This window comes from Sporosarcina sp. GW1-11, assembly GCF_033088395.1.
In the GTDB taxonomy this organism is placed as follows: Bacteria; Bacillota; Bacilli; order Bacillales_A; family Planococcaceae; genus Sporosarcina.
Window position 1 is genome coordinate 33,721 of record NZ_JAPMIW010000012.1, and the last position, 56,723, is coordinate 90,443.

The following is a 56,723-nucleotide window of genomic DNA, read 5'->3' on the forward strand; positions in this document are numbered from 1 at the left end:
ATGTATTCCGGCGATCATCATTTTTCTTGGAAAAATAAAGGAGTTCGCGTTGCTCTAGTTTTTTGGAGAAGTTAAATGCTGTAGAGACATGCATTACACCAAATTTTGCAATGTCTGAAATGGTGGCGCCTTCTAGGTGGAAGGCGATCCATAAAATATGGTGCTCATTAATATTTAACTCATAAGGTTTAATCCATTGTTGCCAATCTTTTTCAACTGCTTTCCATAATGCTTTAGACATTTGGGCTACACGTTGATTAAAGATCATTGCATCTTTACGTGAAATGTTTTGCTCTGCCATCGGGGCACCTGCTTTCTTTCAATCTTTTTTTTATTATACCAAAAAAGTAACAAATAAAAAAGACGGAATAATAAAATAATTCAGACTGTGTGTAAGTGCCTACAGAATACAGTCGCAAGGCATGACAATATTCTGCAGCCTCTCCTTACACGTTGATCAGCAAGGTGATTGAACTGATACGTTGAGGGAGTGAGAAATCATTAGCGAGTGCTGAATGATTTTTCAAGATCTTCAAGCGCTGTTTGGATCGCAGATATTTCTTTTTCTAATCGTTTCTTGTTGTGCTCTGTGGAGCGCTTCCAGTCCTCTACAGAATCTTTCATTTCTTGTACAGTCCCAGGTACAAGCTCTTTTGCGTCTTCTGATAAATCGGTAACAGAATCTTTTAGGTCTGCTACTTTACCTTTTACGTCTTTCAACTTATCTTTCATTTCAAGGGAGACGGATTTTACACTCGAGCGCAATTCGCTACCTGCTTGTGGAGTAGAGTACAGTACGGCAATAGCTGAAGTCACAGCACCTGCTGCTAGGCCAATAAAAAATGTAGATGCTTTCATAAAGAAAACACTCCTTTTTCAGATTATTATATTATTAAAACATGCAACCTACAGATGGGCAATAGGTATCGGAAAATTATTATTCAAATTAAAGTATTTTCTTGGATTAAGTATTAAAAACCAATGAATAGGGTAGTGGAAAGTATACCGTTTCGCTACGTTACAGGTGGACGCGTTCCGGAGGTCTGCGGTGAGCCGACCGGTCGCAAGGCTCACCTGTCGGGCAGATCCTTCCGGAGTCGTCTGGCACTTCGCTTCACTAGTGTTTCCTACTGTAGTGAAAGTCATTGCGAAGTGCGGCTATCGCGAACATCAGCGTAGCGTAGGAAGCACATTTTTGCTGTGAATCCCCGTCCGCACAGACTAAACAGTTTCCCTTTGAACAATTAATCTTGTAATCTTTTTTTAATGCCACTTGCTATTTCAGAAAGAACTTCTATTGGGAACTGTTCTACTTTTGAATTGAAGTCTACATGCAGACCGTCCGACTTGTCGTAGCGTGGGATGAGGTGCATGTGGAAATGGTATACGGATTGGCCTGCGAATGATCCGTTGTTTTGCAAGAGATTCAAGCCTGCAGGTCGGAACTCTTCTTTTAATGCATTGGCAATTCTAGGTGCTACTTTAAACAAATTAGCTGCTTCATCTTCTGTTAACTCATACAAATTTTCACGATGCGTTTTAGGAATTAAAAGTACATGCCCTTTTGTTACAGGCATAATATCCATAAAGGCAATGACGTGGTCATCTTCATACACTTTTTCGCCCGGGATTGTTCCTTCTACAATTTTGCAGAAAATACATGAGGTCATTTCTACACTTCCTTTCATGTTTGGATGTATTGTAGCATATTTTCTGATAGTTAACGAAGGCATAGAAAGCAATTTCACAAATTCTTTGCTAAAATGAAAAGGAAGATTGGAGGAAATATAATGGCAATCCTAGAACTAGAACACGTAACAGGTGGGTATACACGCAAGCCGGTTTTGCACGATCTTTCATTCAAGATTGAAGAAGGTGAATTGGTTGGCTTGATCGGATTAAATGGTGCAGGTAAAAGTACAACTATCAAGCATATTATTGGTGTGATGAATCCACTTCACGGGACGATTACGATTGATGGTGCGACGTTTAGTGACAAAGCGCATTATCGTCAGTCATTCAGTTATATTCCAGAAACGCCTGTGCTATACGAAGAGTTGACTTTGCAGGAACATTTGGAACTGACAGCGATGGCTTACGGATTGGACAAGCAGCAGTTCGAAATTCGTACAGAGCAGTTGTTAAAAGAATTTCGTATGGAAAAACGCTTGAAATGGTTTCCAGCACACTTCTCCAAGGGTATGCGACAAAAAGTCATGATTATGTGTGCGTTTCTCGTAGAACCGAAATTATATATTATTGATGAACCATTCGTTGGGTTGGATCCACTAGCGATCCGTGCATTACTCGATCAAATGATTGAGCGTAAAAAAGCAGGTGCGTCGATTTTGATGTCTACACACGTCTTAGCAACGGCGGAGAAATATTGCGATCGTATTATTTTGCTACATGAAGGTCGTGTGCGTGCGAATGGAACGATGGATGATTTGCGCAAAGCATTCGGGCGCCCAGGTGCTACATTGGATGATTTATATATCGCGATGACTGAGGAATCTGATCATGAACAGCATGCATGATATTTGGGGTCAACGTTTCTTTCATTATGTCAATGAATTACAGAAATATATGCGCTATGTATTTACAGGGCATTTAGCTATTGTTTTCATGTTCGCCATCGGGGCTGGTGGGTACGCGTATAGTGAATGGCTGAAAGAAGTACCCCAAAGCTTTCCTTCCGTATGGGTTGTAGCAATCGTCCTTGCATTACTTCTAATGAAAGCCGCTCCAACAACGTTGTTGAAGCCCGCGGATATTGTCTATTTTTTGCCGTTAGAGGATCAATTACCGAATTATATGAGACGCTCCTTAACATGGTCAACGTTTTCGCAATTGCCGTTGCCATTGATTGCGATGATCGTAGCGTTACCTTTATTGAAGGCGACTGAAGTGGGGACAGGCATTGATTATTTATTGGTCATATTGCTGATTGTCGCAATAAAAGGCGTCTATGTACGAACGGAATTTAATGTGCGTATCGCTAATGATGAATTTATCTGGCCGGACCGAATTCTTCGTTTGGCACTTGCGTTTTTAGTTATTTATTTCGGTTTGCTATGGAGTCCAGCGTTCTTTTTTGTAGGTGTTTTAGTAGCTATTCTTTACGCGAAATTTTGGGAAAAGAAAGCGAGTCAATTTCCATTCCCGTATGAACAGTTTATCGAATTGGAACAAAATCGTATGATGCGTTTCTACCGCTTCGCCAATTATTTCACAGAAGTACCGCATTTGGTCGGCTCTGTAAGTAAGCGGAGTTGGTTAACGTTCGCTATGAAACGTTCGACGTTTAAGCGTCGTGATGTGCAGTCTTATTTAGTCGTCCGTACATTTATTCGAACGGACGACACGTTTTGGCTCTGGCTAAGGCTCACTGCCCTATCCGCTTTGGGGGCGTTTTTGATTCCACTACCCATCGTTTCTTTCATCTTCGTCGGCGTCCTAGCATTTGCGACGGCTGTGCAGCTTATCCTTGCGTTAGAAGGTGGAGTCGAATTCACCATGGATCAGCTGTATCCGGAAGAGCAAGAAAAATCTCAGAACAAAGCTGTTCGCTCGCTAGTTAGAAAGTTGATTTGGCTACAAGCGGTCATCCTTTTACTAGCTGCCTTGCCTCTTTACGGACTAAGTCTCATACCAGTGCTCATTGCACTTATTGCATTGATTATTGGAGAAGCGACTATCCGTTTAACTAAGGAGCAAACAAAAGAGTTTTGATGCGAAACTGTGAATTTTGAATAAACGACTGAATTATCTGAATATATGTACCTACTTGATAGCGAGTTAGTTGTGTGGAAGTAATTCAAAAGTTCGAATAGTTAGTTTTGTAGTTGCAATTCATGTTTCATTGCATATATAATTACTAAAAGGTATCAGGGGTGAGAGAGATGAACAATAACAACTCATATGCTGAATTTTTAAAAGCCGTAGGGAATAACAGTACTTCTCTCCAGGCAGAAAAGCTACTGAACGAAATTTATTGGGATCTATTTCTGCAACACATTCACAGAGAGCAAACGCAAGCCCGTATCATGAACCTTATCGACGATGCTTTGGATCGCAATGACAAAGAAGCATTTGAACTTTACACACAAAAATTACTCGACTTTTCAGAAGAAGAATATCAACTTGAAATGAACACAAACTAGCAAAAACACTGCACATTAATCCTGTGCAGTGTTTTTTTGTCGTGGACGGAGTGAAGAAGATACTCCACCTAGCGTTTTTTTAAATCACGAAAGGGTATTGTGAAATACATACTATGAATTCAAAACGTACGTTCGTTAAAACTTTGGAAAAAGCGCTCGCTGTGGTAAAATAGAATGACTAGGTGTTTTAGAATAGGAGTGAAAGCAATTGAATGAAACATTTCAATTAGAGGCACCATATACACCACAAGGAGATCAGCCTAAAGCGATTGCTAGCCTTGTTAGGGGGCTAAGGGAAGGGAAGAAACATCAAACATTACTAGGTGCCACAGGGACAGGTAAAACGTTCACTGTTTCTAATGTCCTTACAGAAATTAACAAACCTACACTGGTCATTGCACATAATAAAACATTGGCCGGTCAATTATATAGCGAGTTCAAAGAATTTTTTCCGAATAATGCAGTAGAATATTTCGTTAGTTTTTATGACTTCTATCAACCAGAAGCCTATGTACCGCAAACGGACACGTATATCGAAAAGGATTCTTCTATCAATGACGAAATCGACAAACTTCGGCACTCCGCCACAAGCTCGTTATTCGAACGAAATGACGTTCTCATTGTGGCATCCGTATCGTGTATTTATGGTCTCGGTTCACCGGAAGAATATAACGAAATGGTGTATTCATTGCGTACAGGTATGGAAGTCCCACGTAATGAATTATTACGCAAATTAGTAGACATACAATACGAACGCAATGACATCAACTTCACGCGTGGTACATTCCGTGTCAGAGGAGATGTAGTTGAAGTCTTCCCAGTTGCCCGCGATGAGCGGTGTATTCGTCTGGAGTTTTTCGGAGATGAAATCGAGCGGATTCGTGAAGTGGACGCGTTGACTGGAGAAGTTATTGGAGATCGCGATTCTTCCCAGGCTCCCACTTCGTTACGCGTGAAGAAAAATTGCTAAAAGCGATAGCCAATATAGAAATTGAACTAGAGCAACAATTAAAGTATTTGCGTGAAAACGATAAATTACTTGAAGCACAACGGTTAGAACAGCGTACACGCTATGATCTAGAAATGATGCGAGAAATGGGATTCTGTTCTGGTATTGAAAACTATTCTAGACACTTAACGCTGCGTGAGGCGGGCGCAACACCTTATACGTTGTTAGATTATTTTCCGGACGACTTTTTAATCGTAGTCGATGAAAGTCACGTCTCGTTGCCGCAGATTCGCGGAATGTATAACGGAGACCAAGCGCGTAAGAAAGTGTTAGTGGAACACGGTTTCCGTTTACCATCTGCATTAGATAACCGTCCATTGATGTTCGAGGAGTTTGAAGAACATATTAATCAAGCGCTCTATATTTCCGCTACTCCAGGGCCTTACGAAATCGAACATACCGATAAAATGGTAGAGCAAATTATCCGTCCAACAGGATTATTGGATCCAGTAATTGAAGTGCGTCCAATCGAAGGGCAAATTGATGATTTATTAGATGAGATTCAATTGCGTATCGAGCGTAATGAGCGTGTATTAATTACTACACTTACGAAAAAGATGTCCGAAGACTTGACGGATTACTTGAAAGATATTGGCATCAAAGTGCAGTATCTTCATTCTGACGTTAAAACGCTTGAACGGACGGAAATTATTCGAGAATTACGATTAGGTACGTATGATGTGCTCATCGGTATTAACTTATTGCGAGAAGGAATCGACATACCGGAAGTTTCATTAGTTGCGATTTTAGATGCGGATAAAGAAGGATTTTTACGTTCAGAACGTGCGTTAATTCAAACGATTGGCCGATCTGCGCGGAACTCGGAAGGTCGTGTCATTATGTACGCTGATAAAATGACCGATTCGATGACTAAAGCGATTAATGAAACAGCGCGTCGCCGTGAAATTCAGATGGCTTATAATAAAGAACATAGTATTACACCGACAACGATTAACAAACCGATTCGTGAAGTGATCCGTGCGACAAAAGTTGCGGAAGAAACAGAGACTTATTTACAACGAATTACAGACGGCAAGAAGCTCACGAAAGATGATAGAGAATTATTGATTATGAAGTTGGAAAAAGAGATGAAGGAAGCAGCGAAAGCCCTAGACTTCGAAAGGGCTGCCGAGTTACGTGACACAGTCATAGAACTGAAGGCAGAAAGGTAGATGTCCTAATGAAAAATAAAGAACTACTAATACAAGGAGCGAGAGCCCATAACTTGAAAGACATTACAGTCAAGATTCCACGTGATCAATTGGTTGTACTTACGGGTCTATCAGGTTCGGGTAAATCTTCTCTTGCTTTCGATACGATTTACGCGGAAGGACAGCGACGCTATGTAGAGTCTTTGTCTGCTTACGCGCGTCAATTCCTCGGGCAAATGGATAAACCAGATGTTGATTCAATTGAAGGATTATCTCCTGCAATATCAATTGATCAGAAGACGACAAGCAAAAACCCGCGTTCCACAGTTGGTACTGTGACGGAGATTTACGATTACTTACGTTTATTATACGCCCGAGTTGGAAAGCCTTTCTGTCCGATTCATGGGATTGAAATATCTACACAAACAGTCGAGCAGATGGTCGATCGTGTAGTAGAACTTCCAGAGCGTACGAGAATTCAAATTTTGGCACCGATTATTTCACAACGTAAAGGAACACATGCAAAGTTAATAGAAGATATTAAGAAGCAAGGCTATGTACGCGTCAGAGTCAATGGAGAGACGATTGATTTAGATGACAATATTGATCTAAATAAAAATAAGAAACATACAATTGAAATCGTCGTTGACCGGATTGTGATGAAAGAAGGTGTGGAAACGCGTCTGAGTGATTCACTAGAATCCGCGTTACGGCTAGCGGACGGAAATGTCATTGTGGACGTCATCGGAGAAGAAGAATTGTTTTTCAGTGAGCATCATGCATGTCCGATGTGCGGATTTTCTATCGGTGAACTAGAACCGCGGATGTTTTCATTCAACAGTCCATTTGGCGCTTGTCCAGAATGTGATGGACTCGGGATGAAACTCGAAGTAGATCCGGAATTGGTTATTCCAAATCCAGAACTGACACTGAAAGAGCACGCGATTGCGCCTTGGGAACCGACTAGTTCGCAATATTATCCTGAATTGTTAGCGACGGTTGCGAGTCATTATAAAATTGATATGGATGTACCGATTGGTGAATTAGCGGATGACGATGTGGAAAAGTTATTGAAAGGTTCCAGTGAAGAAAAAATTCACTTCCGCTATACGAATGAATTCGGTAATACACGCGACAGTAATATATTTTTTGAAGGTGTGTTGCGTAATATAGAACGACGCTATCATGAAACATCTTCAGATTATATTCGCGAACAAATGGGTAAATATATGACTGAGCGGCCGTGTCCTTCTTGTAATGGCTATCGATTGAAGGCAGAATCACTTTCGGTAGTAGTCGATGGGCAGCATATCGGGAAAATTACGGAACGTTCGATTGTGGAAACGGTAAAGTTCTTTGATCAATTGAAGCTATCTGAGAAAGATGCACAAATTGCCGATATGATTTTAAAAGAAATTACAGAACGTTTAGGGTTTTTGATTAATGTAGGATTGGATTATTTGAACTTATCTCGCGCAGCAGGCACCTTATCCGGTGGGGAAGCACAGCGAATTCGTTTAGCTACTCAAATCGGTTCGCGGCTAACAGGCGTGTTGTATATTTTAGATGAGCCATCAATCGGTTTGCATCAACGGGATAATGATCGTCTCATTGGGACGCTTCAGAGTATGCGTGATATTGGCAATACATTAATTGTTGTCGAGCATGATGAAGATACGATGATGGCGGCGGATTATTTAATCGATATTGGTCCGGGTGCAGGCGTAGCAGGCGGTGAAATTGTCGCTGCTGGAACACCAGCGAAAGTGATGAAGAATAAGAAATCATTAACTGGACAATATTTAAGTGGAAAGAAATTCATTCCGCTACCTGTTGCACGCAGACCACGAGATGAGCGCAGTATTATTGTCAAAGGTGCAGCGGAAAACAATCTAAAGCGAATTGATGCGGAATTCCCTTTAGGTCAATTCATCGCAGTGACGGGCGTTTCTGGTTCGGGGAAAAGTACGTTAGTGAATGACATATTGCATAAAATATTAGCGCAGAAACTGAATCGCTCGAAACAAAAACCGGGCAAGTTTGACAGTGTCACGGGAATCGAACATTTAGAAAAAGTCATCGATATTGACCAGTCGCCGATTGGACGGACACCACGATCCAATCCAGCAACCTATACAGGTGTATTTGATGATATTCGTGATGTTTTTGCGATGACTAATGAAGCGAAAGTGCGTGGCTATAAAAAAGGTCGATTTAGTTTCAACGTTAAAGGCGGACGCTGTGAAGCTTGTCGTGGGGACGGAATTATTAAAATCGAGATGCACTTCTTACCGGATGTCTATGTACCTTGTGAAGTATGCCACGGTAAACGCTATAATCGCGAGACACTAGAAGTCGTCTATAAAGGAAAAAATATTGCCGACGTATTGGCGATGACAGTGGAAGATGCAGTTGTATTTTTCGAGAATATCCCGAAAATTCATCGCAAGCTACAAACGATTGTTGATGTAGGTCTTGGCTATGTGCAACTAGGACAACCAGCGACTACATTGTCTGGTGGAGAGGCGCAACGAGTGAAGTTAGCGTCTGAACTGCATAAACGTTCAACTGGAAAATCATTCTATATTCTGGATGAACCGACAACCGGTCTACACGTCCATGATATTGCGAAGTTGCTAGAAGTGCTACAGCGACTAGTAGATGGCGGTAATACGGTGCTCGTTATTGAACATAATCTAGATGTCATCAAAACTGTAGATCATATTATCGATATCGGTCCTGAAGGTGGAGATAAAGGTGGAGAGATTGTAGCTACCGGAACACCAGAAGAAATTGCAGAAGTGAAAGAATCCTATACAGGAAAGTATTTGCATTCCATACTTGAAAGGGATCGCAATCGTATGAAAGAACAAATCAAGAAAACAGTAAAAAAATAAGAAAATGAAACTTTTTGCAATCGCAACCGTATAAATAGATAGAAAAAGAACGGATTGTTCAAAACGAGGAGGAATCGCGACATGCAAAATGAACGTAGACGAATACTTACTTTGCTAGAAGAAGGAAAAATTACTGCAGATGAAGCGTTGAAATTATTGGAAGCCATAAGTAAAGAATCTGAACCCGCAATAGAAGAAGATAAGCCGTCAGCAGACGACTTTTTCGAAGATATCCGTAAAGAATTTATGACTGCGGGAGATCGCTTTATGCAGTTTATGGATACAGCAGTTCATCGTGTGAAAGAGTTTGATTTTGAAGCGCCTTTCAGCAAGTCAGTAGCTTTTACGCACGTAGAGCAAAAGTCGGCAGAAGATATTGAGGATATTATTATTCATATAGATCATGGAGCTGTAGAAATGCATCCGTCAGAAGATGATGAGATCACAGCGAAGTTTTCTGTTAAGCATTTCAACAATGATTCTGAAGCGGAAGCGCTAAGTCAGTTCCTAGATAAATTATTGTTTGTAAAAGACGGCAAGAAATTACGAATCAGCAGTGATTTGAAAATGTTGCAAGTAAATCTTCAACTGTATGTACCAGCCAAACTGCATGGTAAGTTATCTGTTCGTTTATTGAACGGTGGCTGTTCGGTTGAGGGAATCGAGTGTAATGAGTTACGCATCAAAACAGCGAATGGGAAAATAGAATGTGCAGCTATCAAATTTGATGAGGCGGATATTCAAACAGCGAATGGTATGGTGCGTTTACTAAAAGTACACGGCAATAAATTAGAGACGGAAACATTGAATGGCCGTGTTTATGTAGATGGAGAGTTAGTCGATATTGAAGCGAAGTCATTAAATGGTAATGTTACGTTGACTACTACTTCTGCTAAGGCTAGAAGTTTAGATGCGAAATCCATTAGCGGTGCAGTTGAGCTTTATTTCCCTTCTTCTTTAGCGGTTAAAGGGGAAATTACATCCAATATGGGTAAGCTCGACTTACAGCTAAAAGATGTGTCACGTGTAGAAGAACAAGAGCAGTTTTTACACCGCACGATTCGTTTTAGTAAAACGGTTGAGGCTGAAGAACAGACGCCAATTACGGTTGTCGGTGAGTCCAAAACAGGTTCTGTGATGGTTCGCTATAACTCTGTTGAACTATAAGTCACAACATTAAACACCTGCCCGCCACTGAATGAAGTGGTGGGGCAGGTGTTTTTTTACTTTGTGTATAACCAACAAAGGATGCCGAATGTTAATGCGCGTGCACATTGCAACTGATAGTCTTTGTTTTGTAATAGCGCGGCTTCTGTTTGATTGGACATGAAGCCACACTCGGCGAGAATAGCGGGCATATGGGTATCACGCAACACGGCAAAGTCTGCTTTTTTTACTCCTCGATATCAATGCGCTTTGTACAGCGGAGGCGAGTACGACTGAACTTTTGCTAGCTTGCGGATAAATATACGTTTCAATTCCTTGCGCTTGATGCCATCCTTCACCGTAAGCATTCGCATGAATCGATACAAACGCATCTGCACGCAATCGGTTGGCAGTTGCCGTTCGTTCCCATAACGGCACGTCTCGTGAAGTCTCATGTGTATAGTGCACGTCGATTCCTTGTGCGCTTAAAAACTTACCGACCCAGTTTGCCACTACAACATTAAAATGAAATTCACGAAGCTTGCCGTCAGGTGTTCGCTTGCCAGGTGTTTCCGGTCCATGGCCCGCGTCAAGAATAATTAGTGTCAATTTTGTCCACTCTCCTTTATCCTCTATATAGGTGAAGTTTTGAAAAAGAATACAAGAAGCATTCTATTTCATTTCTTTTCCTTCATGTTAAAATAAAAAATAGATGAATAGCTATGTAACGGAGAAAGTAGGGAACTTTATGAATGAACTGACAGTGGAAGATATTATGAATCGATTCGGATTGGAATTGATCGCGGGACATGGTGGAATTCACCGACATGTACATATGAGCGATATTTCAAGACCAGGTCTTGAGATGGCTGGTTACTTTGATTATTATCCATCCGAGCGCGTACAATTGATTGGTCGCAAAGAAATGTCGTTTTTGGAAACGTTACCAGCTATTACGCGCAGAAAAAGATTGGAACGTCTTTGTTCAGACAAAACACCTGCGTTTATTATTGCGCACGGTGAAGAAGGTCCAAAAGAGCTAGGCCAATTGGCGGAAGAGAAAAACATTCCCGTATTGCGTACAGATTTCAAGACGACTCAATTCTCGGGTATGTTGACGAATTACTTAGTTGGTCAGTTGGCGCCAATGACGACGGTTCACGGCGTGCTAGTGGATGTCTATGGTGTAGGTGTGTTAATTACAGGAGGCAGTGGTGTAGGGAAAAGTGAGACGGCTTTAGAACTCATTAAAAAAGGACATAGACTCGTTGCGGATGATTCAGTAGAAATTCGTCAAGTATCCGAAAATGTTTTGATAGGTACGTCACCTAAATTGCTAAAACATATGTTGGAGATTCGCGGTGTAGGCATCATTGATTTGATGACATTATTTGGCGCGAGCTCGGTAAAAGCTGATAAACGTGTGTTGTTAGTCGTTGATTTGGAAATTTGGGATGAGAAAAAACATTATGATCGTCTCGGAATCGATGAAGAAAAGATTGAAATATTGGATTCGCAAATTACGAAATTGTCCGTACCTGTTCGACCTGGTCGGAATATTGCGGTCATTATCGAAGTCGCGGCGATGGATTACCGTATGAAGCGTCTTGGCCATAATGCAGCGGAGAAATTTACGAAGCGTTTAGATCAAGCCATCGCAGAGAACGCGGGATTACTAGAAGAAGAGGGGCGCGACTAAGTGAATGTATCTTTACTAGCGATTAATCCTGTAGCGATTAGTATAGGCAGTTTAGAAGTCCGTTGGTATGGTATTCTGATTGCTTTAGGGATTATTTTAGGTTTTATGGTAGTGCAAAGGGAAATGCTAAAGAGAGGCATGCATCCTGATTTTCTGACGGATATGCTCATTTGGGCCATTCCGATTGCCATTATAAGTGCGCGGATTTATTACGTTATGTTCTCTTGGGATTTCTATCGCGATCATCCGGAACAGATCATCCAAATTTGGAATGGCGGGATAGCGATTCATGGCGCGCTCATTGGTGCGTTCATTACTGCAGCGATCTTTTGTAAAAAGCGTGGCGTGTCGTTTTGGAAAGTCGCGGATATTACAGCGCCCGGTTTATTGATTGGTCAAATTATCGGTCGTTGGGGCAATTTTATGAATCAAGAAGCACACGGCGGTCCAGTTTCGGAAGCGTTTAAAGAGAGCACGATTATTCCGGACTGGATTATGAATCAAATGACGATTGATGGTATCACTTACCACCCAACGTTTTTATACGAATCGTTATGGAATGTCGTTGGGCTGATTTTGATATTGGTCATACGACGCGCAGTCAAGATGAAGCGTGGAGAAGTGTTTTTAGTTTACGTTATCTGGTATTCAGTCGGTCGGTTCTTTATAGAAGGTATGCGGACGGATAGTTTGTATGTGATCGGAAGCTTGCGTGCAGCACAGGTAGTTTCTGTAACGGGTGTTGTGATTGGAATTGCATTCATACTCTATCGTCGGTATGTCTTGAAAGTGAAAGAAAGTTATGATGACAAACGCAAATAAGATACCGTTAGCGAGCACGCTACGTAGCGGTTTATACATCGGATTAAAAACGACATGGTCATTAGGGAAAATCATTTTTCCAATTACGTTACTTATTACGATTTTGCAGTTCACACCGATTCTTCCTTGGTTAGTAGAGTTAGTCGCTCCAATCATGCATTTATTTGGTTTGCGCGGCGAGGCGGCTGTGCCAATTGTGCTTGGCAATACGTTGAACTTATATGCGGGGATCGCAGGAATTATTTCGCTTGAGCTGACAGTTAAAGAAGTGTTCATCATTGCGGTGATGATCAGCTTTGCACATAATTTATTTATCGAGACGGCTGTTGCATTAAAGGTCGGTGTAAAGTTATGGCTAGTGATCGCAGTTCGACTTGGGCTGGCGGTGGCGGCGGGTATACTGATCCATTTATTTTGGACGGGTGGCACAGAAATCGCGCAATATGGATTGACACCGCAAGTACAAGTGGTACCAGAAGGATTTTGGCAACTATTCCTACTAGGAGCGGAAAAAGCGGCTTTTGGCGTATTGCAGTTAGCGCTAATTGTCATTCCGTTAATGCTTTTTGTGCAGTTCATTAAAGATCGAAATTATTTAGAACGTTTTTCAAAAGGGGTTTCACCATTTACGAAGTTAATCGGTGTGAAACCGAATGCTTCCATGACGCTTGTTGCTGGGTTATTAATCGGTCTCGCTTATGGAGCCGGTGTGATGATTCAGGCGGTACAGGAAGACGGTGTTTCCAAACGGGATATTACATTGGCCTTTATTTTCTTAATGGCATGTCATGCGGTGATTGAGGATACACTATTATTCTTACCACTTGGCATTCCGATTTGGCCGTTATTGATCATCCGGCTTGTAACAGCTATCGTATTGACTGTGACGGTCAGTATCCTTTGGAAACAGCCAAAAGAGAAGGAGGAGACCGTTTTTGACTAAACAACCTATTACTACATTATTATTTGATTTTGATGGAACATTAGCAGATACCAATGAATTAATTATTTCTTCATTCCGCCACGTCCTGGAAGAACATTTTCCAGGAAAATTCGAGCGGCAAGATATTTTGCCGTTTATAGGGCCGACATTACATGACACATTTTCATCTGTTGCACCTGAGATGGCTGAGCAATTAATTCGCGAGTATCGTGAATGGAATATAGCGAATCATGATGCAATCGTTACGGAATTTGAGGGAGTGACAGATACTCTTCGTCAATTACATGCGCAAGGTGTGAAAATGGCGGTTGTATCTACGAAGAAGCGTGACATGGTCGAAAGAGGATTAAACTTATTAGGCCTTACAAAGTATTTTGACACGGTTATCGGGCTTGATGATATAACGAATCCAAAACCGAATCCTGAGCCTTTAATGCTTGCTTTAAAGAGGCTAGATAGCAAGCCGGAAGAGGCTTTAATGATCGGCGATAACTTTCACGATATTCTAGGTGGACAAAATGCCGGCGTACGAACAGCTGCGGTTGCATGGGCTTTAAAAGGGGAAGACTATTTGCAGACGTTTAAGCCGACTTTCATGCTGCGTCATATGTCAGATCTACTTTCATTGATTGAAGGAGAGCAACTATGAGACGGACGGAGCGTTATCCATCTAAAGGCGAAGCGAATTCTCTTTGGCATATTTACCGTACAGTGTCTATTTTCAAAGTAGCAAAAAATTTCATCATCATCCAAATCGCACGGTACACACCTTTCGTTTCTTGGAAAAACGTCTTATACCGTCTGTTTCTTCGAATGAACGTAGGAAAGCATACTGCATTTGCATTAATGGTCGTACCGGATGTCATGTTTCCAGAACGAATATCTGTTGGTAACAACTCGATTATCGGTTTCAATTCGACCATTTTAGCGCATGAATATTTAATTGATGAATACCGTATTGGAGATGTAGAAATCGGTGACAATGTACTGATTGGAGCCAATACAACGATTTTGCCAGGTGTAAAAATAGGGGACGGAGCCATTGTTTCTGCTGCTTCGCTTGTGAATCGCGATATTCCTGCAGGTTGCTTTGCAGGAGGCAATCCCGTACGCGTCATTTATTCAGCTGAAGAAATGCGATTGCGAGCGGCGAAGGACGACAAATGAATGACGCGTGTAGTAGTTGTGCTATAATAGAAGAAAGATTGTAGAGAGGGACGTCTAGAACGTTCCTCTTATTTTTCGGAGGAGTTCGATTGGAAAAAAATCAAAGATTCAATAAAAATAAAATTATATCGTTTTTACCAGATGGAGATTTCTATCGTAAACGCGCCATGCAAGCGATGCAGCGTGAACAATTTTCGGATGCAGAGAAATATTATAAGCGCGCATTGGAATTGAATCCAGGTGATGCACTGACTCATATGGAGTATGGTGTATTCATTATGGAAGTCGGTCGTTTTGAAGATGCCTATGAACTGTTAAAAAAAGCGGATCAAATAGAACCGGAAAGTGAAGAAACTACATTCTATTTAGCTGAAGTTCATGCCCATCTTGGCTTGTTGCGTGAAGCCAAAAAGTATGCATTGAAGTATATTGGTTTGGCGCCTGAAGGTTTTTTTGTAGAGGAAGCGCATGAAATTTCCGAGTTCGCGGATCAAGAAGAAATGTTTCTTGAAGAAAGCGAAGATGTTGACGGAGAAGTATTAATTATGCAAGAAAAGGCTCGACGCATGATGGAAGATGGGAATTTTGAAGAAGCGATTGACGTGCTAGAAGGATTGCTTTTAGACTACCCAAAAACGTGGGCAGTCCACAATAACTTGGCATTGGCGTATTTCTATATCGGCAAAGAAAAGCATGCAGAAGACATATTGTATGATGTATTGCGTGAAGAGAAAGGAAATATTCATGCACTTTGTAATTTAGCTGTCTTTTTTTACTATGGTCGTAAAGAAGAAAAGCTTCAAAGTATGATGGAACTGTTGTCCAAAATCAAGCCGTATCAATTTGAGCACCGCTATAAACTAGGTGCGACATTTGCTTTAACGGGACGTTATGAGGAGGCGTATCACTGGCTACGCAGCCTACAAAAGCGTGGATTCCAAGGCGATGTCGGCTATTATTTCTGGTTAGCAAACGCTGCTTATTTCACTGGACATCGCAAAGTGGCGGAGCAGGCGTATGCGATGTTACTTGAAATGGATCCTTCCAAAGAAGGGTTTGAACCTTGGAAAACGACTGAAAACCATGTTGATATGGATTCATCTGAAGAAAACGTTGTGTTCTTAATCGAAAAGATTTCGAGTCCTCATAAAAGTGATCGAATGCTCGGTTTGTATTTATTAGGAAAGTCTTCACATATGCAAGAAATTTTATCCCATCCCGGCTATATTGTAATGGACGAATTAAGCGCTGCGGAACAGTTGTTTTTAGCACATAGTTTGGACTATGCGTTCATTGGAGAAAATGCGTTTGAGAAAGCTATGGAAAAAGCACTTGCTATTTGTGACTTGTTGTATGAACAGTATCAGCCACTAGATGAGCAAGGGACACAGCTGTTCCAGATGTGGTTCGCTTTATGTGAAAATGCATTAGGACAGGACTATGCTTTTAGGAATCCGAAAGCACTTGCTGCCTCTGCAGATTATATGTTCCAAATTTCACGCAATACGCCAGTGACAAAGAAAGCTCTAGCTGAAAAATATGGTATATCTGTAGCGACGTTGACGAAGTATATGCAGGAATTGATCGCGTATTTACCCGAATCGACTGACGAATGATGTTGTCTATATTGCTTTTAAGTTGAATTTATCTCGAATTTCTACTACGATTTCATTATAGTAATCGAACAAAGAACAATCGAAAAATGAGGGGGAACGAATAACATGTCAGAAGATAAAATTTATGACGTAATTATTGTAGGTGCAGGTCCAGCAGGTATGACGGCAGCAGTTTATACAGCACGTGGGAATATGTCTACACTAATGCTGGAAAGAGGTGTACCGGGCGGCCAGATGGCTAATACGGAAGATATCGAGAACTATCCAGGTTTCGAAACTATTTTAGGCCCTGACCTATCGACTAAAATGTTCGATCATGCGAAGCGTTTCGGTGCAGAATATGCATATGGAGATGTGACGAAGATTGAAGATGGCCGTGAATTTAAAACGGTTTATGTAGGCGACAAGAGCTATAAAGCACGTGCAATTATTTTGACGACAGGTGCAGAATACCGCAAGATGGGAATCCCGGGCGAAGCAGAATTAACGGGTCGCGGTGTGAGCTACTGTGCAGTTTGTGACGGTGCGTTCTTCCGTAATAAAGAGATTGTTGTTATTGGTGGAGGAGACTCCGCTGTTGAAGAAGGTACGTACTTAACGCGTTTTGCAAATAAAGTAACGATCATTCACCGTCGAGATGAATTACGTGCTCAAAAAATTGTTCAAGAGCGTGCATTTGCGAATGAAAAGATTGACTTCATTTGGAATACAACGGTCAAGCAAGTGAATGAAAAAGACGGCAAGATCGGGTCACTCACACTCGTATCAACAGAAGACGGTTCAGAGCGCGAGATGGAGACTGAGGGGATGTTCGTTTATATCGGACTCGATCCATTGACAGAGCCTTTCAAAGATCTTGGAATTTTGGACGACAATGGTTATATTGAAACGAATGATATTATGGAAACGAAAATTCCAGGAATCTATGCTGCAGGCGACGTGCGTGAGAAGTTATTGCGTCAGGTCGTAACAGCAACAGGCGACGGAAGCGTTGCTGCACAAGCGGCTCAGAAGTATATCGAAGAGTTGATGGATGAAGTAGAAGCTAAGGCTTAAGTGACTTATAGGTGAGTGGACTTAATAAGTCGTTCGGGATTTACGCTTAAAAGGGTATGTTTTCTGTAAGGGATGGCTTGGTGGTAGTTAAATAATAGTCGATTCCACAGAACCTATCCTAATTTCTTCTACTTATTCATTACGCGTGCATATAAGTTTTAACAATATAGCAACATTGTGGCTATTTGCGGTAAAAACTTCCGTAAATAGCCACCTTTTTTTATCGTTTTTTATGAAACCATTGTATACTAGTATTACATACGTGAAAAGTGGGGACTACCTATGCAAAAAATTGCTAATTTACTCGTCGTCAAAGACGGTCAAGTACTCTTGCTGAAGAAGCCTAGGCGTGGTTGGTATGTAGCGCCGGGCGGAAAGATAGATGAAGGCGAATCTATATATGATGCAGCAGTCCGTGAATTCGTTGAAGAAACAGGTGCACAGCCGATTCAACCGCATCTTAAAGGAATTTACACTATGATGATCATGGATGATGCTGGACAACAGCTAGTCAATGAGTGGCTTTTATTTACATTCGTTGCCCATGACTATTCTGGTGAATTATTAAAAACAACAGTCGAAGGTGAGCTTGAATGGCATCCGGTTGAAAGTCTGCATACACTACCTATGGCAGAAGGTGACCGTTCGAACTTACTATTTGCGGTCAATGAACTAGGTACACAATACGGAACATTTTATTATACAGAGCAATTTCGCTTATTGCGTGAATCACTACAACAATCAACGGAAGGTGAATAATAATGATGCAATCACAAGGCTCTAATGAATACGAAGTTGTGATTATTACGGGCATGTCAGGTGCAGGTAAAACTGTCGCGATGCAATGCTTCGAAGATATGGGTTTTTACTGTATCGATAATTTACCTCCTGAGTTATTTGTAACATTCTTGGATTTAATGATGAAATCTGACAATCAAATGAGACGAATTGCAGCAGTTATGGATACGCGTGGCGGAAGCTTATTTGACTCATTAATAACAGCGCTTGAAGGTTTGTTCAAGATGGAAGATGTTAAAGCGAGTTTGCTATTTTTGGATTCGAATGATGAAACACTCGTTAAGCGTTATAAAGAAACGCGTCGTTCACATCCTTTATCTGAAGGTGGCGTGTTGTTAGAAGGCATTCGTAAAGAGCGCATTTTACTAACAGAACTCAAAGGATTATCACGTTCGATTATTGATACTTCGTATTTAAAGCCTAAGGAGTTGCGTGAAAAGATTACACGTGAATTTTCTGAGGCAGGAGAGCCAAACTTTACGTTGAACTTTGTATCGTTTGGATTTAAACATGGAATGCCGATCGATGCGGATGTCGTATTCGATGTTCGATTTTTACCGAATCCATTTTATTTGGAAGAATTGCGTCCATTAACCGGCTTGAATTCGGAAGTGTCGGAATATGTTCTTAAGTGGAGCGATACGAAGGTACTAATTGAAAAGCTGACGGATTTATTCAGATTTTTAATTCCGCAATATAAACAAGAAGGTAAAGGTCAAGCAGTCATTGCATTTGGATGTACTGGCGGACAGCACCGTTCTGTAACGCTTGCCGAATATTTTACAGGTGTATTCCAAGAAGAGTATCCGACTCACGTTTCACATCGGGACGTTGAAAAAAGAAAGGGTTGACAGTCATATGCAATCCACTGGGATGAAACGCGTAGTCGTGTTCGGTGGCGGAACGGGGTTATCCAATATTCTTCGTGGCCTTAAGCGTTATCCAATAGGTTTAACGGCGATTGTGACTGTAGCAGATGATGGCGGCAGTTCTGGCCGTTTATTCGACCAATATGATATCCCGCCACCTGGGGATATAAGACAGGTTATGGCAGCGCTTTCAGACGTAGAGCCGCTGATCGAGAAAATGTTCCAGTATCGCTTCGAAGGAACAGATGATTTAAAAGGACATTCTCTAGGGAATTTAATGCTCACCGCATTGACGGAGATTACGGGAGATTTTGCCCGTGCGGTTGAACAAATGGGTGTTGTGCTCAATATTAAAGGGAAAGTTTTACCTGCAGCAAATCAGCGGATTACCTTGCATGCGGAGCTTGAAGATGGTTCAATTATTACAGGTGAATCTAAAATACCTCTCTATGGGAGGAAAATTCGCAATGTCTTTATTACTCCGCAAGATGTCAAACCATTGCCAGAAACTGCGGATACGATAAAAAAAGCAGATTTAATCGTTTTTGGTCCCGGAAGTCTGTATACTAGTACTTTGCCTACTATTTTGGTGAATGATATTCGAGAGGCTGTACTTAACAGTTCTGCGAAAAAAGTATATATAGGAAATTTGACGACGCAGCGGGGAGAAACTTATCGTTACACGGCTTCTGAACACGTTCAGGCGCTCTATGATCACGCTGGAGAACCTTTCCTTGACGCTGTCCTAGTAAATGATACTGAAGCGTTTAGACGTACTCACGGAATTAGTGGGAAATCGGAACCGTGGCTAGTCGAAAATGATTTGCAGCAACTACAGATGTTAGTTCCGGAAGTATTTGTTCAAGAGGTTGCCACGATTATGAATGGGAATATTGCTCACAAAACGATGGAAGTGGCAGATGTATTAATGAGGTATATAGAGAGAACGTAGAAGGCGTACAGATATGAAGATCGCCGAAGAGGGGGAATATCATGTCTTTTGCATCTAAAACTAAAAAAGAACTTACACAAATTGAAGCGGACGATTGTTGTACGAAAGCCGAAATAGCAGCCTTTATCCGTATGAATGGCGTCATGTCTTTTTCAAATAAACAATTGAGTCTTGATGTTCAAACAGAAAATGCGGCAATAGCCCGAAGACTTTATTCTAATTTGAAAAAGCTATATCCTTATAAAGTAGAGTTACTTGTACGGAAGAAAATGCGCTTGAAGAAAAATAATGTCTATATTTGTCGTATTCGAGAAGGCGCTAAGGATCTATTGGAAACGCTGTTCATCATGACGGATGACTTTCAAATGATTAATCGAATTGATCAGCAGCTCATTCTAGATGACTGCTGTGCACGCGCATACTTACGCGGAGCTTTCCTGGCAGGTGGTTCCGTTAATAATCCTGAGACTTCATCCTATCATTTGGAGATTTTCTCAAGTTATCAAGAACATAGTCAGTCACTGGTCGAGTTGATGAATCGCTATCAGCTGAATGCCAAGTCGATTGAACGAAAAAAAGGATTTATCGCTTATTTGAAAGAAGCGGAAAAAATCTCTGATTTCCTTGGAATCATTGGAGCACACGTCTCCCTAATGAAGTTTGAAGACGTTCGAATTATGCGAGATATGCGAAATAGCGTAAACCGATTAGTAAATTGTGAAACCGCCAATCTAAACAAAACGATTAGTGCAGCGCAAAGGCAAGTAGAAAATATTAAACTGATTGAACAGACAATCGGACTAGACCAACTACCGGACCGCCTACAAGAAATTGCTCAATTACGCGTAGACTATCAAGATGTTACGTTAAAAGAGCTAGGTGAATTAGTGACAGGTACACCTGTTAGTAAATCGGGAGTCAATCACCGGTTGCGAAAGATTGAGGAAATCGCAAAGAAATTGCGTGGAAACTAAAAGATAGTAGATCCTTCTGAAGAAGAGGAAGAAAAGGAGCATACGATATGGTAGAAAAAACAGTAAAAGTAGGTATTAAACCCGGATTACAAGCGAGACAGGCAGCTTTATTTGTACAGGAAGCGAATAAATACACGGCAGATATCTATTTGAAAAAAGATGAACGTCAAGTAAATGCGAAAAGCATCATGGGAATCATGAGTCTTGCAATCGCAAAGGGTACTGAAATCACATTGATGACAGATGGAATCGATGAAGACTTAGCGCTTCAGAATTTGTCTGAGTTAGTAGAAGCTGAATAATAAAAACCGATTCTTCTTTTTGGAAGAATCGGTTTTTATTATTGTTATTTTTTTGCGTTGCTACGTGTCATCACATGGTCGATTAAACCATATTCTTTTGCACGTTCAGCTGTCATGAAGTTATCACGATCTGTATCGCGTGCGATGACTTCGATTGGCTGACCTGTGCGATCTGCTAGAATTTGGTTTAGTTTCTCACGAAGATGCAAGATACGTTTTGCAGCAATCTCGATTTCAGTTGCTTGACCTTGTGCACCGCCGAGTGGTTGGTGAATCATGACTTCAGCGTTAGGTAATGCATAGCGCTTACCTTCTGTACCTGCTGTTAGCAAGAACGCACCCATAGAGGCTGCCATACCAACACAGATTGTTTGGATATCTGGTTTAATAAACTGCATTGTATCGTAGATCGCCATTCCAGCTGTAATGCTTCCACCTGGGCTATTAATATAAATGGAGATATCTTTGTCTGGATCTTCTGCCTCCAAGAATAAAAGCTGTGCCACGATTGAATTGGCAACATTGTCATCAATGCCGCTACCTAGCATGATAATCCGGTCTTTTAACAGGCGAGAGTAGATATCGTACGCCCGCTCACCACGGTTTGTCTGTTCAATTACTGTAGGAATTAGATTCAATGAAAGTTCCTCCTTTAAATACAATCTATTCGTTCGGTTGAAATCAATTTGGTATTTCAACTATAATTGTATTTTACATAAGTTGGTCAACAAAGGTCAAATGTTTCGCCTTAAAATAACATATTGCTTTTTATTCTATTCCGCGATATAATGGAAGATGTCTTTAAGACTGTTTTTTTATTTCGACAGTTACAGAATTACCTATTCCGACGAAAAATATACTCGTCCTCGTGGTGCAATGGATAGCACGTAAGCCTCCGAAGCTTAAAATGTGGGTTCGACTCCCGCCGAGGGCATACTTGCAATGATGTTATATAAGTTATTAGAAAAATTTAAAAGCATCAGTAGACGTTATGCACATTAACGACTACTGGTGCTTTTTTGAATATTCTAAGTTTAGTTGTATTCTTTACTTTGTAAGCATATTTTAGTGAGATAAGGGGGAAAGTCATAATAGACGTGGCAATGATGCAAGTAGTATGGAAAGGAGATAAATGATATGGGGGTACATCAATATTTTAAAAGCTTATCTGATTTGGAACAAATTATTCGTTGTCCAGGGAAATTCAAATTTCAAGAGCATTCAGTCGCAAGTCATTCATTTAAGGTAACAAAAATTGCTCAATTTCTTGGAACGGTCGAAGAGAAATGTGGGCAGAACGTAAATTGGAGAATTCTCTATGAAAAAGCGTTAAATCATGATTATCCAGAACTTTTCACAGGAGATATAAAAACACCTGTAAAATATGCATCAAAAGAATTGAAGAAGCTATTCAGTGATGTAGAAGAGGAAATGACTAGAAAGTTTGTGGAGAAAGAATTCCCGTCTGAGTTCCAAGCCATTTATTTAGAGCGATTGAAAGAAGGGAAAGATGAGACGTTGGAAGGACGTATTTTATCTGTTGCTGATAAAATCGATTTGCTCTATGAATCCTTTGGTGAAATTCAAAAGGATAATCCAGAACCATTGTTTTTAGAAATATTCGAAGAAGCGTTACGAACAATTTTGCTGTTTCAGGAAATGAACTGTGTAAAATATTTCTTGAAACATATTCTAACGGATATGCTCAATGAACGCTTTACGGAACATGACGAATTAGCGGGTATTGCCAAGCGGATTCTTGAAGAGTAGTAATACTAACTATAGAACGGAATAATCATTATATTTTTAGCGGCAAGATCTTTACATAGGATGGTAGATATTTGTGGCTAAAGTTACTTCGTTTAACGAATAATTTAGCGTGCAATTCATAAAAAAGAGAAGACACTCTCTTCCAATTGTAGGAATGTGCAGAGGTCTTCTCTTGTCATTTTTAAATGAGAATTACATTTACAAAGGCTTTTGATGTAATTAATTAAAAGGTATCAGACTTTAGAGCAAGGGATCCGCAGAAGTTATGTTGTCTAAAGTGTAAATGTGTTTCTTGTTATTTTTTGATGATGGTAGCAACGCCTTGACCGCCACCTATACATAAAGTTGCTAAACCATATGTTCCATTTTGACGCTGCAATTCGTGTACTAAAGTTACAAGAATTCTTGCTCCACTAGCGCCAACTGGGTGTCCTAATGCAATTGCTCCACCGTTCACATTTAAGATTTCATTTGGAAATTGCAGTTTTTTACCAACCGCTAAGGCTTGAGCCGCAAACGCTTCATTTGCTTCAATTAAACTTAAATCATCAATTGTAATGCCTGCCTTTGCTAGCGCTTTTTCTGTTGCAGGTACTGGACCTAATCCCATAACACTTGGATCAACCGCTGCACTCGCATTGGAGCAAATAGTAGCTAAAGGCGTGACACCAAGCTCTTCAGCTTTCCGACGGCTCATTACGAGAACAGCTGCCGCTCCGTCATTTATGCCAGATGCATTTCCAGCTGTTACGCTGCCATCTTTTTTGAAGGCTGGTCTTAACTTTTCCAGTTTTTCTTGTGTCGTACCTGATTTCACATATTCATCGGTATCAAAAATGATAGCGTCACCTTTGCGTTGTGGTATTTCTACAGGAACAATCTCGTTCTTAAATTTCCCTTCGGCTATTGCATTTGTCGCTTTTTCCTGACTCCAAACAGCGAAAGCATCCTGCTCCTCACGTGTTATAAGCTCCTGTTCACAAATGTTTTCTGCTGTAATTCCCATATGGTAATCGTTAGTAGCGCACCATAAACCATCATGAATCATACTATCAACTAGTTTTTGGTCACCCATACGCAAACCTTCTCTTGCTCCCATGGAAAGGTAAGGTGCCTGACTCATATTTTCCATTCCACCAGCAATGATGATATCCGCATCGCCTGTTAAAATTGCTTGTGAAGCTAGATGGACTGCCTTTAAACCCGAACCGCAAACTTTATTAATTGTTAATGCTGGAATATTGTTAGGCAATCCCGCATGAAGCGCTGCTTGCCTAGCGGGATTTTGTCCATTACCAGCTTGGAGTACATTGCCCATTATGACTTCATCCACTTGATTTTCATTAATTCCTGCTTGATCCAGTACGGCTTTAATAACAATCGAGCCTAATTGAACGGCACTAATATTTTTTAAACTACCTCCAAAATTCCCAATCGGTGTCCGTGCAGCGCTTACAATTACTATTTCGTTGTTAGACATCTGTGTATCCCCTTTTCTTTAATGAATTTTCTAAGACTTCAATAATCATCTTAGTCAAATTTTACATTATCATTACTTATGAGTAAAATGAATTAAAAGAATGAAACGTATAACTAATTAGAATAATAAGGTATATACTTTGGAAATGGAAGGGTTTACGAAGCTTTATTGCTGTAGTGAATTGCGGAGGCTTTTCAAACGTAGTAGAAAAAATATTTATTTCACGACCAGCATGAAGTAAATCAATAAATATTAACAGTTTTGAATTGTGAAAATCTATTGATTAGCAGAAGGATTTATGGTAATAATATTCTTATGAGATATTAGAATGAGGTAGGTGAGCCAGTTGACTAATCGAAGTTTAGTACCTGCCTTAGATTCTTCAATCGGGATATTAGAATTATTAGCTAAAGAAAAGTTTAAATCAGCGAACTTAACTGAAATATCAACAGAACTATCTATTAACAAAAGTACGTGTTTACGAATTCTGAGGGCACTTGAATTAAAGGGCTATGTGACTTTGGATGAGGGATTGAAAGTGTATTCTTTAGGCGTTTCCTTAATTGCTTTGGGAAAACACGCGATGGAAGTAAATGACTATATTGAAGTTGCTAGCACCTATTTAAAAGAGCTCGTAAAAACCGGACTTACATTTGTGCTAGTCAAACGTGTACGGGGGACGAACCTAATGTATATGGCTAAAGAAGAACCGCCATTAAAAGTTCGTGTAACCGTATCCACAGGAGAAGCTTTTCCAATTCCGGCAGGCGCGATAGGCAAATGTTTTCATGCTTTTTTGCCGGATAAAGAGGCCGATAGTATCATTGAAAACCTAATTGTTAGTAATCAACTTACGAAATATACGGGAACATCGAATACTTCCTTAAAACGTTTGAAAGAACAAATTCTTAAAATTCGCGAAGAAGGTATTGCGGAATGTCATGATGAATATTCGCTCGATATTTCAGCATACGCTGTTCCCATATTTGATAATAGTGGGAATATCATATTGGCGTTAGGTTCGTATATGCCGAAATCATTACTAGGGCAAATAGAGGTAGAAAAATTAAAATCGATTATGAAATCGACAGCAAAAGAAATGACGGAAGCAATTTCAACGTTAGTGTAATAGAGAAATGTATAAACATACCCCGCATGGATATCATTCCGTGCAGGGTATTTTTATATGTGAATTAATATCTAGAATGCTCTTTTAATCATAGTTCTAAACCTAATCAGTGTTTCATCACTGAACAGATTAAAGTTTTCAACATATGCGTGAAAGTGAGTATCTCAGTTTTGATAAATAGATTACACGAAGGAACATAGTTGGCTTTGGCTTATTTCTTGGCGTGGTTGTTCTATATTTTAACAGTAAATGAAAGAGCCAAGCCTTATAAAGAGAACAGCTTATTTGCGTACATTTAATGAACGTTTACTTATGTTCGCTGAATTTTTTATTAGCTTCTAATAAACGGTTTGACGTATAATTTTAGTAGGAGATGATAGAATGACAATCAGCAGAAAAGATTACTTACAAAAGATCATTAAGGTACACGAACGGTTACTTATCGCTTCAGAGGAATATGAAGGAATATCTGAAGAATACATCCTAAAGCAAGAGCTAGATATTGAAGCGATGAAAGAACAATGGCTTGTAAAAGTTGAAGAATTCAAGCAAATCCTCGCTGATATGAATGCGCTGGAAGTTCCAAATGCCTTTGAAACGGAAGGCGAAGAACTCAAAGTTGCTTATGGGCAATTTGTTAGCTGTGTAGAAGAAAAGACACATAAATTCAGTATCGAAACAATGGAAAGTGGAGAACTGGATGCAATTCAAGAAGCGGAAGTCGAAGCAGCGGAAGAAATAGAAGACGTAATCCAACGTATGTTTGATAAATAATAGGACTAGTAAAAAACTGTAGACGTACTCGGAGAACGAGAGTGTCTACAGTCTTTTATTTTGTGTCATACACGTGTCAACTAGGTTTACCGCCCGATGCTGAAATTCGGAACCACTTACCCCGTATTCTCTTACACAGTTGGTTGACCAGTAGACAGCTTAACGCTCTTTACTTAACTCATCATGAATCAAATCCATATTGTATTTCAAATACTTCACATACGTATCAATCTCATCACCAGGATTACCGATTTCATCCGAATAGATTTTCTTCTCTGCGATTGGAACACCAGACTCGTTGGAAACAGTTTCCATTGGACGTGGGTCTACGTTCGATTCTACAAATAACACGGGAACTTTGTGTTCTTGGATATAGTGAATAAGCTCTTTGATCTGCTTCGGTGAACCATTTTCTTCTGTATCAATTTCCCAGATGAATGCTTCTTTCAATCCGTAGTGATCGTTTAAGTATTGGAAAGCACGCTCGCTCGTAACAAGTACACGGTTTTCCTCAGGAATTGTAGAAATACGCTCAGCGAATTCCATATCCAATTCTTTTAGACGATTGACATACTCATCACCTTGCTCTTTAATTTTCTCGCTATTTTTCGGGTCCTTTTCTATCAATGCATCTCGCATAGCTTCTGCCATCTTAACACCGACAGCTGGATCGATAAACGCGTGTGGATTAATTTCTTCCTCTGTACCATCTTCTCCGCCGATATACATTGGCTCTACTTGCTCAGTCAAACTATAGATATTTTCATCTTTCTGATTAACGGAATCCATCATCTTGAAGAACCAACCTTTTTCTCCGCCTTCAAGGTTTAAACCATTATAGAACAAAATATCTGCGTCAGTAGCTGCTTTAATATCATTTGGCAGTGGCTCGTATTCGTGTGGATCAGTTCCAGATGGTACTAAATTGTAAACATCTACAAAGTCTCCACCGATTTCACGTGCCATATCTGCAATAATTGTAAAGGATGTAACGACCTTTAGTTTTTCATCAGACGTCTTGTCGCCAGTGTCTTTATTGTCTTCGCTAGCGTCATTACCGCATGCTGCTAACATAAATACAGCGAGCAGTGGCAGACCTAGCCATTTTACTAAGTTTTTCATGAATTTCATTCTACTCCTTTGTGGATATACTCATTAGATTAATTACCTATAGTAATCGATTTGCGTTTAGACATCGTCCGAATTTTGCTGATGACGACTCCTTGTTTAGGCGAGAACAGGAATGCCAAGATGAATAGGGCAGTCGTTGCGAGTGCAATGACGGGACCTGATGGCATGTTGTATAAGAAACTAAAATATAACCCGACAATGGATGACAGTGCCCCGAAAAACGCAGCAAGTACGACCATGACGGATAGGCGGTTCGTTAAGAGATACGCCGTAGATGCAGGTGTGATCAATAATGATACGACCAAAATAACGCCAACTGTCTGTAATGAAGCGACAGTAACTAGTGTTAGTAAAAACATGATGCTGTAATGAATCATTCGTGTCTTTAGTCCGTAGGCGGCTGCCATCGTTTCATCAAAGCTAGAAACGAGTAGTTCCTTGAAGAATAAAATAACGACGAAAATGACGACGGCGCCAATGATCAGTGTCAGCCACATATCCGAAGATCGAACGGATAGGACGTTTCCGAAAAGAATTTGTGTTAGATCCGTTGCACTTCCCGCTTGTGTGATCAAGATGATACCGAGTGCGAAAAACGCGGAAAAGACGATACCGATTGAAGAGTCATTCTTGATCCGGCTGTTTTGTGAAATTGCGCCAATACTGAATGCCGTTAAGATACCTGTAAACACGGCACCATAGAAATAGTTGATGCCGAGCATATAAGAAATCGCGACACCTGGAAGAACTGCATGAGAAATAGCGTCTCCCATCAACGCCATTCCGCGAAGTATGATAAAGCAACCAATGACTCCACAGATGATCCCGACCATGATGGACGTGATAAATGCTTTTTGTAAAAAGCTATAGTTCATTAAATCTTGAATAAATTCCATTACATTGAAACCTCCAAGCCGTCAAGCATGAACTGTCGATTATATGCTTTCGTCATATTGCTAGACTGGAACACTTGGTTCACAGAGCCCGCATCGATCAATTCTTTATTGATTAACACTAATCCATCAAAATAACTTTTCACTTTCGATAAGTCATGGTGTACGACGAAGATGATTTTTCCAGCTTCACGTAATTCGCGCAAGATGTTAATGATGATTTCTTCACTGGAAACATCAATTCCAACAAACGGTTCATCCAAGAAGAAGTAATCTGCTTTTTGTGCAAGTGCCCGTGCTAAAAATACACGCTGTTGTTGTCCACCAGATAACTCGCCGATTTGACGATTAGCAAATTCCTCCATGCCTACTTGTTTCAAGCATTCCATTGCCCATTCTTTATCAGCTTTTCTTGGTCGGCGCAATATGCCAATTTTCGGATAGGTGCCAAGTAAGACCGTATCCTTTACAACAATAGGAAAGTTCCAGTCAATATTTGAGCGTTGAGGAACATACGCAATTTGCTTACGCATTTCATCGATAGTCTTACTTCCGATTTTGACAGAACCGTGATCTTTATGGATTAAGCCAAGCATGGCCTTCATTAATGTTGATTTACCGGCACCGTTAGGACCGAGAACCCCAATTAAACTGGAAGGTCCAAATGAAAAGGATACATCTTTTACTACTTCATTTCCGTCATACGATACACTGATGTGCTCGACTGTTATCGGTTCAATCATTCTGTCTCCTCCTTTTTTTTCCCTCGTGCAACATTTAGATAAATAAAAACCGGTTAGATCGTTAGTTTATAAAGAATATACACTTATTAGTTTCCTTCATGCAACTCTAGTGCTTGATTAGGACTATATTGTTTCCCTCATGCAACTTTTAATAGTATAACGTACTAAAAATAAGCTGTAAAGAATAAAATGAAAGATATTCTCACATGTTAATAAAATAGGGGATTTTAGTTGCGAAACTATCCTATAGTTATTAGCATATTCAGCTGCAATGAATACGTACAAGATGATTACCTAGTAGATGTCACAGTATTTTTTATTAAACAGACAAAACAGAAGTTTGGCAGGTTAAAGATTATGGGTAAGTACATACTAAATAGATGGTTGAAAGGAGTAGTTGTGGATGAAGAAGATCGCAGCACCGCTCATAGTCGTCATTATTCTAGTTGTCATCGCCGCAATCATGATTGTTCCAAGCTATAATAAATTAGTAAATCTAGAAGAAGATGTGGATCAATCATATGCGCAAATCGAAACCCAGTTACAACGAAGAGTGGATTTAATCCCGAATTTAGTTAATACGGTAAAGGGGTATGCGGCACATGAAAAAGAAGTCATTGATAATATCGCAAACGCGCGTAGTAAAATGGCTGGAGCACAAGGACCAGAAGAACAAGCAGCTGCGGATTCAGAGCTTTCGAGTGCGTTGAGTAGGTTATTAGTCGTAGTCGAAAACTACCCTGACTTGAAAGCGAACCAAAACTTCCAAGCATTGATGGATGAATTGGCGGGTACGGAAAACCGAATCGCGGTGGCGCGTAAAGATTATAACGATGTAGTGTCTGAATTCAATCGGAGAGTAAAACGTTTCCCGGGGAAAATTATCGCATCGATGTTTGGTTTTGATGAAAAAGAATACTTTAAAGCGGTCGAAGGGGCGCAACAACCGCCAGCAGTCGATTTCGGGAATGACACGAAGTGAGGAATCGCTTCTGCATGTTTGTTGCAGTTCTGCTAATCGCCCTGATCGGCACTGCAACACCTGCGCATGCGGTTTCTGAAGTCGTGGTGGATGACGCAGAAATTCTATCGCCACAACAAGAAGCGGAACTGAAAGATTATGGCCTTCGTTTACAACAGGCGACAAAAGCCGAGTTTGCTGTTCGTACGGTGTATTCACTTGAAGGCGTGCCGGTGGAAGAGTATGCAGTTCGAAAACTTCGGGAATTGAAGTTAGGCGATGCCAAGATGAATAACGGTGCGCTTTTAATCGTTTCTACTGAAAAAGATGAGGCTATTGGAATCAATCGCGAATTCTACCTAACTACAGGTTACGGCTTAGAAGGTGCGCTTCCAGACGGTAAAATTGGACGCATCATCGACGAAGTAGCTATGCCTTATTTGAGAAACGAACAACCTGATTTGGCTATTATGGAAGCTTATAAAGCTTTCTACAATGAAATCGCAGCGGAATATGGATTAGAAGGTGATGTGTTACCGGTTGTCTATGCTGAATCTCAAGAAGAGCCAGGTATTCCATCGTTCGTCGTTGTCCTTATTGTGATATTTCTTCTCTATCGTATGTTTAAGGGGGGAGGCGGACGAGGCGGCGGTCCAGGTGGCAGATCCCGTGGCGGCCCTATATTCTTCCCAGGTTCAATGGGTGGAGGTAGTGGCGGTGGTTTCAGCGGTGGTGGAGGTGGCTTCGGAGGCGGCGGTTCCGGTGGCGGAGGCGGTGCTGGACGAAGTTGGTAATGTGTTTGAATTAATTGCAAGTACTGAGAGTGGATATGCTCTTAGTACTTGTTTTTTGATTGGTGTTGAGGTTTTTTTCTGGGTTATGAGCGCGTGGTGAGTCTCTATGATCGTTTGCGGGATTCTATGAGCGCGTGGTGAGTCTCTATGATCGTTTGCGGGATTCTATGAGCGCGTGGTGAGTCTCTATGATCGTTTGCGGGATTCTATGAGCGCGTGGGGGGGTTCAATGATCGTTTGCGGCGTTCTATGAGCGCGTGGCGGGTCTCTATGATCGTTTGTGGCGTTCTATGAGCGCGTGGTGAGTTTCCATGATCGTTTGCGGCGTTCTATGAGCGCGTGGTGAGTCTCTATGATCGTTTGCGGCGTTCTATGAGCGCGTGGTGAGTCTCTATGATCGTTTGCGGCGTTCTATGAGCGCGTGGCGGGTTTCTATGATCGTTTGTGGTGTTCTATGAGCGCGTGGCGAGTTTCCATGATCGTTTGTGGTATTCTATGATCGCGTGGGGGGGTTCCATGATCGCGGGTCGCAAATCTATGATCACGCCGCACACCAGACATGCTATTAATTGATTGTCAGCACTACTTTCTTTACTATAAATAAAAACAGACACTAATTCCTGAGGTGATTCAGATGAAATTCAAGTTTTACACGAGACCCGATTGTCCGCTGTGTGTAGAAGCGGAGCAAATGCTACGTTTGGTCGCAGAAGATTACGCCGTCGAATGGGAGACATTTAATATAGAAGAAGATGATGAAATTCATGAAAAATACATGCTGATGATTCCGGTCCTTGAACGAAACGGTGAGGTTGTATTGTACGGAAAAATTGGCTACATCGATATTTTGGAAATAATTGCATGTTGAAAGCGCTTTCTTTGTTGTGTTTCAATTCAATAAATGCTATAATCACGTTATAGTATTTTTTTATCGTCAGTGGGACATGATAATTAACGAGGGATCAAAAACAGCCCACCTGAAAAGAGTGATGTAATTGAATTTATCATTTAATGAAGCACAACTCGCACTTGTACCTGAGCTTTCTACATTAATCGAACAACGTTATCGTATGCTGAAGTTGATTAAGGTATCAGGTCCGGTCGGCAGACGAACACTTAGTTCTATGTCCGGCTATTCCGAACGTGAAACGCGAACAATGCTTGAATTATTAAAAGAGCAAGACCTTGTGAATATTGCAAAAGAAGGCGTATCGGTCACAAATAAAGGTATAGAAGTACTCTTTGTCTTACATGATACGATTGAAGAAAAATCAGGTAGATACCAATTGGCAAATGACCTGACGCGGCGATTAGCTATCCAAAAAGTCCATGTAGTAGAAGGTGACTCGGATCGTTCAGAGTTAACAAAGCAACTTCTCGGCATGCAGACAGCGAAGCAATTCCGTACGCACATTCAAAATCACAAAATCGTGGCGGTCACAGGCGGTAGTTCAGTAGCGGCCATTCCACCTTTCATGCAGAAAGATGATTGTTCCGATGTATTATTCATCGCGGCAAGAGGCGGAGTAGGGGAAGAACTTGGTTTACAGGCGAATATGATTGCGGCTTCCTTTGCTGAGGCTTGCAATGCATCTTACAAAGCGTTTTATTACCCCGACACTCTAAGTGAAGAGGCACATGCGGTATTCCAGCATGAGCCGGCCGCGATAGAGATGTTGGAATTATATAGCAAGACAGAATGTGTCATACACGGTATTGGCGATGCTTCTAAAATGGCGCTGTTGCGAAATTCATCGGACGAAGAACAGCAAATTCTTGTTGAACGTCAAGCGAAGGGTGAGGCATTCGGCTTTTATTTCGATCAACAAGGTGAAATTGTTCATCGAATTCGCACAGTCGGTATCCAGATTGAGCAGTTGCAACAAGTTCCTTTGCTATTTGCAGTGGCGGGAGGCGCAAGTAAAGCACAAGCTATTCTATCTTATTTAGCGAGTGCGCCACCCCAAACGATTTTAATAACAGATGAAGCGGCTGCAGAGGAAATGTTGGCGCTGTTATAAAAAAGGATTTTACCGCCCGCAATGGGCAAACATATAATAACAACTTATACGGAGGCGATTTATTATGACAGTAAAATTAGCGATTAATGGATTTGGACGAATTGGACGAGTAGTTTTGCGTGAAACGTTGAAAACAGAAGATCTAGAAGTCGTAGCAATCAATGACTTGACCGACGCTGCGATGCTTGCTCACTTACTGAAATATGATTCTGTACACGGTATTTTAGATGCAGACGTACAATCAGATGAATCTACATTACTTGTCAACGATAAAAAAGTGAAAGTATTTGCAGAAAAAGACCCTGCGAATCTGCCGTGGAAAGAATTAGGCGTAGATATCGTCATCGACTGTACAGGCGTATTCCGCGATACAAAATCACTACAAAAACATATCGATGCAGGCGCTAAGAAAGTCATTCTATCGGCTCCGGCTAAAGGTGATATGACGACGCTAGTGATGGGTGTCAATGAAGAAATATACGATGCAGCAAACGACCATATCGTGTCCAATGCATCTTGTACAACAAACTGTCTAGCGCCAGTCGTAAAAGTATTGAATGATGCATTCGGTATTAAACGTGGCATGATGACGACAATTCACTCCTACACAAATGATCAGCGCATCTTAGATTTACCTCACGAAGACTATAGACGTGCGCGTGCGGCTGGCGAGTCCATGATTCCAACGACTACTGGTGCGGCATCTGCTGTAACGAAAGTCATTCCTGAACTAAAAGGGAAACTAGATGGCATGGCTGTGCGTGTGCCGACTCCGAACGTTTCACTTGTAGACTTTGTGACAGAATTAAATACAAATGTCACAGTTGAGCAAGTTAATGAAGTGTTGAAAAAAGCGTCTGAAAACGAGTTGAAAGGGTACTTACACTTCAGCGAATTGCCTTTAGTTTCTATTGATTACAATGGCAATACCGCATCATCAACAGTTGACGGGCTCTCTACAATGGTCATGGAAGGAAATATGGTGAAAGTTATTTCTTGGTATGATAACGAATCAGGCTACTCTGCACGTTGTATTGATTTAGCTCGTTACATGCAGAAACAAGGTCTATAAATCGACAATTCATACGAATCTATCATTTATCATAGCCAATCTACTGGTAACCCATTATAATGAATAAATATGGGTGAGAGGAACGGAGAAACCCGTTCCTCTTTTTATATTATCTCGGAGGAGGATTTATCCATGAAGTTGAAAAAAACGATTAGAGATATCGAATTAAACGGCAAGCGCGTATTTTGTCGTGTGGATTTTAACGTACCAATGGAAGACGGTAAAGTAACAGATGATACACGAATTCGTGCCGCATTGCCGACAATTGAGTATATGACAGGTAAAGGGGCGAAAGTCATTTTAGCTAGTCACTTAGGTCGTCCAAAAGGTGAAGTCAAAGAAGATATGCGTTTGACACCAGCTGGGGATAAATTGTCTGAACTTCTTGGTAAACCAGTACGTAAATTAGACGCTTCAATTGGGGAAGAAGTAGAACAAGCGATTGCTCAGATGAAAGACGGCGAAGTCATTTTGCTTGAAAACGTTCGCTTTAATCCAGGAGAAGAAAAAAATGATGCAGAACTATCGAAGAAATTTGCGAATCTTGCAGATGTTTTCGTCAATGATGCATTCGGAACAGCGCACCGTGCACACGCATCAACTGCCGGTATTGCACAATACATACCAGGTGTTCTTGGCTTCTTGCTTGAAAAGGAACTTGACGTTCTTGGTAAAGCATTGTCAGATCCTGAACGACCTTTCACCGCGATTATCGGTGGAGCGAAAGTAAAAGATAAAATCGGTGTAATTGACAACTTATTGGATAAAGTCGACAACCTCTTGATCGGTGGCGGACTATCGTATACATTCACGCGTGCACAAGGTCATCAGACAGGCGATTCTTTAGTAGAAGAAGATAAAGTCGAATTGGCGAAGTCGTTCATTGAAAAAGCAGAGCAGAAAGCAGTGAATCTGTACTTGCCGACAGATGCAGTTGTTGCGAATGCGTTTTCAGTAGATGCAGAGACGAAAACTGTGTCAGTAGATGCAATTACAGAAGGTTGGATGGGTCTTGATATTGGACCCGAAACAGCTGAACGTTATAAGCAAGTGATTAAAGACTCGAAGTTCGTTATTTGGAACGGGCCGATGGGTGTCTTCGAAATGGAACCTTTTGCGAACGGTACAAAAGCGGTTGCAGATGCGATGGCAGAAACATATGCCTATACTGTAATTGGTGGGGGAGACTCTGCAGCAGCAGTTGAGAAGTTTGAAGTGGCAGAAAACATGGACCACGTATCGACTGGTGGCGGTGCTTCACTTGAGTTCATGGAAGGCAAGGAACTACCAGGAGTAGCTGTATTACAAGATCGAGAATAGGAGAGATTCTTTTGCGAAAACGAATTATTGCGGGCAATTGGAAAATGTACAAACTACCCAATGAAGCTGCGGATTTTGCGGAACAAATCAAAGAACGACTCACAGCATCAGATCAAGTGGAGGCAGTCATCTGTCCACCTGCACTTTATATAGGGGACTTACTGCAACGTTTTGAAACAAGTGCTGTAAAAGTCGGTGCACAAACGATGCATGACACAGCGGAAGGCGCGTTTACGGGAGAAGTTAGCCCAGCAATGCTTGAAAGCCTAGGCGTACACTACGTTATTCTTGGACACTCGGAACGTCGCCAATACTTCAATGAAACCGACGAGACAGTCAACAAGAAAGTACTTGCTGCATTCAAGCACCACTTGACGCCAATCGTCTGCGTAGGCGAAACATTGGAGCAACGTGAAATGCATGAAACAGTTTCGATCGTATCTGAACAGGTAACAGCAGCTTTTGCTAGCGTAACGGCGGAACAAGCGAAGCAATCTGTCATTGCATACGAACCTATTTGGGCAATCGGAACAGGAAAAACAGCAACAGCAGAAGATGCCAATGAAGTGTGTGCAGCAATTCGTCATAAAGTTGAAACTATCTACTCAAAAGAAGTGGCAGACGCGATTCGCATTCAATATGGCGGCAGTGTGAAGCCTGAAAACATTGCGGAATTACTAAGTAAAGAACATATTGACGGTGCACTCGTTGGTGGGGCAAGTTTGGATCCTGATGCGTTTGTTCAATTGGTGGAGGCTGGGACGCATGTCGAATAATCCAGTTGCGCTTATTATTCTAGACGGTTTCGGTTTGCGAGATGAGACTTACGGGAATGCTGTAGCGCATGCAAATACTCCGAACATTGATCTATTGATGAAAAACTTTCCACATGCCACGTTAAGCGCTTGTGGCGAAGATGTCGGTTTACCTGAAGGGCAAATGGGTAACTCTGAAGTGGGGCATTTGAATATTGGTGCCGGACGTATCGTTTATCAAAGTTTGACACGCATCAACAAATCCATTCGTGAAGGCGAATTCTTTGAAAACACAACACTTTTAGAGACGATGGAACACGTGAAAACGAAGCAGTCTTCACTGCATGTGATGGGCTTGCTGTCTGACGGTGGCGTTCACAGTCACTATGAGCATTTATTCGCTTTATTGAAACTAGCGAAAGAAACAGGTGTGGAGAAAGTTTATATACATGCGTTCCTTGACGGACGGGATGTCGGACCGACGACTGCTATGCCTTATATTAAGCGTACAGAAGATGCCATGAAAGAAGCAGGCGTAGGACAAATTGCGAGCGTGTCTGGACGTTACTTCGCAATGGATCGTGATAAGCGTTGGGATCGTATACAGAAGACCTATGACGCAATGGTTTATGGCATCGGCACACAATATGAATCGGCAGAAGAAGGAGTTCGAGCTTCTTATACCGAAGAAATACATGATGAATTTATTGAGCCGTTTGTGGTACAACAAGACGGTAAGCCAGTAGCGACTGTCGAAAATGGGGATGCGGTTATTTTCTTCAATTTCCGCCCCGACCGTGCGATTCAACTGTCCCGCGCGTTCACACAACCAAATTTCGATGGCTTCGATAGAGGCGTGAAGAAATTTACGGACTTACAATTTGTTGGCTTTACGCATTATAATGATGATGTAGTAGCAGATATTGTCTTCCACAATGTCAATTTGACGAAAACAGTCGGTGAAGTGTTGGCAGATCGTGGAAAACGTCAATTGCGTATTGCGGAGACGGAAAAATATCCGCATGTCACGTTTTTCATGAGTGGCGGACGCGAAGAGACATTTGAAGGGGAAACTCGGATTTTGATCAATTCGCCGAAAGTTGCGACCTATGATTTGCAACCTGAAATGAGTGCGTATGAAGTGACGGATGCATTAATTGCAGAAATTGAAGCAGAACGTCAAGATGCGATCATTTTGAACTTTGCGAACCCAGACATGGTCGGACATAGCGGCATGCTAGAACCAACTGTTAAAGCGATTGAAACGGTAGACGAGTGTCTAGGGAAAATCATCGACGCATTATTCGCTAAAGGTGGTTCAGCTATCGTTACAGCAGATCACGGCAATGCGGATGAAGTGATTACCATTGGTGGACAGCCAATGACGGCACATACGACAAATCCTGTGCCCGTGATCATTACACAACCAGATATTACGATGCGAACAGATGGCATACTTGCCGATTTAGCACCAACGATGTTGAAAATGTTAGGAATTCCACAACCGGTTGAAATGACTGGAAAACCATTATTCTAAGGAGAGATCTTCATGCCAATCATTACACATATTCATGCAAGAGAAGTACTAGATTCACGAGGCAATCCAACAGTAGAAGTAGAAGTATTCACAGATAGCGGTGCGTTTGGACGCGCAATCGTTCCTTCAGGTGCATCTACTGGAGAATATGAAGCAGTAGAACTACGCGACGGCGACAGCAATCGCTACAACGGTAAAGGTGTGCTAAAAGCTGTTGATCACGTCAATGAAGTGATCGCTGAAGAACTAGAAGAGAATTACTCAGTTCTTGATCAAGTCGTAATCGATAAAGCATTAATCGAATTAGACGGAACTTCAAACAAAGGTAAATTAGGCGCAAACGCAATCCTAGGCGTATCTATGGCGGTTGCACATGCGGCTGCTGATTATTTAGATGTTCCGTTGTATCAGCATTTAGGCGGATTCAACGCGAAGCAATTGCCAGTACCGATGATGAACATTCTAAACGGTGGCGAGCACGCTGACAATAACGTAGATATTCAAGAATTCATGGTTATGCCTGTAGGTGCAGAATCATTCCGACACGCATTACGCATGGGTGCTGAAATCTTCCATAGCTTAAAGTCTGTACTTCACGACAAAGGCTTGAATACAGCTGTTGGTGACGAAGGTGGATTCGCTCCAAACCTTAGCTCAAACGAAGAAGCAATCACTACAATTATCGAAGCAATTGAAAAAGCAGGCTATAAAGCAGGCGAAGATATCTTGCTTGCAATGGACGTTGCTTCTTCTGAATTCTACGATAAAGAGCAAAACAACTACTACTTAGCAGGCGAAGATGTTCGTAAAACATCTGAAGAAATGGTTGCTTGGTATGAAGAACTTTGCGAGAAATATCCAATCGTTTCAATCGAAGACGGCTTGGACGAAAACGACTGGGTTGGCCATAAACTATTGACTGAGCGCATTGGTAACAAAGTGCAGTTAGTAGGGGACGATCTATTCGTAACAAATACAGAGAAATTAGCACGCGGCATTGAAGAAGGAATTGGCAACTCAATCCTTATCAAAGTAAACCAAATCGGAACGTTGACAGAAACATTCGACGCAATTGAAATGGCGAAACGTGCAGGCTACACAGCAGTCATCTCTCACCGTTCGGGTGAATCAGAAGACGTCACGATTGCGGATATCGCAGTGGCTACAAACGCTGGTCAGATCAAAACAGGTGCACCGTCACGTACGGACCGCGTTGCGAAATACAACCAATTGCTTCGCATCGAGGATCAATTGTTTGAAACAGCTCAATATTTAGGTAAAGAGACATTTTATAATCTAAATAAATAAGACGCCCTCCGCTTGTTTATTGGCACAATTTGCAACTAAAGGTTGTGCCAATGACATAGCTTTGTTAAAATAGAAATGTTATGACTTGCTATTTTGGAGGTGGAAAACATGCATGCCGTTTTAACAGCATCGCTTGTAGTTGTAGCTATAGCATTAATCGTTGTCGTATTATTGCAATCCGGTAAAAGTGCAGGACTGTCAGGAGCCATCTCCGGAGGTGCAGAACAACTTTTCGGAAAACAAAAAGCCCGTGGATTAGACCTAGTTCTTCAGAGAGCAACATTGGTTCTATCCGTTCTATTTTTTGTCTTAACAATTGCGATTATGAAAATATAAACATGCAAGCGCCTGACCAAGTTTGAACGGTCAGGCGTTTTTCTTAGAAAGGATCGAAAGACATGCGAATTGCTCAGCCCAAACCGTTTTTCTTTGAACATGGCAAACGCGCGGTTTTACTACTTCACGGATTTACAGGTACATCCGCAGATGTTCGGATGCTCGGCCGGTTTCTGGAAAAACATAATTATACGTCATTGGCACCACATTATCGCGGACATGGTGTACCGCCAGAAGAATTGATAGAAACGAATCCAGAGCAGTGGTGGGAAGATGTACTTTCTGCATATAATCAGTTAAAAGACGCAGGCTATGAAGAGATCGCTGTGGCGGGATTGTCGCTTGGTGGCGTATTTTCATTGAAGCTGGCGGCGGATTTTCCGTTAAAAGGTATCGTGACGATGTGTGCACCAATGACGATGAAAACGACCGATCTTATGTGGCAGGGCGTGTTAAAATATGCGCGAGACTATAAAAAGTTCGCAGGCGAGACGGACGAGCAGATCCGACAAGAAATGACGGAATTGAAAACAAAGTCGATGCCTGGCTTAAATGATTTGCGGTCTTTAGTCGAAGGTGTGCGGGAGAAAGTGAACTGTATTTATACGCCATTACTCGTTATTCAATCGAGAAATGATGAAGTAATTGATCCCAATTCTGCACAAATCATTTATGATGAAGCCGAATCAACGGACAAAGAGTTACAATGGTATGAAAAATCCGGACATGTGATTACATTAGGTCCGGAAAAAGCACAACTTCACGAAAATGTGCTGGAATTTCTAGAATCCCTTGATTGGCAAGAGTAAAAAGAGGGGAACATATAACTAGAACGAATAGAAGGAGGAGATGATTGTTTGGACGCATTTGAAAAAGAACTACAAGAACGGATTCTTTCTTTACTGGAAGAAGCATCCTATCAACCAAAAACTGTCCATGAGATTCAAGAAATACTCGGCATGGAACAGGCAGCAGAATTTAAAGAACTCGTTAAAATGCTCGTACAGTTGGAGCAGACAGGGAAAATTGTTCGCTCACGTACTAACCGTTACGGCTTGCCGAAGATGATGAATTTACTCCGTGGGAAGTTTATCGGACATGCGAAAGGGTTCGGCTTTGTTGTACCAGAAAACGTAGAAGGTGACGACGTATTTATTCCACCGCATGAGTTAAACGGGGCAATGAACGGAGATATCGTATTTGTACGCGTCTCGGGAAGCTCACAAGGCGATCGTCGTGAAGGGGCCATTACGAAAATTGTCGAGCGTAAAACGACAAAAGTAGTCGGTACGTATAAAGATCATAGTAGCTATGGCTTCGTAGTAGCTGATGACAAAAAACTACCAATGGACATTTATATTGAAAAAGGACATTCCCTTGAAGCAGTCGACGGTCAAAAGGTTATCGTAGAAATTAAGAGCTGGCCGGATGACGAGAAAACCGCAACGGGCATGATCACGCAGATTCTCGGGCATAAAAATGACCCGGGCGTCGATATTTTGTCAATCATTCATAAACACGGTATTGCAATCGAGTTCCCACAAGAAGTGATGGACCATGCGAATAGCGTACCGACAACCGTCCAAGAAAATGATTTTTTAAATCGTAAAGATCTTCGAAACGATTTGACGATGACCATTGACGGTGCCGACGCAAAAGACTTGGATGATGCGATTTCTGTCTTTAAAGAAGATGATGGAATGTATCGTTTATTCGTCCATATTTCTGACGTCAGCTATTATGTGACAGAAAACTCGCCAATGGACGTTGAAGCAGCGGACCGCGGAACGAGTGTTTATTTGACGGATCGTGTCATTCCGATGCTGCCACACCGTTTATCGAACGGGATTTGTTCTTTGAACCCTGGAGAAGATCGTTTAACATTAACATGTGAAATGAAAGTCGATTTGAACGGTAAAGTCGTTGAACATGAAATTTACCCAAGTGTCATTAACTCAAATTATCGAATGACGTATCATGATGTTTATGAAATCATCGATAATAAAGATGAAGAACTATCGAAGAAATACGAAGAAATTGTACCGATGTTGAATGATATGGCGAAACTTGCAGCGATCTTCCGTCAAAAACGACAAGACCGTGGCGCAATCGACTTCGATTTCAAAGAATCTAAAATTCTTGTCGATGAAGAAGGCTGGCCAACAGACGTTATTATCATAGAGCGTACCGTTTCCGAGAAATTAATCGAGGAATTCATGTTGGCTGCGAACGAAACGGTGGCGGAACACTTCCACTGGCTACAAGTTCCCTTCTTATACCGGATTCACGAAGACCCGAAAGAAGAGAAATTACAACGCTTCTTCGAGTTCCTAACAAACTTCGGAATCGTCGTCAAAGGAACAGGCAACCAAGTGCACCCGCGTGCGTTGCAAGAAATCGTCGAATCGATCGAAGGACTTCCTGAACAATCCGTAATTTCCACGATGTTATTACGCTCCATGCAACAAGCAAAATACTTCCAGGAAAGCATCGGACACTTCGGATTATCGACGGAATTCTACACGCATTTCACTGCACCGATTCGCAGATATCCAGACTTAATCGTTCACCGCTTGATTCGAACATATTTATTCGAAAAAGATCTATCACCACAAACCATCGCTCACTGGTCTGCACGTTTGCCAGAAATCGCGCAACATACGTCTGAACGTGAACGTCGTGCCGTCGATGCAGAACGTGACACAAACGCATTGAAGAAAGCACAGTTTATGGTCGATAAAGTTGGGGAAGAGTTTGATGGTGTGGTATCCTCAGTTACGAACTTTGGTATATTCGTGGAGTTGGAAAATACAATCGAGGGACTTGTTCATGTACAAAACATGAATGACGACTACTATCGTTTTGACGATCGTCAAATGATGATGATTGGTGAACGGTCTGGTAAGCAATTCCGTATCGGAGACGAAGTTAAAGTGCGTGTACTTGCAGTGAAGCCAGAAGAACAAGCTGTCGATTTTGAAATCGTTGGTATGGTTCAAAACTTCAGAGGTTCCCGTAAAGAGTCACCTAAAGTTATTCAGGCGGGAAGAAGAAAAAGCAATGGTTCAGGTAGTCGTGGACAAGGGCAACAAAGCGACAAACGCAATAAGAAGTACGAAAAACCAAAGCGCAAGTTTTACGAAAGTGTAGCGAAAGGCTCGAGAAAGAGACCTAAGAAAAAATAAGGCTGGAAATCAACTGCTCCAGTCTTCATCTACATTTAGCAGAAGTCATACGCTGAATGTAGATGCAATCACGTCTAGGCGAGATTGATAGAAAATGGGGGGAAGAAACATGGCTAAAGGATCCGGTAAAGTACTAGCTGTCAATAAAAAAGCAAATCACGATTACGCAATCGAAGAAACTATCGAAGCGGGGATTGTGTTAAAAGGTACTGAAATCAAGTCGATTCGAAAAGGGAAAGTCCAGTTACGTGACGCATTTATCTTAATCCGTAACAATGAAGCATGGATTTCCAATATGCATATTAGTCCGTATGAGCAAGGGAACATTCATAACCATGATCCAATTCGTGCGCGAAAATTATTATTGCACAAGAAACAAATTAGTTCATTAATTGGAGAGACGAAGCAACAAGGCTATTCGATCATTCCGTTGAAAATGTATATTAAAGATGGCTTCGCAAAAGTGCTAATTGGCGTCGGTAAAGGGAAGAAGCTTTACGATAAGCGACAAGACTTGAAAGAGAAAGAACATAAGCGGGATATGCAGCGAGCATTCAAAGCGAAACAACAAGATTGATTAATGTCGCGATTTACTATATACTATAAGAAGTTTCAAGTACGATGACCTTCCGTTCTAAGTGAAACGGTTAGGGCTCCGAACTTTCCTTAGGGGACGTTACGGATTCGACAGGGGTGGTCTGGGCTTGAGCTGCGCGTCGGAGGGATCGTCTCCGTCAGAAACGACAGTTAATAATAACTGGCAAAACAAACAACAACCTAGCATTCGCAGCGTAAGCTGTTGAATCTACCTTTCGTTTCCATCGCTCATGTGGAGGCGTAAGGTTCACTTATAAGTGAGCTACGCTGACATCTGCATTCTGAGGGTGTCAGAAGAGATTCCCGGAATAGCGCACAGGACGCCTTGATTGATGGCAAAATGTTTGCGCGAAACCAAGTAGTCAATCTACACGCGTAGACGCTGAAGTAGCAGAGCCTTTGGACGTGGGTTCGACTCCCACCGTCTCCATACAAATGTATAGAGAACAACACATAAGTAAAGCATAAACTTTCCAAGAGGAAAATTTATGCTTTATTTTATTATAAACATTCTATTCGTCTTACATAGCATACGGATAGATAACTTAAAATTGGGAGGCGTTACTAGTGATCACATCATTTTCGGTGGAACATTTTAAAGCGATATCTTCATGTGAATTATCTAATTTAAAACGTATAAACTTATTTGGAGGTAAAAATAACACTGGTAAATCAACGGTTATTGAGGCCTTATTTTTCTTTCTAGATCGTCAAAACCCTCAGTCATTTATGCGAATGCATAATTGGCGTGGTGGGATGCCGACTTCGATGACGAGTTTTGATATATTTGCTCCTATATTCCATAATTATGACATGAGCAAACCAGTCAAAATATCGGTCAAAGAAGGTGCGGATCTGGAAAAGCTAACACTTCACTCCGTTGAGCAGAATAATACAACGATAAAAATAAATCCGAAAGATATTTCAACCCTCTCTGGAACTAATACAAAGTCTCTTGAACACAATCAAGTTGAAATTGCAGTTGATTTTTCTAGTCCAACAAAAGGAAAGTTAAGTGAGCAAAAAATTATTCATACGATTCATGATGAAGAGAATATGGATGTGAAAATAAATAAACAAACACCTATAAAAAGTGCTATATTCTTGAGTTCAAGATCACCAATAAATCCAAATGAAAATGCTATTCGTTTTGGAGAATTGGTGAAAAAAACAAAGAAAATTTGATATTGGATTATTTAATAGTAATCGAACCGAGACTTAAATCTATTACTGCTATTCAGCAACCAAATAGTCAGGCTGTTTTGTACGGCGATATTGGATTAGATGTAAAAATCCCACTACACTATATGGGAGATGGTATTACACGTATATTATCGATTTTACTGGCGATATTCAATAATCCGAATGGTATCGTATTCATAGATGAAATTGAGAACGGATTGCATCATTCAGTGCTGGTACATGTGTTGGAAATGCTTGATCAAGCATCGAAACAAAATAATTGCCAACTATTTATTACTACACATAGCTATGAATGTTTAGCTTCGTTAGTAGAGAGCGCCATTTCTGAAAAAGATGTAAATTATGTTCGACTTGAAAAGAAAGAACAACAAATTGTATCCAAAGAATATGGTTTTGATAATTTGAAAATAGCGATTGAAAATGGTTGGGAGGTACGATAATGAGAATTCCTAACAAAGTGTTGAATGACTCGAAAATGCCATTTCAAATTGAAAAGCCCAAGTTGCTTTTTGTCGAAGGGAAAGATGAAGTATTTTTTTCGATAAACTGTTTAAGCAGTTGGAAATAGAAGACATCCAATTAGTAGAAATTGGCGGAGTTGAACAGATGAGCGCAAAGTTAGCTACATTTATGTTAATCCCAGATTTCGAAAGTGTAACATCTATAGGTTTTGTTCGGGATGCAGATCATTCTTTTGATAGTGCAATGCAGAGTATGAGAATGATATTAGAAAAAAATAGCTTACAATCTTCTAGTAATCATGGTCAAGTTACGCAAGATGAATCTGATAGACGCACAGGAATATTTATCATGCCAGGTGAAAATATAGAAGGTACTATGTTGGAAGATCTATGCTTACATATCATCAAAGAAAGAAAATATATTGAATTGATCGATCACTATATAGAAAATATTAAAAAGAATGAATTACAAACTCCTTCGAATTTAGCAAAAGAAAAAACGCAAATTTATTTGGCGTCGCAAAGGAAAATTGTTCATAGTATTGGATTGGCGGCTCAGAAAAGTTATTGGGATTTAACGCATCCGGATTTGGATGAACTTAAAGATTTTATTAGGAAGTTGTAAGACTGCTAGACCCATAAACCCTGTAAACATTAGGGAGGATGTTCACTATGAAAGAAAAAATGGATAGACTCCTTTCATTGAAAAAGAAAGTTGATCAACAACGGACACTTTCTAAGGAACTTATTCTGGAACTTAAAAATGATTTTTTAATAAAAAGTACATATCACTCGAATGTGATTGAAGGAAATACATTATCAGTCTATGAAACGAAGGCTATACTGGAAGATGGCATAGTCATTACAGGTAAATCTATGCGGGAACATTTAGAAGCCATTAATCATAAGAACGAGATTTTGGTTGCAGAAGAAATAGTGCAACAAAATCATCCGTTTTCAGAAATGGCGATTAAACAATTACACGGTATCCTATTGAATGCTATAGATTGAGCCAATGCGGGCAAGTACCGCGAGCGGAATGTCATCATATCTGGTGCTTCTCATACAGCGCTTGATGCTGTACTAGTACCGCAAGCTGATGACAGGTTTGATTGAGTGGTATAAAGACACTACGGACTTGTTTGTTGTTCGGGTACCAGGTCCCAACACAAATCAAGAGCAATTCAGAATTGTATTGGGGCCTGGTACTCAACGCTAGTGGGTACCTGACAAAAAGTTTCTCGCACAAATACTTTTTCTGAAAGGAAGTAGCAGTCAAATAGTTTTAAAAAGTCGCAAGCCCGCGACATTGCAAATCTCTTCATTTTTGTCCATACTAATAGAAAGAGCGAAGTGAGGAGGAGAACTAATGAAGATTGGTGTAGCGATCGACGGATCACAGAATGCGTTGCGGGCAGTAGAGCATGCAGTGAAGACGGCGGAGATGTTTCCTGAGACGGAACTGAAAATAATCTATGTGGTGGATTTTAATACAGCGAATGATGAACGTATGAGCAAGGAAGACACGGAAACGATCAGGCAGCGTGTGACGCAGCCGGCGATGGAGTTGGCAAAGCTAACACAAGCTAAAACAGAGCTTGTCATTTATGAGGGGGACCCGGCGCAGAGAATTGTGCAGTACGTGGATTCAACGCCGCTTGATCACTTGGTCATTGGGAGCCGCGGACTGAATGTCGTGCAGGAAATGATGCTTGGAAGCGTCAGTCATAAAGTGATCAAGGAAGCAAAATGTCCGGTGACGGTCATTAAATAAGCAAGTCCTCCGCATGTAGCGGGGGGTTTTTCATTTATACAACAGTTGTTACATGTAGTGCCTATGTGAGAAATGAGAATGCTTCACGGACAGGTATTTTTTAACCGCTCTTCGAAAGTAGTCTCCACCTTCAAACGGGTGAAGGGTGAAACCCCACGACATCTTACCGAAAGCTATACCGACACTTGCCGTACCCTTGGCAACCTTATAGTGGAGCGCTCGCCGGCTACGCAAGCACAGGCAAGATTGCCGGAGTACTGCGACGACTGAAAGAAGCGGACGGGCACTGAGGACACAATCTTAGTCAAATGAGGTACTTGTGTGAGAAATAAACGTGAATATGTAACCAATAATAAATGTTGCATGCACAAGTACTGTAAACCACCAATTCTCACAAAACACACTACTAATTTAGAACTTTATGGGCCCTTGTTTGCAAAAAAAATTTATCCTGAGAGGTGGCTATACAATGACCAACACACGATACTTTTACGAATTTATTGAACCGATTTCCCCTGATCTAGCAAAACTGGCTAAAGAATTGGAGAAGAGTATATTTATAAGCCCTCGTTCCATGCTGACTCATTCTAGAGTATTCATAGAGAAGGTTTTGCACTTAGTGACTCAATCGGAGAATTTAAAAGTAGATCCTTGGATTGGTATTCGAGAACATATTGATTATCTTGATGAAAAAGGTATTCTAATTACGGAAATATGTAGTGACTTACATAATTTACGAATGATAGGAAATCAGGCTGCACATGATACGAGATCATTTCGTATATCAGAGGCTCTACTTGCGTGGGAGACGCTTTACAGAGTAGTGAAATGGTATGTGGAAGTGTATGGACCACTGGAAGTTATGGTTCCTAACTATGTTGATCCTTCGCTAAATACAGGTCCGCGTTTTGAAGTGATGGAGATTGAAGAACGTTTAAAAGGATTGGAAGAGTTGTTGAAACAAACGTTTGAAGAGAAGTCAACTAAAGAAGATATTTCACAAGAAGAAACTTCAAAAGAAGATGTTTCGCAAGTGGATATTTCAAAGGTGGAAATTCGTGATCTGTTGTCGGATCAGCCAGGTTTCACAACGATTCGCACGATTACATATAAAGGTGATGAGTTACAAATCCCTCATTTTTTACGGGATGCATTTTTACTACCACAGCGTTTTGAAAAGTCTGAGCTGTTTTTGATTCGTCTCGGCGGGGAACAGGAAGCGCGTTTGATGAGTGAGTTGCCAGATAACTTGGAAGGTCTTCATGTAGCAGTTAAGCGTTTTAATGAAACGAATGATCAAGACTTTTTTGAAGAACTAAAACTATATGTGGAAGAAGAAAAGCAACGTCGACAACTAAAGTCTGAGCGACCGGGAGAATTGTTTTTCTTCTATCATTCAGATTATATTGTTGTGACTGAACAGCTTGGAAAAATTCCGATTACCAATGAGCAATTCATAGGATTCCCTAATTTCATTCAACAACTAAATGATCAAGGGTATTATGAAGTAGGTCAGTTGCCAAAAGAGTTGGTGACGTTAGGTAAATATAAACGTGTAGGGAAAGGGACGCTGGAGAAGTTCTTTATGCAGTTGAAAGAGAAATGAATTATGTTCGGGTACCATGTCGACACACAACTCAAGAACAATTCAAAATTGTATCGGGACCTGGTACTTATATTTAAAGATTTGCAAACATATGCTAGTACTAGTCAATTAAAGGTTGCAAAGGCTATGAAAAAAGAAGCGCATTATAAATTGGTGCTTTCTGATAAAATGGCAAATGGCGATTTATTGAAGAAAGTTCAAATATCATCAGATAGAGAGGCTACTCCGAAAGGTCATGAAAATGACTTTTTGAGTAGCCTTTTTAAATTATGCCGACATAATAAAAAATGTCGATTCAAAAATCAATATTATACTGCTTAAGTTTACTGTAAAGACTGACCCTAGATATCCCAAGTTTCTTTGCCGCGGCACTTTTATTTCCGTACGTTTCAATTAGTACTTCCTTGATACGGGCGCTTTCTAGTTGTGCTTTTTCTTCGGCTAGTCCCTTTTTGACTGTGCGATTGTTGTCTGAGTTGGGGAATATATTCATAATATCATCTGCATGAATTGTTGAATGATCAATAATTATAATCATTCGTTCAACAACGTTTCGTAGTTCCCTAATATTACCGGGCCAACCGTAGTTCGTAAACAACTCCATGGCGCTGGGAAGAATCGTGGGCATTTCTTTTTGATACTTTGTACAATACTCTTGTACGAAATGATTGACTAAAATCGGAATATCTTCATTGCGCTCCTGTAGGGAAGGGATTTTCAATGTTACAACGTTTAATCGATAATATAGATCTTCGCGAAATAGTCCTTGTTTAATCATGTCTTCTAAATTACTATTGGTGGCTGCAACGATTCGGCTATTTACTTTTATGGATGTATTGCCGCCAATGCGTGAAACTTCTTTCTCTTGCAACACACGAAGCAATTTCACTTGCATATCAAGAGGTAACATTCCAATCTCGTCTAAAAATAATGTGCCGCCGTTAGCCATCTCTACTTTACCGGCTTTCCCATCCTTATGGGCACCTGTGAAAGAACCTTTTTCATATCCAAAGAATTCACTTTCGAATAAAGCCTCTGGGATTGCACCGCAATTGATGGGAACAAAGGGCTGATCATTTCGAAGACTTGCTTCATGGATGCCTTGTGCAAAAAGTTCTTTACCGACACCGCTTTCTCCTCTAATTAAAACGGTCGCATCTGTTTTCGCAACTTTAAGCGCTAATTCCTTAGCTGCTCGTATGGCACCACTTTGTCCTTTAATTTCTGAAAAGGGTCCGACTAGTTCCTGCAAATTGTATTGTTGTTTGACTTTTTGTAATTCAGTAGTTGTTAAAGATAATTTTTCATTTAACTTTACAATATTCGTGATGTCCTGATCGATTGAAATGGCTCCAATTAAATTACCTTTATTATCAAAAATGGGAGATGAACTAATCAGTACGTGCTTATCTGGTCTCGGTTGATGATAGACATTAAAAACAGGTTTTTTGGTTTCCAATATCTCTAATAATTTCAAGTCTTCCTTCTTAAAAAATGTACTTATTTTTTTCATTTTAATAGCTGAAAGTGTTATTCCGTAAATTTGTTCAGCTTGGGAATTCCAGTATTCTACTTCTTCCGAGGTGTTAATAATGATAATTGCATCAGAACTAGTTTCGATTAATGTGTTTAGATAATAACGTGAATGCTCATGCGGTATATTTTTCATAATCGCTGACATCCTTTCTTAGAAAAGGTGTAAGTGTTAAGTTTACACTTTACAATATTGTAATTTTACTGAACATTAAATATTGTAATAAACTTTATAGACAATTGCAATAGAGTGATTTTCTATCATTATCTAAGTTGGCACGCTTCTTGCAAGTAGAATTAGTAAGAGATGATTTATAATTAATAATCTACTTGGGAGGTATGAATACGTTATGGTGATGATGGCGAATACAGTCCGTACAATTGATGCTCATACGATGGGGGAAGCCGCTAGAATAGTGATTGAGGGCATCCCAGAAATTCAAGGGGATAGTATGATGCAGAAGAAAAAAGAAATGCAATCTGAAATGGATTACGTACGAAAGTTACTGATGCATGAACCAAGAGGACATTTGAATATGTTTGGGGCAATTTTAACCGAACCATGCAACTTGGAGTGCGACCTTGGTGTATTATTTATGGACAGCGGTGGTTATTTGAATATGTGTGGCCACGGAACAATTGCAGCCGTAACGATTGCAATTAATCAAGGATTGATAGAGAAAAAAGATAAGGTATATCTGGACACGCCTTCGGGAATTATTGAATGTCATGTCGTCTACGAAAACGATAAGGTGAAGGAGGTATCTTTTATTAACGTCCCCGCGTTTTTGTTAAAACGGAATGTAAGCGTTTTATTAGAGGGTGTAGGACCGATAACATTGGATATAGCTTTCGGTGGAAGTTTCTTTGCGATTATCGATGCAAAACAATTTGATTTAGCACTGGAGATTGAGGAGCAAGATAAAATTGCAGCACTAGGTATCGCAATTAGGAAGGCTGTGAATGAGCAGTTGAACATCAGTCACCCTGAAATACCAGAGATTAACTCGGTTGACCTTGTGGAATTTAGTTTAGAAGTAGGGAAAAATCATTATAAAAATACAGTTGTTTTTGGGGATGGACAAATCGATAGATCACCTTGTGGTACAGGTACATGTGCGAAACTGGCAACACTGGATTTGGCTGTAGATGAAGAAATTATCCAAGAAAGTATTATAGGCTCCCAATTTAAAGGGGCAATCATTGATTATACTGAAGTCCGAGGTTTTAATGCGATCATTCCTAAAATTACAGGATCTGCATGGATGACAGGAATTCATCAATTTTCATTAGATGAAACAGATCCATATGTAGAAGGATTTTTATTGAATTAAGTAACTAGAATTTAACAGTGGAGGCTTGATGATATGGGATTAATAAAAGACTTTTTTATAGCATTGTCAAAAAATAAAGTACTAAATAGTGGAGCGAAACGTTGAGGACTTAAATTGGGCGCACAGTCAGTTGTAGCGGGCACAAGCGTTGAACAAATGGTTGAAAGTGTTAAGCATCTTAATGCAAAAGGGATTGCGGCAACAATTGATAATCTAGGAGAGTTTGTGTTCGAGAAGGAAGAAGAAATAAAGGCGAAAACACAAATATTGGCTGTCATTGAGGCGATTCATGCACATGCATTGCACGCTCATATTTCTTTGAAACCTACGCAACTTGGTTTAGATATTGACTATGAATTTTGTTTGGAAAATCTGCAAACGATTGTTGCAAGGGCGAGCGACCATAATATATTCATTAATTTGATATGGAGGATTATGGACACTTACAACCATCCTTTGACATTATAGATGAACTATCAAAAGAGTATAGTAACATTGGCACTGCTATACAAGCCTATTTCTATGAAGCAGACGAAAATCTACAAAAGTATAAAGATTATCGTATGCGTATTGTAAAAGGCGCTTACAAAGAGCCTGGAAACTTAGCATATCAGGACAAAAAAGAGATTGATCAGAATTATATCCGATGGATTGACTATCACTTGCTACATGGTAAATTCACTTCAATTGCAACACACGACCATAATGTCATTAATCATGTGAAAAAGTTTGCGGAAGAACATAATGTATCAAGTGATAAGTTTGAATTCCAAATGTTATATGGCTTTAGATATGACTTGCAATTAGAACTTGCAAATGAGGGCTATCATTTCTGTACATATGTTCTATTTGGTGTAGATTGGTATGGTTATTTCATGCGACGATTGGCAGAACGTCCACAAAATTTAAATCTAGTTGCGAAGCAGATTTTTAATAAAAAGACAAATAAGCTTATAGGCGTTGGGACTGGCGCCTTCTTATTAGGAAGAGTTAGCAGGAAAAAAATAGGTTGAAGTATCATTCAGTAAATACAAGGGGGGAATATTTATGGAGAAAAAAGTATCGATGTCACAGTTATTCGCGATCGGTTTTATGCTCTTTGCGATGTTTTTAGGTGCAGGAAATGTTATATTTGCACCTATGTTAGGGCAACAGGCAGGAACGAATACATGGATTGCGATGGGGGGATTTTTAATAACAGGTGTTGGAATGGTTCTACTTGCCATTATTGCACTAACGCGTGGTGGTGGAACTGTTGAAAAACTTGCCGCAAAGGTACATCCACTATTTGCAACCGTATTCTCAATCTTGTTATTCCTAACGCTGGGACCTATTTATGTGATTCCGCGCACGACATCGGTTGTATATGAAATCGCAGTAAATCCGTTAGTGCTGGACAAATCAAATACTAGTCTTTATCTTTTTGCCTTCTCACTGCTATTTATTGTTATTACAATTTGTTTATCATGGAATACAACAAAGTTTATAGATCGATTAGGGAAACTCATTACACCGATTTTTCTTTTATTATTGGTCGCGTTAGTTGCTAAATCGATTTTTACCCCAATGGGAGGCTTTGGAAAACCACAAGGAGATTACATAAGTGGCGCTTTCTTAAAAGGATTTACTCAAGGGTACTATACGATGGATGTTCTTGCAGCTTTTGTATTTGGAGGGATTTTCATAAAATCTATTGGTTCATTGGGGATAAAGTCTGAAAAGGAAGTATCAAAAATATTCATTAAAGCTGGAATGATTACTATTATTGGCTTGGTCGCTTTACAAATCTCCATGGCATGGATAGGCGGTTCAAGTGTCAATCCAATTGGTTATATGGAGAACGGTGGTGAAGTTTTAGCGCAGAGTGCGATTGTATTGTTCGGACAATTCGGTATTTATATTATTGGAACAGTTATATTGCTAACGGGGATTACGACAAATGTCGCCTGCTTAGCTGCTGTAGCTGAATATTTCGGAAGAATTGTACCTAGCATTTCTTATAAAAATTGGTTGATTATTTTCGCTACACTAGGTTTAATCATTACGAATTTTGGACTCACAACAATTTTAACAATGGCATCCCCGATACTACTTTTACTTTATCCATTGGCGATTGCATTAATTGTGCTTATATTTGCAAATAACCTTTTCAAAGGTCAACAATCGGTTTATGTGGGTACAATCATTGGTGTGGGCTTTGTTGCTATTCTAGACGCATTAAAGGATGCAAATATTTTAGTGGATACAATCAATAGCACGTTTGGATTTATCCCATTGTTTGAAAGTGGTGCGGGGTGGATTGTAACGGGGATTATTGGATTTATGATTGGTGTAGCAGTGGCAAAAACAAGAAAAGAGCCTATTACACTCATCAACTTAGCAGGTGAAGAAGTCCTTTAGGCTATAAATAAAGGACTTATAAAGTAATTAAAAGAGAACCAGAATTTCAAAAAACACAGGAATGATTCAGAATTATATCTTTACGTAGTACTCAAAATTCGAGCATTGAAACAGGCGCGATTATATCAACTTGGAGTATCTGAATACTACTTATTTAACTGGACAGGAAGAGGAAATGCCCGAAGTCAATATGCCTGAAACGTACAAACTTAAAGTAGGCTATGTATATCAGAGTAACAACTGTGATACGGTAATTTAGGTAGGGACTGCTTTTTTAGGCGGATTTCTTAAAGTGGAAATGAATAAGTTGACTGACGCTGATTCTTGGTTCTTTGTTCATAGAATGCTGAATCTATAATTTAAGGAACTGCCCAAAATAATTAAAGGTACCTATGGAAGACAGGTACCTTTTTGAAGTTAAACTTCTATTCCTGCAATCCCAAATCCTCCAGGACCAGAATGTGTCGAGATCGTACCACCACCTTCAATCCAAATACTATTTTTGAATCCTTTTTTCCGTGCAATTTCATTGATCCGTTCTTTGATCGTTTCACTAAGTCCGATGGAGTATATAAAGTAAATTTGTTGTCGATCCATATCGTATTGCTGTAAATAATCAAGCAGTAAACTTTCAGCGACTTTGCTCATTTTTCCACGATATTTTTTGGTTGAAACGAGCTTTCCTTCTACTAATTCAATACATGGTTTGATTTTCAATAAAGCCCCTCCGAGGTAAGCCATATTGCTGACTCGTCCGCTCGCCAGTCACGTTTAAGGCACCGATTAAATGAATATCCTCTATATCTTCCGTTGCTAGTAACGCATTTTGATAGGAAGCAGAAGCCTTTGATGTATACCCTATATGAACGATGATGCAATCAGGATATTCCGTTCTTAAAGTAGGTACCAGGTCCCCACACAAATGAGAAACAACTCTGAATTGAATTGGAGTCGTGTGAGGACCTAGTACCAATTGTGGGGTTCACCTGTACCTTTAATTGATATCTGCTTGTGTCGCAATCATGGTAATATAAACCTATACGCGGTAATAAGGAGTGTTAGTTTATGGATCAATTATGTAATTGTGAAGACTTTTTTCAAATAAAAATCGAAGCCGATGTAGGTGCTGACCCGTTGTGGTGCGCGGTTTGTGGGTACAACTTGGAAATGGATAAGTTTACGCTTTCAAATCCTTTAAAAGAGCAGTTAAGGGCATGGATAGATGATTATGGAAGTTGGATCAATTGGGATTACGATAGTTTAATTGAAGGAGGTAAAATTATAGAAAAAGATCATAACGAATTAGGCCTAAGATTAACTGAAAAGGTCAAAAAGGAACTAAAAGGAAAATACGAAGTTGTATTTTCACCTTCTAAAATGTATTAAAATATAGGGCAAATGAGGGAATACTTTCATGAAAAAATATTTATTAACGCAGAGTGTCTACACTCTGAAGGACCTAATTTATTTAGGTCTTTTTTGTTTATGTGTAAAAGTCTAACACAACTTTAACCTGTAAATTACCAGGGGCTTTAACACGTGTATTAGCAAAGTCACAATAATTATTGTATACCTGTTGATTGGTCTCCGAATAAGCTATCTTTTTTGGTGCGAAATTTTTAAATATGGAATCGTATTGGGTAAATGATAAGAAGTAGAATCAAACGTAAAAATGTCTTATCGAGAGTATCGTGACTTTTTTCTGGTGTTTCGATAATATGAGAGTATCGAATTAATGGATAAAATGTGGAAAGTGAGTGAATACAAAATGGAGTTATTTTTTGCTACCCTATTATATATCCTGACATTGAAAGCCTTCTGGTTCCTCGTCGCCATGGTGGTTCTAATGACCGTTGTTCAGTTGCAGCTGCCGAAATGGCGCGGCGCTGTCGGAGAGCGAACCGTGCAGAAAAGACTAGAAAAACTTGGCGAAGAGTACCGAGCCTATCATGACCTCTACATCGAGGACGCAAAGTACGGATTGACGCAGATTGATCACGTTGTCGTCTCCAAATATGGCCTGCACGTCATTGAAACAAAACACTATAATGGATGGATCTTTGGCAGTGAAAATCAGAAATACTGGACGCAGGTCATCTATAAAAATAAACAGAAATTCTACAATCCGATACGGCAGAACTATGGTCACATAGAAGCGCTCAAAAGCCGTCTAAACTTACCCAATCTGCCTGCACGCTCCATTATCGCCTTTTCTAATACGGTCGAATTCAAATTCAAAGAACCGTTTCGGTCAGCTGATGTTGTCCACTATCGTGGATTGGTGAAAGCAATCAAGCAAGACGATAGGCTACGGCTCACTGACAATCAGGTGAACAGCATAATCAGTAACCTGGATCAGCTTGTAGATCTTCCGAAAGAGGAAAAGAAGTCAATCAGGAAAACACACTTGCAGCAGGTGCGGAAGAAATATAACGCCACGACGGGGAAGAAAGTAAAGTAGGCGAGTGGCAGAGACGGTGAAGGAAGTAGTTGAGGGAAAATAACGGATCGGTGTGAGGAACAATCATTAAAGTTTCACCCACATCTACCTTTAATCAATATCTACTTATCTCGCATCCATGATAGTATAAACCTATACGCGGTAATAAGGAGTGGATGAATGGGCAGATAATCGAATATATTCAGGGGCCGTGGAGGGCAGTGGCACTGCTTACTATCTCTCTGGTTCCTTTTTTTGCATTGTGCTCAATTCGTATAATATGAGACCCATTGAGCGGTGCAATTGTGAAAAACTATGAGGATATTCAGAGATTGAGTAGCGATTAACTGGAAAGGATTTGTTAGTGAGGTGCCAAGTCCAGAAATAAATCGTACGGAACTCTGAATCAAACTTAATTCGTGTTCGGACCTACTCCCTTTATTTATCAGTTTCCGACAGAAGACTCCCTCTTCAATCATGTGAAGGGCAGAGCCCAATGATAAGAGGGAGATGAATGTCGGTTGTCTGTAGACAAAGCAGTTTCTGTAATGATAGAATAGGAACATACATTCCCATATGAAATGAGGTGAAAGCAATGTTGG

Annotated in this window: 54 protein-coding genes, 1 tRNA gene, 1 other RNA gene and 3 pseudogenes; 48 read left to right on the forward strand and 11 right to left on the reverse strand. The window is 40.5% G+C overall.

Features of this window, described 5'->3' with window-relative positions; genetic code table 11:
* The 3 genes from ORD22_RS09195 to ORD22_RS09205 form a co-directional block, all read right to left on the reverse strand.
* Positions 1–301 (reverse strand): HTH-type transcriptional regulator Hpr (locus tag ORD22_RS09195; RefSeq protein ID WP_411567638.1); only part of this gene is annotated, 301 nt, incomplete at its 3' end.
* A gap of 200 nt (positions 302–501) precedes the next feature.
* On the reverse strand, positions 502–858 hold the full coding sequence (locus tag ORD22_RS09200; RefSeq protein ID WP_317645650.1) for a YtxH domain-containing protein: 357 nt from the start codon (positions 856–858) through the stop codon (positions 502–504).
* A gap of 386 nt (positions 859–1,244) precedes the next feature.
* A complete protein-coding gene (locus ORD22_RS09205) occupies positions 1,245–1,670 on the reverse strand; it encodes an HIT family protein (RefSeq protein WP_317645652.1) in 426 nt (141 codons plus the stop codon).
* 120 nt (positions 1,671–1,790) lie between these two features.
* Between ORD22_RS09205 and ORD22_RS09210 the strand changes: the two genes are divergently transcribed.
* The 6 genes and pseudogenes from ORD22_RS09210 (at position 1,791) to ORD22_RS09235 (ending at position 10,387) form a co-directional block, all read left to right on the forward strand.
* Entirely contained in the window at positions 1,791–2,537 is a 747-nt protein-coding gene (locus tag ORD22_RS09210; RefSeq protein WP_317645653.1) for an ABC transporter ATP-binding protein, read from the forward strand.
* Complete coding sequence (locus tag ORD22_RS09215; RefSeq protein ID WP_317645654.1) at positions 2,521–3,732, forward strand: ABC transporter permease; 1,212 nt, start codon at positions 2,521–2,523, stop codon at positions 3,730–3,732. The genes ORD22_RS09210 and ORD22_RS09215 overlap by 17 nt, the downstream gene beginning before the upstream one ends.
* Positions 3,733–3,902: 170 nt before the next feature.
* On the forward strand, positions 3,903–4,163 hold the full coding sequence (locus ORD22_RS09220) for an IDEAL domain-containing protein (protein ID WP_317645655.1): 261 nt from the start codon (positions 3,903–3,905) through the stop codon (positions 4,161–4,163).
* A 208-nt stretch (positions 4,164–4,371) separates the two neighbouring features.
* Positions 4,372–6,344: pseudogene (gene uvrB, locus ORD22_RS09225) on the forward strand (excinuclease ABC subunit UvrB).
* Positions 6,345–6,352: 8 nt separating this feature from the next.
* A complete protein-coding gene (uvrA, locus tag ORD22_RS09230; protein WP_317645656.1) occupies positions 6,353–9,220 on the forward strand; it encodes an excinuclease ABC subunit UvrA in 2,868 nt (955 codons plus the stop codon).
* Positions 9,221–9,301: 81 nt separating this feature from the next.
* Positions 9,302–10,387, forward strand: coding sequence for a DUF4097 family beta strand repeat-containing protein (locus ORD22_RS09235; protein WP_317645657.1), 1,086 nt, complete (start codon positions 9,302–9,304; stop codon positions 10,385–10,387).
* Positions 10,388–10,443: 56 nt separating this feature from the next.
* Here the strand turns inward: ORD22_RS09235 and ORD22_RS09240 are convergent.
* Positions 10,444–10,975, reverse strand: a pseudogene (locus ORD22_RS09240) (N-acetylmuramoyl-L-alanine amidase family protein).
* A gap of 139 nt (positions 10,976–11,114) precedes the next feature.
* Between ORD22_RS09240 and hprK the strand changes: the two are divergent.
* The 12 genes from hprK to ORD22_RS09300 all read left to right on the forward strand — a co-directional run bounded on the left by hprK (position 11,115) and on the right by ORD22_RS09300 (position 21,564).
* A complete protein-coding gene (hprK, locus tag ORD22_RS09245) occupies positions 11,115–12,065 on the forward strand; it encodes an HPr(Ser) kinase/phosphatase (RefSeq protein ID WP_317645658.1) in 951 nt (316 codons plus the stop codon).
* Positions 12,066–12,887, forward strand: a complete 822-nt coding sequence (gene lgt, locus ORD22_RS09250) for a prolipoprotein diacylglyceryl transferase (protein WP_317645659.1) — start codon at positions 12,066–12,068, stop codon at positions 12,885–12,887.
* Entirely contained in the window at positions 12,871–13,830 is a 960-nt protein-coding gene (locus ORD22_RS09255) for a nucleoside recognition domain-containing protein (RefSeq protein ID WP_317645660.1), read from the forward strand. Before lgt ends, ORD22_RS09255 begins: the two co-directional genes overlap by 17 nt.
* Positions 13,823–14,479 carry a pyrophosphatase PpaX gene (ppaX, locus tag ORD22_RS09260; protein WP_317645661.1) on the forward strand — a complete coding sequence of 219 codons (657 nt, stop codon included), beginning with the start codon at positions 13,823–13,825 and terminating at the stop codon, positions 14,477–14,479. The genes ORD22_RS09255 and ppaX overlap by 8 nt, the downstream gene beginning before the upstream one ends.
* Positions 14,476–14,997 (forward strand): acyltransferase, encoded by a 522-nt coding sequence (locus ORD22_RS09265; RefSeq protein ID WP_317645662.1) that lies wholly within the window; start codon positions 14,476–14,478, stop codon positions 14,995–14,997. The genes ppaX and ORD22_RS09265 overlap by 4 nt, the downstream gene beginning before the upstream one ends.
* An 89-nt stretch (positions 14,998–15,086) precedes the next feature.
* Positions 15,087–16,613 (forward strand): tetratricopeptide repeat protein, encoded by a 1,527-nt coding sequence (locus tag ORD22_RS09270; protein ID WP_317645663.1) that lies wholly within the window; start codon positions 15,087–15,089, stop codon positions 16,611–16,613.
* A 105-nt stretch (positions 16,614–16,718) separates the two neighbouring features.
* Entirely contained in the window at positions 16,719–17,669 is a 951-nt protein-coding gene (trxB, locus tag ORD22_RS09275) for a thioredoxin-disulfide reductase (protein WP_317645664.1), read from the forward strand.
* Between the two features lie 282 nt (positions 17,670–17,951).
* Positions 17,952–18,428 (forward strand): 8-oxo-dGTP diphosphatase, encoded by a 477-nt coding sequence (locus tag ORD22_RS09280; RefSeq protein WP_317645665.1) that lies wholly within the window; start codon positions 17,952–17,954, stop codon positions 18,426–18,428.
* A gap of 2 nt (positions 18,429–18,430) precedes the next feature.
* A complete protein-coding gene (rapZ, locus tag ORD22_RS09285; protein WP_411567639.1) occupies positions 18,431–19,318 on the forward strand; it encodes an RNase adapter RapZ in 888 nt (295 codons plus the stop codon).
* A 22-nt stretch (positions 19,319–19,340) separates the two neighbouring features.
* Positions 19,341–20,288: a gluconeogenesis factor YvcK family protein gene (locus ORD22_RS09290; protein WP_317645667.1), complete on the forward strand. Its 948-nt coding sequence runs from the start codon at positions 19,341–19,343 to the stop codon at positions 20,286–20,288.
* Positions 20,289–20,329: 41 nt separating this feature from the next.
* Complete coding sequence (gene whiA, locus ORD22_RS09295) at positions 20,330–21,262, forward strand: DNA-binding protein WhiA (RefSeq protein ID WP_317645668.1); 933 nt, start codon at positions 20,330–20,332, stop codon at positions 21,260–21,262.
* A gap of 47 nt (positions 21,263–21,309) precedes the next feature.
* Positions 21,310–21,564, forward strand: coding sequence for an HPr family phosphocarrier protein (locus ORD22_RS09300; RefSeq protein WP_317645669.1), 255 nt, complete (start codon positions 21,310–21,312; stop codon positions 21,562–21,564).
* Between the two features lie 44 nt (positions 21,565–21,608).
* Here ORD22_RS09300 and clpP read toward each other — a convergent pair whose 3' ends face one another.
* On the reverse strand, positions 21,609–22,202 hold the full coding sequence (clpP, locus tag ORD22_RS09305; RefSeq protein WP_317645671.1) for an ATP-dependent Clp endopeptidase proteolytic subunit ClpP: 594 nt from the start codon (positions 22,200–22,202) through the stop codon (positions 21,609–21,611).
* 224 nt (positions 22,203–22,426) lie between these two features.
* Between clpP and ORD22_RS09310 the strand changes: the two genes are divergently transcribed.
* A tRNA-Arg gene (locus ORD22_RS09310) sits at positions 22,427–22,498 on the forward strand.
* 203 nt (positions 22,499–22,701) lie between these two features.
* Positions 22,702–23,334, forward strand: a complete 633-nt coding sequence (locus ORD22_RS09315; protein ID WP_317645673.1) for an HD domain-containing protein — start codon at positions 22,702–22,704, stop codon at positions 23,332–23,334.
* A gap of 295 nt (positions 23,335–23,629) precedes the next feature.
* Here the strand turns inward: ORD22_RS09315 and ORD22_RS09320 are convergent, their stop codons facing one another.
* Positions 23,630–24,814 (reverse strand): acetyl-CoA C-acetyltransferase, encoded by a 1,185-nt coding sequence (locus tag ORD22_RS09320; RefSeq protein ID WP_317645674.1) that lies wholly within the window; start codon positions 24,812–24,814, stop codon positions 23,630–23,632.
* A 346-nt stretch (positions 24,815–25,160) separates the two neighbouring features.
* On the opposite strand from ORD22_RS09320, the gene ORD22_RS09325 reads away from it, so the two are divergent.
* Together ORD22_RS09325 and ORD22_RS09330 are read left to right on the forward strand one after the other, a co-directional pair.
* Complete coding sequence (locus ORD22_RS09325) at positions 25,161–25,943, forward strand: IclR family transcriptional regulator (RefSeq protein ID WP_317645677.1); 783 nt, start codon at positions 25,161–25,163, stop codon at positions 25,941–25,943.
* 381 nt (positions 25,944–26,324) lie between these two features.
* Positions 26,325–26,717, forward strand: a complete 393-nt coding sequence (locus ORD22_RS09330) for a hypothetical protein (RefSeq protein WP_317645679.1) — start codon at positions 26,325–26,327, stop codon at positions 26,715–26,717.
* A gap of 159 nt (positions 26,718–26,876) precedes the next feature.
* Here the strand turns inward: ORD22_RS09330 and ORD22_RS09335 are convergent, their stop codons facing one another.
* From ORD22_RS09335 to ORD22_RS09345, 3 genes are read right to left on the reverse strand one after another with little or no spacing between them, the layout of a single operon-like run.
* Positions 26,877–27,839 carry a metal ABC transporter solute-binding protein, Zn/Mn family gene (locus ORD22_RS09335; protein ID WP_317645681.1) on the reverse strand — a complete coding sequence of 321 codons (963 nt, stop codon included), beginning with the start codon at positions 27,837–27,839 and terminating at the stop codon, positions 26,877–26,879.
* Positions 27,840–27,877: 38 nt separating this feature from the next.
* Complete coding sequence (locus ORD22_RS09340; protein ID WP_317645683.1) at positions 27,878–28,744, reverse strand: metal ABC transporter permease; 867 nt, start codon at positions 28,742–28,744, stop codon at positions 27,878–27,880.
* Entirely contained in the window at positions 28,744–29,484 is a 741-nt protein-coding gene (locus ORD22_RS09345) for a metal ABC transporter ATP-binding protein (protein ID WP_317645685.1), read from the reverse strand. The genes ORD22_RS09340 and ORD22_RS09345 overlap by 1 nt, the downstream gene beginning before the upstream one ends.
* A gap of 403 nt (positions 29,485–29,887) precedes the next feature.
* Between ORD22_RS09345 and ORD22_RS09350 the strand changes: the two genes are divergently transcribed.
* The 21 genes from ORD22_RS09350 to ORD22_RS09450 all read left to right on the forward strand — a co-directional run bounded on the left by ORD22_RS09350 (position 29,888) and on the right by ORD22_RS09450 (position 48,735).
* A complete protein-coding gene (locus ORD22_RS09350) occupies positions 29,888–30,466 on the forward strand; it encodes a LemA family protein (protein ID WP_317645687.1) in 579 nt (192 codons plus the stop codon).
* Between the two features lie 14 nt (positions 30,467–30,480).
* A complete protein-coding gene (locus tag ORD22_RS09355) occupies positions 30,481–31,239 on the forward strand; it encodes a TPM domain-containing protein (RefSeq protein ID WP_317645688.1) in 759 nt (252 codons plus the stop codon).
* Positions 31,240–31,873: 634 nt separating this feature from the next.
* Complete coding sequence (locus ORD22_RS09360; protein WP_317645689.1) at positions 31,874–32,107, forward strand: glutaredoxin family protein; 234 nt, start codon at positions 31,874–31,876, stop codon at positions 32,105–32,107.
* Between the two features lie 127 nt (positions 32,108–32,234).
* Positions 32,235–33,260: a sugar-binding transcriptional regulator gene (locus ORD22_RS09365; protein ID WP_317645690.1), complete on the forward strand. Its 1,026-nt coding sequence runs from the start codon at positions 32,235–32,237 to the stop codon at positions 33,258–33,260.
* Between the two features lie 64 nt (positions 33,261–33,324).
* A complete protein-coding gene (gene gap / locus ORD22_RS09370) occupies positions 33,325–34,332 on the forward strand; it encodes a type I glyceraldehyde-3-phosphate dehydrogenase (RefSeq protein ID WP_317645692.1) in 1,008 nt (335 codons plus the stop codon).
* A gap of 132 nt (positions 34,333–34,464) precedes the next feature.
* Positions 34,465–35,652 carry a phosphoglycerate kinase gene (locus ORD22_RS09375; protein ID WP_317645694.1) on the forward strand — a complete coding sequence of 396 codons (1,188 nt, stop codon included), beginning with the start codon at positions 34,465–34,467 and terminating at the stop codon, positions 35,650–35,652.
* Between the two features lie 11 nt (positions 35,653–35,663).
* Positions 35,664–36,428 (forward strand): triose-phosphate isomerase, encoded by a 765-nt coding sequence (gene tpiA, locus ORD22_RS09380; protein ID WP_317645695.1) that lies wholly within the window; start codon positions 35,664–35,666, stop codon positions 36,426–36,428.
* A complete protein-coding gene (gene gpmI / locus ORD22_RS09385; protein ID WP_317645696.1) occupies positions 36,418–37,944 on the forward strand; it encodes a 2,3-bisphosphoglycerate-independent phosphoglycerate mutase in 1,527 nt (508 codons plus the stop codon). Before tpiA ends, gpmI begins: the two co-directional genes overlap by 11 nt.
* Before the next feature lie 12 nt (positions 37,945–37,956).
* Positions 37,957–39,252 (forward strand): phosphopyruvate hydratase, encoded by a 1,296-nt coding sequence (gene eno, locus ORD22_RS09390; protein ID WP_317645697.1) that lies wholly within the window; start codon positions 37,957–37,959, stop codon positions 39,250–39,252.
* 108 nt (positions 39,253–39,360) lie between these two features.
* A complete protein-coding gene (secG, locus tag ORD22_RS09395; protein ID WP_114924454.1) occupies positions 39,361–39,588 on the forward strand; it encodes a preprotein translocase subunit SecG in 228 nt (75 codons plus the stop codon).
* 62 nt (positions 39,589–39,650) lie between these two features.
* On the forward strand, positions 39,651–40,397 hold the full coding sequence (locus ORD22_RS09400; protein ID WP_317645698.1) for an alpha/beta hydrolase: 747 nt from the start codon (positions 39,651–39,653) through the stop codon (positions 40,395–40,397).
* Positions 40,398–40,445: 48 nt separating this feature from the next.
* The gene (gene rnr, locus ORD22_RS09405; protein ID WP_317645699.1) at positions 40,446–42,773 is read left to right on the forward strand and encodes a ribonuclease R; all 2,328 of its coding nucleotides are present in this window, start codon (positions 40,446–40,448) and stop codon (positions 42,771–42,773) included.
* Positions 42,774–42,882: 109 nt separating this feature from the next.
* Positions 42,883–43,350: an SsrA-binding protein SmpB gene (gene smpB, locus ORD22_RS09410; RefSeq protein ID WP_317645701.1), complete on the forward strand. Its 468-nt coding sequence runs from the start codon at positions 42,883–42,885 to the stop codon at positions 43,348–43,350.
* Between the two features lie 92 nt (positions 43,351–43,442).
* Positions 43,443–43,803, forward strand: a transfer-messenger RNA (tmRNA) gene (gene ssrA / locus ORD22_RS09415).
* A gap of 134 nt (positions 43,804–43,937) precedes the next feature.
* A complete protein-coding gene (locus ORD22_RS09420; RefSeq protein WP_317645702.1) occupies positions 43,938–44,555 on the forward strand; it encodes an AAA family ATPase in 618 nt (205 codons plus the stop codon).
* Positions 44,556–44,557: 2 nt separating this feature from the next.
* Positions 44,558–45,013 carry an AAA family ATPase gene (locus tag ORD22_RS09425; protein ID WP_317645703.1) on the forward strand — a complete coding sequence of 152 codons (456 nt, stop codon included), beginning with the start codon at positions 44,558–44,560 and terminating at the stop codon, positions 45,011–45,013.
* 106 nt (positions 45,014–45,119) lie between these two features.
* Positions 45,120–45,659: a DUF3226 domain-containing protein gene (locus ORD22_RS09430; RefSeq protein ID WP_411567641.1), complete on the forward strand. Its 540-nt coding sequence runs from the start codon at positions 45,120–45,122 to the stop codon at positions 45,657–45,659.
* Positions 45,660–45,706: 47 nt separating this feature from the next.
* Positions 45,707–46,045: a Fic family protein gene (locus ORD22_RS09435; protein WP_317645704.1), complete on the forward strand. Its 339-nt coding sequence runs from the start codon at positions 45,707–45,709 to the stop codon at positions 46,043–46,045.
* A gap of 358 nt (positions 46,046–46,403) precedes the next feature.
* Positions 46,404–46,808 carry a universal stress protein gene (locus tag ORD22_RS09440; RefSeq protein ID WP_317645705.1) on the forward strand — a complete coding sequence of 135 codons (405 nt, stop codon included), beginning with the start codon at positions 46,404–46,406 and terminating at the stop codon, positions 46,806–46,808.
* Between the two features lie 469 nt (positions 46,809–47,277).
* The gene (locus tag ORD22_RS09445; RefSeq protein WP_317645707.1) at positions 47,278–48,414 is read left to right on the forward strand and encodes a DUF4145 domain-containing protein; all 1,137 of its coding nucleotides are present in this window, start codon (positions 47,278–47,280) and stop codon (positions 48,412–48,414) included.
* A 126-nt stretch (positions 48,415–48,540) separates the two neighbouring features.
* Entirely contained in the window at positions 48,541–48,735 is a 195-nt protein-coding gene (locus ORD22_RS09450; RefSeq protein WP_317645708.1) for a hypothetical protein, read from the forward strand.
* On the opposite strand, the gene ORD22_RS09455 is transcribed toward ORD22_RS09450, so the two are convergent.
* Positions 48,710–50,083 carry a sigma-54 interaction domain-containing protein gene (locus ORD22_RS09455; protein ID WP_317645709.1) on the reverse strand — a complete coding sequence of 458 codons (1,374 nt, stop codon included), beginning with the start codon at positions 50,081–50,083 and terminating at the stop codon, positions 48,710–48,712. The genes ORD22_RS09450 and ORD22_RS09455 overlap by 26 nt on opposite strands.
* A 214-nt stretch (positions 50,084–50,297) precedes the next feature.
* Between ORD22_RS09455 and ORD22_RS09460 the strand changes: the two genes are divergently transcribed.
* The 3 genes and pseudogenes from ORD22_RS09460 to brnQ all read left to right on the forward strand — a co-directional run bounded on the left by ORD22_RS09460 (position 50,298) and on the right by brnQ (position 53,681).
* Positions 50,298–51,281, forward strand: coding sequence for a proline racemase family protein (locus ORD22_RS09460; protein WP_317645710.1), 984 nt, complete (start codon positions 50,298–50,300; stop codon positions 51,279–51,281).
* 33 nt (positions 51,282–51,314) lie between these two features.
* Positions 51,315–52,294, forward strand: a pseudogene (locus ORD22_RS09465) (proline dehydrogenase family protein).
* Positions 52,295–52,328: 34 nt separating this feature from the next.
* Positions 52,329–53,681, forward strand: a complete 1,353-nt coding sequence (gene brnQ, locus ORD22_RS09470) for a branched-chain amino acid transport system II carrier protein (protein ID WP_317645711.1) — start codon at positions 52,329–52,331, stop codon at positions 53,679–53,681.
* A gap of 417 nt (positions 53,682–54,098) precedes the next feature.
* Here the strand turns inward: brnQ and ORD22_RS15170 are convergent, their stop codons facing one another.
* Entirely contained in the window at positions 54,099–54,398 is a 300-nt protein-coding gene (locus tag ORD22_RS15170; protein ID WP_411567640.1) for a DegV family protein, read from the reverse strand.
* A gap of 348 nt (positions 54,399–54,746) precedes the next feature.
* On the opposite strand from ORD22_RS15170, the gene ORD22_RS09480 reads away from it, so the two are divergent.
* Positions 54,747–55,067: a hypothetical protein gene (locus ORD22_RS09480; protein WP_317645712.1), complete on the forward strand. Its 321-nt coding sequence runs from the start codon at positions 54,747–54,749 to the stop codon at positions 55,065–55,067.
* A 382-nt stretch (positions 55,068–55,449) separates the two neighbouring features.
* Complete coding sequence (locus ORD22_RS09485; RefSeq protein WP_317645713.1) at positions 55,450–56,142, forward strand: nuclease-related domain-containing protein; 693 nt, start codon at positions 55,450–55,452, stop codon at positions 56,140–56,142.
* The last annotated feature ends 581 nt before the right edge of the window (positions 56,143–56,723 follow it).

Excerpts from the sequence above, each read along its gene's own strand:
- smpB (WP_317645701.1), top strand. The coding sequence starts at position 42,883 with ATGGCTAAAGGATCCGGTAAAGTACTAGCTGTCAATAAAAAAGCAAAT.
- ORD22_RS09235 (WP_317645657.1), top strand. The coding sequence starts at position 9,302 with ATGCAAAATGAACGTAGACGAATACTTACTTTGCTAGAAGAAGGAAAA.
- ORD22_RS09355 (WP_317645688.1), top strand. The coding sequence starts at position 30,481 with ATGTTTGTTGCAGTTCTGCTAATCGCCCTGATCGGCACTGCAACACCT.
- ORD22_RS09265 (WP_317645662.1), top strand. The coding sequence starts at position 14,476 with ATGAGACGGACGGAGCGTTATCCATCTAAAGGCGAAGCGAATTCTCTT.
- ORD22_RS09205 (WP_317645652.1), bottom strand. The coding sequence starts at position 1,670 with ATGACCTCATGTATTTTCTGCAAAATTGTAGAAGGAACAATCCCGGGC.
- ORD22_RS09335 (WP_317645681.1), bottom strand. The coding sequence starts at position 27,839 with ATGAAAAACTTAGTAAAATGGCTAGGTCTGCCACTGCTCGCTGTATTT.
- ORD22_RS09340 (WP_317645683.1), bottom strand. The coding sequence starts at position 28,744 with ATGGAATTTATTCAAGATTTAATGAACTATAGCTTTTTACAAAAAGCA.
- gap (WP_317645692.1), top strand. The coding sequence starts at position 33,325 with ATGACAGTAAAATTAGCGATTAATGGATTTGGACGAATTGGACGAGTA.
- ORD22_RS09350 (WP_317645687.1), top strand. The coding sequence starts at position 29,888 with ATGAAGAAGATCGCAGCACCGCTCATAGTCGTCATTATTCTAGTTGTC.
- trxB (WP_317645664.1), top strand. The coding sequence starts at position 16,719 with ATGTCAGAAGATAAAATTTATGACGTAATTATTGTAGGTGCAGGTCCA.
- ORD22_RS09375 (WP_317645694.1), top strand. The coding sequence starts at position 34,465 with ATGAAGTTGAAAAAAACGATTAGAGATATCGAATTAAACGGCAAGCGC.
- ORD22_RS09300 (WP_317645669.1), top strand. The coding sequence starts at position 21,310 with ATGGTAGAAAAAACAGTAAAAGTAGGTATTAAACCCGGATTACAAGCG.
- ORD22_RS09460 (WP_317645710.1), top strand. The coding sequence starts at position 50,298 with ATGGTGATGATGGCGAATACAGTCCGTACAATTGATGCTCATACGATG.
- gpmI (WP_317645696.1), top strand. The coding sequence starts at position 36,418 with ATGTCGAATAATCCAGTTGCGCTTATTATTCTAGACGGTTTCGGTTTG.
- secG (WP_114924454.1), top strand. The coding sequence starts at position 39,361 with ATGCATGCCGTTTTAACAGCATCGCTTGTAGTTGTAGCTATAGCATTA.
- ORD22_RS09210 (WP_317645653.1), top strand. The coding sequence starts at position 1,791 with ATGGCAATCCTAGAACTAGAACACGTAACAGGTGGGTATACACGCAAG.
- ORD22_RS09315 (WP_317645673.1), top strand. The coding sequence starts at position 22,702 with ATGGGGGTACATCAATATTTTAAAAGCTTATCTGATTTGGAACAAATT.
- ORD22_RS09345 (WP_317645685.1), bottom strand. The coding sequence starts at position 29,484 with ATGATTGAACCGATAACAGTCGAGCACATCAGTGTATCGTATGACGGA.
- ORD22_RS09255 (WP_317645660.1), top strand. The coding sequence starts at position 12,871 with ATGACAAACGCAAATAAGATACCGTTAGCGAGCACGCTACGTAGCGGT.
- ORD22_RS09320 (WP_317645674.1), bottom strand. The coding sequence starts at position 24,814 with ATGTCTAACAACGAAATAGTAATTGTAAGCGCTGCACGGACACCGATT.
- ORD22_RS09445 (WP_317645707.1), top strand. The coding sequence starts at position 47,278 with ATGACCAACACACGATACTTTTACGAATTTATTGAACCGATTTCCCCT.
- rapZ (WP_411567639.1), top strand. The coding sequence starts at position 18,431 with ATGATGCAATCACAAGGCTCTAATGAATACGAAGTTGTGATTATTACG.
- ORD22_RS09480 (WP_317645712.1), top strand. The coding sequence starts at position 54,747 with ATGGATCAATTATGTAATTGTGAAGACTTTTTTCAAATAAAAATCGAA.
- ORD22_RS09360 (WP_317645689.1), top strand. The coding sequence starts at position 31,874 with ATGAAATTCAAGTTTTACACGAGACCCGATTGTCCGCTGTGTGTAGAA.
- eno (WP_317645697.1), top strand. The coding sequence starts at position 37,957 with ATGCCAATCATTACACATATTCATGCAAGAGAAGTACTAGATTCACGA.
- brnQ (WP_317645711.1), top strand. The coding sequence starts at position 52,329 with ATGGAGAAAAAAGTATCGATGTCACAGTTATTCGCGATCGGTTTTATG.
- ORD22_RS09440 (WP_317645705.1), top strand. The coding sequence starts at position 46,404 with ATGAAGATTGGTGTAGCGATCGACGGATCACAGAATGCGTTGCGGGCA.
- ORD22_RS09435 (WP_317645704.1), top strand. The coding sequence starts at position 45,707 with ATGAAAGAAAAAATGGATAGACTCCTTTCATTGAAAAAGAAAGTTGAT.
- ORD22_RS09215 (WP_317645654.1), top strand. The coding sequence starts at position 2,521 with ATGAACAGCATGCATGATATTTGGGGTCAACGTTTCTTTCATTATGTC.
- hprK (WP_317645658.1), top strand. The coding sequence starts at position 11,115 with ATGAATGAACTGACAGTGGAAGATATTATGAATCGATTCGGATTGGAA.
- ORD22_RS09400 (WP_317645698.1), top strand. The coding sequence starts at position 39,651 with ATGCGAATTGCTCAGCCCAAACCGTTTTTCTTTGAACATGGCAAACGC.
- uvrA (WP_317645656.1), top strand. The coding sequence starts at position 6,353 with ATGAAAAATAAAGAACTACTAATACAAGGAGCGAGAGCCCATAACTTG.
- ORD22_RS09330 (WP_317645679.1), top strand. The coding sequence starts at position 26,325 with ATGACAATCAGCAGAAAAGATTACTTACAAAAGATCATTAAGGTACAC.
- ORD22_RS09485 (WP_317645713.1), top strand. The coding sequence starts at position 55,450 with ATGGAGTTATTTTTTGCTACCCTATTATATATCCTGACATTGAAAGCC.
- ORD22_RS09450 (WP_317645708.1), top strand. The coding sequence starts at position 48,541 with ATGAAAAAAGAAGCGCATTATAAATTGGTGCTTTCTGATAAAATGGCA.
- ORD22_RS09220 (WP_317645655.1), top strand. The coding sequence starts at position 3,903 with ATGAACAATAACAACTCATATGCTGAATTTTTAAAAGCCGTAGGGAAT.
- ORD22_RS09280 (WP_317645665.1), top strand. The coding sequence starts at position 17,952 with ATGCAAAAAATTGCTAATTTACTCGTCGTCAAAGACGGTCAAGTACTC.
- ORD22_RS09200 (WP_317645650.1), bottom strand. The coding sequence starts at position 858 with ATGAAAGCATCTACATTTTTTATTGGCCTAGCAGCAGGTGCTGTGACT.
- ORD22_RS09455 (WP_317645709.1), bottom strand. The coding sequence starts at position 50,083 with ATGAAAAATATACCGCATGAGCATTCACGTTATTATCTAAACACATTA.
- whiA (WP_317645668.1), top strand. The coding sequence starts at position 20,330 with ATGTCTTTTGCATCTAAAACTAAAAAAGAACTTACACAAATTGAAGCG.
- ORD22_RS09290 (WP_317645667.1), top strand. The coding sequence starts at position 19,341 with ATGAAACGCGTAGTCGTGTTCGGTGGCGGAACGGGGTTATCCAATATT.